The organism is Algoriphagus sp. AGSA1, assembly GCF_021390545.1.
Taxonomy (GTDB): Bacteria; Bacteroidota; Bacteroidia; order Cytophagales; family Cyclobacteriaceae; genus Algoriphagus.
On sequence record NZ_JAJUWR010000038.1, the window covers coordinates 1 to 46,444 of the forward strand.

The following is a 46,444-nucleotide window of genomic DNA, read 5'->3' on the forward strand; positions in this document are numbered from 1 at the left end:
CCACAATCTGTTTGCGTAACCCTTCACTAAAGGAACGCTTTTGCTTAATTTGATAATCATTTTTCATCCTCATTGGAGTTGTGAACAACAACAAATTGTGACAACTTTATTCAGGTACTATCACTTTGGTTCTGTCTTAATCAACCATCCTTGCTCCAATTCCGTTTCTTTCCGGGAAAATGACTTTTTCTGGGGTGATGACCACTCCTTCAGCGGGGTCTTTGGATAATAACATAGCGCCATCCATATCTACAAAATCCAACAGCGGAGCAATATGGGCAATGGCCGTGATGCCCACTGATGATTCTGTCATACAGCCCACCATCGTTTTCATTCCATAGGATCTTGCTTCTCGGAGCATTCTTAATCCCGGGGTGATCCCTCCTGCTTTGACCAGCTTCACATTGATTCCGTGAAACAAACCCTTGCATTTTTTCACATCCGACTCTACTATGCAGCTTTCATCGGCAATTACAGGAAGTATTGAGTGCTTAAACACTTCCTTCATCCCGTCCAGATCATCTTTGGCCAGAGGCTGTTCCATAAATTCAACCCCAAGTTTCTCCAGCTCTCTGGAATAGGAGATGGCTTGATCGGCTGTCCAGGCGCAGTTTGCATCGATTCTAAAAACCGAATCCGTATGTTTTCTGAGCTCACGGATAATGTCCAAATCATCCGAAGTCCCCAGTTTTATTTTATAAATAGGCCAGTGTACTTCCTTCATCTTGGACACCATCTTCTCCACAGTATCTATACCTATGGTAAAATTAGTGGTGGGAATGTCAGCCGGATCCAGTTTTAGAAGCTCGTAGAGTTTTAACCCACACTTTTTGGCATATAGATCCCAGGCAGCCATATCCACTGCACACTGGGCAAAAGGATTCTCTTTGAAAATTTCCTTGCCGAGATCCCAAAGCTCCGCAGGTGTTTCCCATTTGGCTTTTTCCACTACAGGCCTGAATCTTTCCAAGCACTCCGACATATTTGTAATGGTCATACCATAAAATGGATTTGTAGTGGATTCCCCCAAACCATATAATGCGCCATCTTGCAGTTTTACTATAAGAGTATCTTGCACATCCCGGCTTTGGTGTGCGATAGTGAATGTATGCTTAAGAGGAAGATCTTCGACTAGATAGGATAAATTCATGCAAGTTAAAATTCATTTTCAAGCAAAAATAACGAGATTTTTGCTTCTATAATGCTTAGCTTTATATTGTTTGCAGTCATAAAGATAACAATATGAAAATTCAAACTTCTTTACCTCTCAGCTTGTTTTTGCTGTTTTCAGTAATTTTACTTAGCTGCAAAACTACTCAGACTTCGACTCATGCTTCCTCTAGCGCAGTGTTGGAGTCTGCTTTCATAAAATCCAAGGAGCACGCTATCACCCATCGCAGATTTAAGCATGCGGATTTGCTTCCGCTTATTGATCAGCATTCGGATGAATTTGGGATAAGACAACTGGGAGAATCCGTGGAAGGAAGAAGTATATACAGTTTGGACTGGGGTGATGGCAAAAGGAAGGTGATGCTTTGGTCACAGATGCATGGCAATGAAAGCACCGCGACCATGGCGCTTTTTGACCTGTTTAATTTCCTGGAGGGTAACGGTGATGAATTTGATGGGTTGAGAAGCCTTCTTCGGTCGAACCTTAATCTCAAATTTATTCCCATGCTCAATCCCGATGGAGCGGAGACCTTTAAGCGAAGAAATGCGCTTGACATAGATTTGAATAGGGACGCGATTTCCCAGATTTCCCCGGAGGCTGTGATATTGAAGAAAGCGAGAGATGACTTTGAGCCGGAATTCGGATTTAACCTTCACGACCAGCAGACTTACTACAATGCTTCAGGTACACCCAAGCAAGCGACCATTTCCGTGCTGGCCCCCGCATATAACTATGCCACTGAGGTAAACGCGGTACGGACTAAAGCTATGCAAACCATTGTGGGAATGAATAGGATTTTGCAGGAGGTGGTTCCTGGTCATGTGGGTAGATATGACGACGCATTCGAACCACGGGCATTCGGGGATAACATCACCAAATGGGGGACAAGTACAATTCTGATCGAGTCTGGAGGGTATCCAGACGATCCTGAAAAGCAATACATCCGACAGCTGAATTTCATGATAATCTTAAATGCGTTGGAGCAAATCGCCACCCGAAGCTATGAGCAATATACCACAACGGAATATTTTTCGATTCCTGATAATGACCTGCAATTGGTGGATTTGCTTATCAATGAGATCCAAGTTCCAGTAAATGGTAAATATTACCCCGTGGATCTGGGAATTCGAAGACGGGAAATTACCGCAGGGGCTAGCTACTACACGTCAGCGTCTGTGGATGATCTTGGAGACTTGCAGGTATATTTTGGATTAGAGGAGATCAATGCGACCGAGTTGAAGTATGCAGAGGGCAAGGTCTATGAGCAAGTCTTTGATTCTATAGCAGCTATAGGTGAGGCAAAAGCGATGGAATTGCTCAAAGAAGGATATCTGGCGGTAAAAGTTAAAAAGGAGACTAAGGGAGACTTACATGGTCTTCCGATTTTGGTACTGGGAAGTACGGAAACATATCCATCAGGTTGGAAAACCGGAGAACCCACAAATTTCTTCTTAGAACAAGAGGGCGTCAGGAAATATGCAGTGGTCAACGGCTACCTGATTGATTTGGGAAATCCAAAAGATCAGGTGTTTAAGCAGAGGGTGCATTGAAAGACCGGTTCCCAAAAGGTCTATACTTCTTAGAATCCGTCCCTTCCATTCTGAATTCACTAAATTTGTAAAATGAGCGATAATGCTACAAAAACATCTCTCCATCCCCGAAATCTTCATCGGGAGCGCTACGATTTCCCAAGCTTAATGGCATCTCAGCCCGAGCTTGGCGAATTTGTTTCAGAAAATAAGTACGGCGATCTCAGCATTGATTTCGCAGACCCTAAGGCTGTCATAGAACTCAACCGGGCATTGCTAAAGCATCATTATCAGATTACGGAGTGGGATATTCCTGCTGGATATCTCTGTCCACCTATACCCGGAAGAGCGGATTACCTACATTATTTGGCTGATTTACTTACTGAGAGTAATGACCACAACCTGCCAGCCGGTGAGCGCATTCATGTACTGGATATAGGAACGGGGGCAAACTGTATTTATCCTCTGCTGGGTAATTCTATTTATGGCTGGAGCTATGTAGGGTCAGAAATAGATGCTAAGGCGCTCGATGCTGCCCAAGATAATCTCTATGCAAATCCTCAGTTTCGGGGAAAGGTTTCCCTGCGGCTTCAGGAAAACCCCAAGGAAATCCTATCCGGGATCATCAAATCGGACGATGTGTTTGACCTCGTCATTTGCAATCCCCCATTTCATGAATCTCAGGAAGCAGCTGTGGCAGGCAGCACCAGGAAAGTCAAAAATCTGAAAGGAAAAGTAGGGAAGAAAATTACCCTGAATTTTGGGGGGCAGAGTAATGAACTCTGGAGTACTGGAGGAGAACTTACTTTTATCCGAAAAATGATACTTGAAAGCAAGTTTTTTAGGTTCAACTGCTTTTGGTTTACCTCACTGGTGTCCAAAGAAGAACATCTGAAGGAGCTGGCCCTTGCCTTGAAAAAAGCAAATGTATATGATCGGAGAGTCATACAAATGACCCACGGAAATAAGAAAACGCGGTTTATTGCCTGGACATTTCTGAATCCCGAACAACAGGAAAACTGGAGGAAAAAACGCTGGGGTCATTGATTTCCCTGTTTGTGGCAGAAACAGTGACAAAGTTTGGGTAAAAGACTTTGGTACACAGAAGAGCCATAAATCTGGGATGATGAACGATGAAATAGTCTATTTCTCAATAGGAGACTGCTTCACTGCTCGTCGTCCGAAATGGAGTCTAAAACCCGAACTACTCTATCCCCTCCAGCTCACTCAGCTCCAGCCAAGTCAATTCCAAATCTTCCAGCTCAGCATCGATTTCTCCGATGCGGTTGGACTGCTTGATCAGTTCCTCATGGTCGTCGATGCCCGCCGATATTTTTTCGGTAATGGAAGCTTTCTCTTTTTCCAGTTTAGCTATTGAAGCATTCACCTCTTTAAACTCCTGTTTTTGCTTAAAGGAAGCCTTTATTTTTACAGGAGCCGGATCTTTCACTTCAGCCTCTTGATTCTTTTCTTCTTGGCTCTGGGTTCTTGGTTCTTGAATCTTGGCCTTGGGTTCTTGGCTCTTTTCTACCTCACGGAACTCAGAATAATTCCCCGGGAAATCAGAGATTTCGCCTTCTCCTTCAAACACAAACAAATGTTCCACCAAGCGATCCATGAAGTACCTATCGTGGGAAACAATGATCAAACACCCCGGAAAAGTGTCCAAAAACTCCTCCAGTGTATTTAAGGTCATCAGATCCAGATCATTGGTAGGCTCATCGAGAATCAGGAAATTAGGATTCTTGATCAAAACCATCAGCAGTTGGAGTCTTCTACGCTCTCCGCCGCTGAGTTTGGCGATTGGGGTATGTTGCTGCTTGGGAGGGAAACCAAACTGGGTCAAAAACTGGGAAACCGTAATCGTAGCTCCCCCGGCTATGGTCACCACTTCAGCTACTTCCTTCACGATGTCGATCAGCCGCTTTTCCTCATCAAAACTTCCTTCCTCCTGTCTGTAATACCCAAAGGCCGTGGTCTGACCGATGGAAACTGTCCCAGAATCGGGAGCCAGTTGCCCGGTGATCATATTGAGGAAGGTTGTCTTCCCGGCACCGTTTGGCCCTACTATCCCGATTCGGTCTTTCTTTTTAAACGTGTAAGAAAAATCATTGACGATGGCCTTGTCGCCAAAGGCCTTGTTCATTTTCTCAATCTCTATGATCTTATTCCCAAGCCGCTGCGTCGTCACTGTCAACTGTATATCACGTTCTTCACGTTTTTGGGAAGCCTTCTCTTTGGTTTCTTCGAAAGCATCAACACGGTATTTTGCTTTGGTGCTTCTCGCTTTAGGCTGACGGCGGATCCAGTCAAGTTCTTTTTTATAAAGGCTTTTGGCTTTTTCGAGTTCTATATCCTCAATCTCCATGCGCTCTTCCTTTTTGTTCAAGAAGTAGCCATAGTTTCCTAAGTAGCGATGCACTTTTCCCTGATCCAGTTCGAGGATTTCATTGGTTACTTTCTCCAGGAAATATCGGTCGTGAGTCACCATGAAAAGTGCCAGATTGGCTTTGGCCAGGTAGTCTTCCAGCCATTCTATGGTTTCTAGATCAAGATGGTTGGTAGGCTCATCGAGCAGCAAAAGATCAGGTTTTTCCAAGATGGCTTTTGCCAAGGCAACCCGCTTACGCTGACCTCCGGAAAGAGTACCCACCGGGAGATCGGTATCATGAAGACCTAGTTTGCCCAGCACTTCCTTCACCTGATATTCAAAATCCCAGGCTTGAAAGGCATCCATTTTTTCAAATAAAATGGACATTTTATCAGAGTTATCAATGCCCCGCTCAGAATCCAGCATGGCTTTGTGATAGTCCTCAATCACCTTCAGCACTTCAGAATTACTTTGGTCAAAGATGGTCTGGTATATGCTCATCTTGCCTTCAAAAACAGGGTTTTGGTGAACATAAGCCACTTTTACCTGCTGGTTAACTCCGACTTGGCCTGTGTCAGGGATCTCCAGACCCATGATGATTTTCATCAGCGTGGATTTACCCGCACCATTGATGCCGACGAGGGCGATTTTCTGGCCTTGAGAGATGCCAAAGGAAATATTGGAAAAAAGCTTGCGCTCACCGAACGCTTTGCTGAGGTTTTCGACCGAAAGGTAATTCATGCCGCAAAAGTACGGAAAAGGTGGGGGATAAATGCGTTAATTTAAATCATGCTCTTTTAACCGGCAATTGAGTAAGCGATTTGTATGATTGAATCCACTCATTTTGCATATAAATACCGCTCAAAATGTCAAACAACATGTACTGTATTTACGGGAGATTCTATTTATTCGAGCAAAATCCCCCTGCTTAATCCCATGAATTAGGGGCTATACATTCCGATTCTGACTGCTCTTGAGGGCAAACTTACCCACCTATCATTGTCCTAGAAAGTCTTACCTGTACACTTTAGAAACAGAAGAAAGGTCATTTCGAAGCTTCAATGAGACCAACACCGTTTGATCATTCATCAACTCCTCTTTATTAGCTTGAAAAAAATCATGGATATTCCCAGTTTCGATTTCCACCTGTTTGCCGGTAAATTTTTTGACATAGTCGTTGTAGAAATCAATGGAGTTGATGCTAAAAACAATACACTCCTTATCAAATGTCCAAGGTATATTTCTAATTCGCATTTCATCTATATCATTTTCAAAATTGGATATCTGCGATACTATATTGAATTCTCTGTCTAATAAGATAAAATGTATACCCTGGCTGTATTGATATAAAGACATAAAATAAAAATCTCCTAATGGGGTAAACATTGAAATATTCTCTACAAGCTGATTTTCGCGGATGAATTTTTGATAAGTTTCTCTGTCAACACTGTTTAATCTGATAAAATCCAATTCATTTACACCCCATGAGCCCAAATCAAATTTCAACACTTGTTTAAAATTTAACTCTCCATCAAAAAATATAACTTGCCTAGAGTAAGGGAGGGTAAATATAATTTCGTTATCGAACCCGGAAATGAACCCATTTCGGCCACCAAATTGGAATTTTTCAAAATCCTGTTTGATTTTCACAAACTCTCCAAGCAGTGTGGCACCTTCAAACAAAAGAAAATTATAATCTGACCTATCCTTAATGTTGTTCATGAAGAATAAAGTTTTACCATCTTTTTCGGTAAACTGAGAAGCATTCTTTGGGATTTTTTCTTCTTCTATAAGCAACTGCTTCGAATCATATACAATAATCTTTCTCAAACTTCTATCTAAAATCAGAAGAGAATCTTCCCTCACCTGAAAAAAATCAAGCTGCTGGTACTCAGCAGGCCCTTGACCTTTTGCTTTATAGATGAAATCAACATTTCCCTCTCTATCAAACCTGTGGATATTACTATTAAAATAATCGTGGACGTAAATGAACTTGTCCTTTATAATAATTTGGTAGGGTTCCACCAACGGAACTTTCTCATCACTTCTTAGGAGAGTGTAGCTGATTTCATTGAAAATACTTGATAACTTCTGCTGTTTGGAATTCTCCAAATCAATTTTCACATCGCTCTCATTTACATTGACCTTTTTATCCGAATGCGTACAGGATGAAAACGTATAGAGAATAAGGACGCAAAATATCTTAAGTTTTACCATGATTTAGTTTCAACCAGGTTGTGTCACTACTTAAATGAATACTCTAAGAGTAGCTTATACAAATATTAATTCAACAACATCTAGAAATAAAGTAAAGGCTGTCCCAATTTTCGAGACAGCTTTATAGTTAATTAACCGATCCCTCCAACTTCATCACAATGCTTTTGACCGGATACATTGCAGGTTTCAGACCCATCAAATCTACAGCGATATACACTCCCTCCCCCAGTGCATTCAATATTCTCTATCCAATAACTTCCACTAGCTTGAGTCGGTGTAATCGGTGTGATCGATAAAGTCATCATACCAATGATTCCTAAACCTAAAATTACTTTTTTCATAATCGTTAAAATTTGTGGTTAAAATATTTACCCCTTGGCCAAGAGCGGCTAACCGACTGATTAGCTAGTCGCAACATATTATTATTATTATTATTATTGCAATCCAAATCTTTAAAACGAAAAAATCGTCAGTTCCCTAAAAACACCTTGTATAGGGCATGCAAAATCGGACACTTTATGATTATTACCAGAATCTTTTAAAACTAATCCAGCAGGGTTTTTCTCTCAAGTGATTATGGGAGTTCTTTTTATCGAATCAAAAATACGTTGGATAGGACTCGGGAAGTTCTCTTATTTCCATCATCAGCAAATGGCTGAATGTAGGAGATTAGAATTAGGCATAAAAACGCCTTTTCATTAACTGTAGATTTGGCTCAAAATATACAAAAATACGGCTCAAAACTAACATGAAATGAGCCGTATTTTATGGCTTTTATACTTTTTTGAGCTGAAAACTACTAGCCCTTTTCGAGGAGCAAAGAGTTCAATTTTGAAAGTTTGATCAATTTTATAAAGTAAAGACCCATCAATTACTGCCAACCAAACTATCCAAGTTTGAGATAGCTATAGCCCAGTTTTCATAAGTAAATCCTAAAAATGTCTTTGTCTCTGTGTCCAGTTTTGCAAATTGAAAACCCTCCAAATGTTTACTCTCCAAGTCTTTCCCAGAAAGTCTATATAGGATGAGATCAAATTCTGGCGCTTTGGGTTCTGTTCTATTCAGTTTTTTCACTAAAAAATAGGCGAGATCTTCTTTGATTTGAAGTACAGAGATAAGTATATCAGGATGATGTTGATTCCGCAGCCAAGGTGCCAATCCGGTATACTCACTGAGTTCTCTAACTCCCTTCAACTCTCCTTTGTGTAAAATGGAATCTAGGAAAAAGTTCTCCTGTACTAATGAAACTTTTTCATCCTTAATACTCCAAAGCCCTTCTTTCAACGTCTCCAATAAATAAAGGCTGTCTCGGAATTCGAAGGTTGCAAACGTGTTTTTGCCCGCGGTAGGTGTTACTTGAGCTAGTTTTCTAGGTTTCAAATTTGGGAAATCCACCGAAAACAAATGAACTGTATTTCTGGGGGGATCTAGGAAGCTAACAATCATGTGGTCATTGGAAGTACTGAGTATGTCATGCAACCCACGTTCTCCGAGTTTGATGCGCTGCCTTGAGATTTCACGGTTCTGCAGATCAAATTTATAAATATCACTCGGGTTAGAACCCAAAGAGTAAATAGTATTCTTGAAGTGAAAAATTGAATGAAGACTATTGTTTAAATAGGCTTCTACTTGGCCATCCGGGTAAAGTTTTGGTTGTAGCAAAACGGTATCAAGAATAGTTTCACCGACCATGGAGTAGATAAGTAATTCTTGTTTAGAAGTAAAAAGAAAAATCTTGTCATCGCTTATTTCCATATCTCTAACTTTTGCAAAAGGGCTTAGCTTCACAACGAAGTCTGAATTGACTCTAGTTTCATTTGAAGATGGTACTGAGCAGCTTATCAATAGCAGGAACAGTAATGCATAAGAGGCAAAGGGAGAGTTAAAGGACATAATTGTTGGTGTATTCCAGTAATTGAGCGGGGGAAAAGATTTCTATTTTCTCTCCGTCTGGAAGTAGAATAACGGGCAGGGATTTTATCAGTCCCTTTTTGATTGCATATTTTTCACTATCTACAAATACGGATTCATTGTCAGGTGATGCAAGCAAGGAGGCCTTTTTTATTTGGGACGAGATGATGACCAGATTGAATAGTTGCTTGTCTATTTCTTTGACTGTTTCCTGGTATTCTGTAAAGCAGTAACTGCAATTTTCGAGACTTATCAATAGGGTAGGCTTGCTTGGATCAAATCCGATCTTCTCACTGTAGTCTTCAAATTCTTTGGCTTGCCTGGTACATCCAAGCAAAAGGGCGACTAAAAATATAAGCAATCTATTCATGGGCTGTGAAGTCAAAGATATCAATAGAGAGTATGTCTTCTTTTAGATCGGGATTCATTATGTTGTTTTTGGGAAGATAGAATCCCCGCTTTCCGACAAATGCCCGGTAGATGTTGTATATCCCACCTGGGAAACGCACCTCGTTGATTTTATTAAACGTACTGTCCAATACGATTACAGAGAAGTCCCGCAATGCATCCATTTCTTTAGGGATTTCATTGATATCATATTTCCCAGGTAGCTGGACGGTGCGATAATACACATCGCGAAATTCATCGTAGTATATCCCGTAGTACTTAGTGTTTTCTATGACATACTTTGTTTTTTGATCCGAGCTTGGAATCATGGAAAAAGGCACCGCTTCCTTCGTGATATAATCACTCTTCGCATAGACGCTTTTTGATTGTCCATCAGCTACGACGGTGAGGGAATCTAGGTATTTCCAAGAATAAATAATCTGATTTTTTTTATTGATGGTCCTAGACAGTTGTATATCGTGACCTGCCCATATTTTGTTGTGATAGAATTCCGGGAATGCAGATTCTGGAATCTCTGAGGTGGAATTTGAATCTATACTATAGGTGACTTCAAACCGGAATTTATCATTGATATTGGCAGGATTGCTTATTTCAAAAAGCGGAAGTTGAATAAAACGTAATTCCCTGTTCAGAAGTAGAGTCGGCATGCTTCCAAAGGAGGAATGGTTAACAATAGATTCCTCTCGCTTAGGGGTTTTAGGCGGCAGATATCTACTAATAATTTCGCCTTGATTGTTTATCAACAGGGAGCCTCTAATGAATAGTGAAGGAAAGAGAAAGATAGAATCCGCGCTAACAACTGTGATTCCCTGTACCATTTTGATCCCTAGGGGTTCTATATGGGGATAGCTGATTTCATGATCTATCAATCCCCTTTCCAGATCGTAAACTTGGATGTTTTTTTTAAATTCGTTATGGTGATAGAGATATTCTTTATCACCCTTGCCTAAATAGGAAGTTCGTAGAAAATCAAGTGAGGTCGAATCATCTAACGCTAGGTTGATTTCCCCTTCTCTATATTTTTCAATTTCTTCAACTAGTAGCTCCTCTCTTTTGCTACAAGCAGATGTTAATATGAATGTTAGAACAATAAAGGTAATGCTTCCAAGAAATCGTGTCATTGTAGATTGGTAAGAATGATCAAAAAATCTGCTCCGCTATTCACAGTGAATATTGGAGCAGAACAACTTTATTGCATGATAATTGGTCTTTCACAGTCGTAATCACAGTCAGAGCAGGATCCATCGAAATTGTCCCCTGAATAAACATTTCCATCGATAACTTTGATACTTCCATCTGGATTTCTACATATTGCATTTGCAGGTATCACACTGATAAAAGTGAGTGCAAACAACCCAATTCCTAAAATTACTTTTTTCATGGTTTTAAAATTTTAATTTTTGAACTACCTCTTGGACAAGAGTGGCTAACCGACTGACTAGCTAGTCGTAACATATTATTATTATTATTATTATTATTATTATTATTATTATTATTATTATTATTATTATTATTATTATTACAATCCAAATTTTTAAAACGAAAAAATCGTCACTTAACTAAAAATGCCTTGTACAGGGTATGCAAAATCGGACACTTTATGATTATTACCAGGTTTATTTGAAATTAACCAAGTGGGATTTCCCCAGATTTTCTTCTCTTAAGAGAACTGGAAGTTCTTGCTTGTAGGTTCTTGGCTTCTCGATCTTGGTACTTTTCTCTAGCTACTTGCTACTCTGAAAATTCTTACCTTTGCATCATGGAAGCAATTCAGAAAAAAGACATCCGTAAGCTATCCCTGGCACAGTTGGAAGAATTCTTTTTGGCGCATGGGGAAAAGAAATTCCGCGCCAAGCAGGTGTATGAATGGCTCTGGAACAAATCTCTGAAGAACTTCGATGAGATGAGCAATATCTCGCTGAGCACTCGGGAAATGCTCAAAGCTCATTTTGAGATCAACCATATTCTGGTGGATCTGATGCAGCATTCTATTGACGGAACGATCAAGAATGCGGTAAAGCTCTATGACAACAAAATCGTGGAATCTGTATTGATCCCTACGACTAAGCGGATTACTGCCTGTGTTTCCTCGCAGGTAGGCTGCAGCCTAGACTGTAATTTCTGTGCCACAGCACGGTTGAAACGCATGCGGAATCTGAATCCTGATGAAATCTATGATCAGGTCGTAGCCATCAAGGATGAAGCGGAAACGTACTTCCAGCGACCTTTGACGAATATCGTGTTTATGGGTATGGGCGAGCCGCTACTGAACTATGCGAATGTCCTGGAGGCCATAGAGAAAATCACCTCACCGGAAGGACTGGGCATGGCTCCAAGGAGAATCACCGTATCTACAGTAGGAGTGACCAAAATGATCCGCAAGCTTGCCGATGATGAAGTCCGATTCAATCTGGCCGTATCCCTACACTCAGCGATCAATGAAACCCGCTCCCGCCTGATGCCGATCAATGACAGCAATCCCGTAGAGGAATTGGGCGAGTCCCTGAAATACTGGTATGAGAAGACCAAGCGTAAAGTCACGTATGAATATGTGATCTGGGAAGGAATCAATGACGATGAGCGACACGCAAGGGCGTTGGCAAAATTCTGCAAGATCATCCCATCCAAAGTCAATCTGATCCAGTACAACCCAATCGACGAGGGAGAATTCCGTCAGGCGAAGCAGGAAGCCGTGGACATGTACGTGCGGATCTTGGAATCCCAGGGTATCATCGCCAAAGTCAGAAAATCCCGAGGCCAGGATATAGATGCTGCCTGTGGACAGTTGGCAAACAAAAATGAAGTGGCAGAGCTGAATACAGATTAAGGTTTTTTCACTTGCATATCGAACAGCCTTTAGTTTAATTGTAATATCTTTTAGTCTAAAGCTATTTTGTTATGAAGATACTGCTCTCCCTCACATTCTTGACGGCTTTACTTTGGTCTAATTCAACTTTTTCACAAGATGAATTACCATCCCAAATTCAGAACTATTTTGACACGTATCAGAAAGAATACCCAGTAGAAAAGGCCTATTTACACCTCGATAAATACACTTATACACTAGGGGAGGACATCTGGTTCAGTGCATTTTTGGTTGCCGGATCCACACAGATTCCTTCTCCGCTCAGTACCGCCTTGTATGTGGATCTTTTTGATGGTGATGGACTTCTATTGACCCAAAAAATCATCCGACTGGAAAACGGACGGGGAAGAGGTGATTTTCAGCTCCCCCAATTTGGTAAAGCCGGAAACTATAGAATCAAAGCATATACGTCTTGGATGAGAAATTTCGGTGAGGAGTATTTTTACACCGGCAGCGTTTCGGTGGTAGATGGGGCTGGCGGCTCGTTTTTGCCAAAAGTAGAATTCCATGAGATCTTATCTTCTGGGAATAAAATCTCTTATAAAGCCACCCTCACCGCAATTGACAGTAAGGGGGATCCGCTCAATGGTAAAGGTATAGAAATCAAAGCAGTAGGCGATAAAGCTGAGCTCTACACCCAAACCCTGAACCTAAACGATCAGGGACTGGTCAACTTTACCTTCTCCATACCAGAAAAAGCCTATTCGAGCCAGCATCTGGAACTTACGTATTTTGAAAAAGAGGATTATCCAGTTACCCAAAAGATCAAGTTACCTTACAGCCTGAACCTTGCCGATATACAGTTTCTACCAGAGGGGGGACATTGGGTAGTGGGCAAAAAATCCCAAATGGCTTTCCGGGCTGTTTTCCCGGACGGGAATCCAGCCGATATAAAGGGAGAAATAGAAGGAACAGAGATTCGCTTTGAGAGTAATTTTGCGGGGTTGGGCAAATTTGAGATCACCCCCGACCAAACTGACTATACTGCAAAAATCTCGTCCCAGGGTCAAGAGAAGGTAGTCTCTCTTCCCAAAGCAGACGAGAAAGGCCTGGCTCTACAGGTGATGAACAATCCTGCTGCAAGCTATGTGACTGCATTTATCCAAGGGGATTATGAGCCAAATTCACTTTTACTCGTGTCCCAGACCCGGGGCTTGATCAATTATATGATCCATGGAGAATTAAAGAACGGGGTGTGGGGAGTAAGGATTCCAAAGGAAAACCTGATCGGTGGAATAAATCAGATCACTGTACTGAGTAGCTCTGGCATGCCTCTCTTGGAGCGTTTGCTATTTATAGAGCCCACGGAAATTTTAAGCCTTGATGTAAGTGAGGAAGGTTCTCTTTCTTCCAGAGTCAAAGTGAGCCTAAACATAGAAAGTACTTTCGGTGATCAAGTGGCTCCGGGTTCCTTCTCAGTGTCTGTAGTGGATGCAGACCAAGTTCAGGATGAATCCTTGGCTGTTGGGAGTATTTTCTCCTCCCTTTTACTCACCTCAGACCTTAGCGGGGCCATTTTCCAACCTGGGTACTATTTTCAAAATCCAGCATCTGAAGACCTTGATTTGGTGATGCTCACCCATGGATGGAGGAGGTTTAGCTGGGGAGAGGTACTTGAATCGGATTTTCCGAAATTAACACAATTCATAGAAAGGGGAATAAATATAGAAGGGCAGATAATAGATCAAGCAGATAGCAAAAAAGGTTTGTCAGGGGGAAAAGTGACGGCCATGGTCGGTGAGGGAGTCGAAATTGTTTCCAGCGAATTTGGGCCAAATGGACGCTTTATATTCCGGGATCTGGACTATCTTGATTCTGCACAGGTGACCATTACCGCAGAGGATAACCGTCAGAGAAACTTTGTAGATGTGGAGATAATCCGTCCAGATGCCGTCTTCGCTGAGCTACCCGGTGACTATAACGATAAAATCGTCTGGCCGAAAGAACTGATAGCAACCTATGAGGAAAGGGGGCTGATGAAGCAGATGAATGAAGACAAGGATATCATGGATCTTGAAGGAGTGACAGTGCAGGGAAAGACTCTGGAAAAGGAAGATGAGGAGATTAGAAAAATCTATGGTGCTGGAGATGTCACCATTGATCCAGAAAAAATCCCGGGGTCTGTGGCATTTACAAACGTTTTCCAACTGATACAAGGCCGGGTTGCAGGGGTTCAGGTTTTCGTATCGGGATTGGACGCAAAGGTGTTGATACGAGGAGTAGGCTCACTCAATTCCGGCACAGATCCGCTTTACCTATTGGACAATATGCCAGTCGAAGCAAGCACGCTATTACAGATCAATCCGAGTATGGTACAAAGCGTGGATGTGTTTAAAGACCCGGCAAAAGCCGCTATTTTTGGAGCTCAGGGAGCAAATGGGGTGATCGCCGTATATACTAAATCTGGCGCTGGCACCGGAGTAAGTGTAGGAGGCACGCTCGTGACCCGATATGGCGGATATGCCGTACCTAAAGAATTTTATGCCCCGAAATATGAGACAACCGCCCCTGAAAATGCTCTAGTTGATAAACGGGCCACGATATTCTGGGATCCAATAGTAAATACAGATGAAAATGGCAAAGCAAAGCTATCCTACTACAACACCGATATTGCCAAAAAACACTTACTTATCGTGGAAGGAATGGACGAGTCGGGAAGATTAGGAAGATTGGTAAGAGTATTAGAGTAAGTATTTGCTTTATTCACGCAAGCGATCTAATTTCTTGTCCAAATCCAACACTCAGTACAATGCAAAAGGCTTTATTGATATTTTTCTCCTCCTTCATGTTTTCTTTTGTGGCACTAGCACAGTCCCAAGATCAAGGTGATGCAAGATTTCACGGATATGGCACTTATGGTCTGCGCTATCATAATTTTGGGGTTGGGGCAGGTATAGAATATTTCTTTGTGGACAAATTCGCTTTGATGCCAAGTTTCACGTTTGTTTTTCCTCAGGTAGGGAATGAAAGTAATTTCAGTGCCGATCTTAGGTATTATGTATCAGAAGGCCCTTCCCAACTCTATTTTATGGCAGGCTATAGCCAGACTTGGCAAAACACCCAGCCCGACGGGGTCGGAACACGAAGAAATAGCAAGGGGGCAAACATGGGGGTAGGAGCTTATATTCGCATCACTGATGGAGTAGGGTTGAGCACCGAGTTTCGATTCCAAAGCCCACTTCCAAGAGAAGTCGGGTTCAGGGTAGGGTTTGCATTTCCCTTGTAAGCAAGTAGCTAGACGTAAAAGACATTAGATTTCAGATTCTAGAAAAATAGATGGAGAAAAAATTTCAGAAGCTCTATGCAACTATATGGTTAAGCTATCTTTCCACATAGGATCATAGCTTTTCTGCGCATAAAGATTTCCCTCAAGAAAGACCACTAATCTTTGCCTCCTTTATAACCTTGTGGTAAACCTTTTTTCACCAAACAGTCACAACGTAAAGAAAGCATTGAGGCAGAAACCGGATTACACCCCTAGCCAGATTAATCCTAAGTTTTTCTATGTTTCTATGGGGTAAAACAATTAGCCACTTTCACAATTCGTACTATTCAATAATCAGGATTTGACTGTGGCTTTTGCGTTTCCTTTGTACTCTTTGTGGCCAAAACCCTATTTTTTTGAAAACTCAAACAATTTCCTTTTCTCTTCCTTATCTAAAGCCTCGTAGCCCCGATCAGCTATTTTGTCAAGGATTTTATCGATTTCCTCTTGGGTGGCTTCGTCGGAAGCAACTTGGGTAGGTGTGGATCTTGAGGGCTTTTTGAACGGAGAAAATCCCCCACTGCCTGTTTTTGCTTTACGATAGGATACTTTCACTTTGCTTTTTCTTCTGGAAAAGAGGTCTTCAAAGAAAATCCCGACTTTCTGCACAGGTATTCCCCAGTCTATCCCTTTACGAAGCTGAATGATGTATAAATAGCCAATAAGGGCACCTCCCAAATGTGCCAATTCCCCACCGGCATTCGCTCCAGCTGAATTCGCAAAGGACAAGATCACATAGAAAATCGCTATATACTTGATCTTTACCGGACCTAGGAGCAATAAGAAAAACGTTGTATTGGGACTGAGTGTGGCCGCACCGACTACGATAGCAAACACTCCGGCACTTGCACCCAGCATCAAAGAACTATCTATTGATTGACTAAAATACGGCGCCAGATTATAAATGATAACATAGAATAACGCTCCGGCCAAACCACCAAGGATATAAAGGTTAGCCAGCTTGCGGCTACCTAGAAACTGGTGGATCAGCTGTCCAAACCAATAGAGAAAAAGCATATTGAAGAGAATATGAAATATCCCTTCGTGTAAGAACATATAGGTAAAAATACTCCAGGGCTGTACCGCCAATCTTGGCAATGATGCAGGCATCATCAGGTAGGACAGAATGGTGGAATAGACACTGCCCAATCCTCCTATGGTCATAAAAACCCTAAAGACCAGCACCACAAAAAACACCAAAATATTAATTGCAATCAGCTTATAAAGACTGTTGTCACTATGCTTAAAAGCGTTCCGAAGGTTTTCCCAAAAGTTACCGTACATGATTAATAGAAAGTGTTTCTGTCTTTTTTCCAGAAGTAAACCAAGACACCGCCGATCACCAGGCCGCTGAGGTGGGCAAAGTGTGCGACATTGTCCAGGGGATTATTCACCAATACGTTATATATGGTGTAAAGGCTGTAGAAAAGCACCAAATATTTTGCCTTCACCGGCATCGGCGGAAACAGCAAAAACAATTGGGTGTTCGGGAAAAGCATGGCAAAAGCAATCAAAACGCCAAAAAGCGCACCTGATGCACCGACCATGGGAATATTTGCCTGTGCATCAAGAATGGCATTTAATGTCTGAGAAGCCTGTGCAATTAAATTAGGGTCGTCTGGATTTCGGCTATAGTCATCAACAAAGTCAAATACTGACCGCTTAAAGAATCCCCGATTTTCCAAAACCAGCTTATTGAACGCATCCGGATCAGGATTATTCTGGAACATTGCCACTTTTGCTTCCAGATTATTCATTCTATATGCCGTATATCCTGAATAAAGGATCCCTGCTCCTATACCACAAACCATCCATAGTGTCAAGAGCTTTTTTGGCCCTAAAAACTGCTCCAGCAGGGGTCCGAAAATCAGCAATCCAAACATATTGCCGAACAGATGCCAGAAATCAGCATGCATAAACATGTAGGTCAAAAACTGAAACGGTTTGAAATAAGTGCTATGAATATAGTAAAGCGCAAACCATTCGTTCAACTGTGGAAAGATAAAACCGGACACGATAAGTAGCCCAATGTTGATGATCAGTAGGTTTTGTACTACCGGTGTAATGTTTCTAAACATGCTATTTGCCGAAAAAAGAATGAATACTGCTTAAATCCAATTTCACGAATGCTTTGTTGCCCCCAAATCCATAATTTGGATTTTGACAGGCAAAAAGCTGTCCTACCAGCGTCTCCATTTCTTGTGAATTTAGTTTTTGCCCCTTTTTCAGGGATGATTTTCTAGCCAAGGAGCGAGCGAGGTTTTCTCTGGTATCGAGCGAAAGCTCGTTTTTAAAATGCTTATATTGCTCCAGGAGTCCCTCGAAAAGCTCCTTTTCGTTTTTTACTGGCAGATCTGCAGGCACTCCCTGGATGAGTACAGTATTGTTTCCAAACTCAGAAACCATAAATCCAAGACTATGAAGTTCTGGCATAATATCCATCACCAAGGCATAATCCGATTGTCCAAGATCGACCGTAGGGGGGAAAAGACATTGTTGGGAAGTACCCTGGGCAAGCTTCAGCTGACGCAGATAGCGTTCGTACAGTATTCGTTCGTGGGCTGTCTGCTGATCAATGATCAAGAAGCCCGTGGACATCTGGGCCACCACATAGCTATGCTCTACCTGAAAAGTAGTTCCCGTTGATTCTGCCTGTACAGGATGAGAGATAAATTCGGAAGCCTCATCAGGCTTGGCCTTGCTTTCGAAAGTCAACACTTCTGTTTCCTCCAATGGGGAAGACCTGTCGATGGCTTTGGATCCCTGCTGTGCCCCTTCAAATAACCTCTCCCAGCCGGAGGTACTTGCCTGCCTGAACTCTGGGGTATTGAATGACTTGTAGCTATATTCCCGGTCCACTTGTGCCTTTTTCTCTGGATCCTTGTCCCATTTTTCGTTGAAATTTACATCCAGGCTAAAATCAAGGGAGGGAACAACATGATGCGCCCCCAATGCCTGTTTTACTGCCGAGCGGATGACTGCATAGATCGTACGCTCATCGTCAAACTTGATTTCAGTCTTGGTAGGATGCACATTGATATCTATATGAGAAGGGTCTATTTCCAGAAAAAGTACATAAAAAGGATGCTGGTCTGACTGCAATAAGCCCTCAAATGCAGAGCTTACGGCATGGTTCAGATAGCTGCTTTTTATGTAGCGGTTATTGACAAAGAAAAACTGCTCGCCTCGGGTTTTCTTGGCATTCTCAGGCTTCCCGATATAGCCTTTGACATTCACATGTGGGGTCAGTTCCTCACAGGGTACAAGTTGCCCCTGGTAGTTTTTGCCAAAAAGCCCCACAATCCTATGGCTGAGCTTTCCTGGCGTCAGGCTATAGACCTCCAAGTCTTGCTGGTAGAGCGAAAATCCGATCTGGGAATAGGATAGGGCGACCCGCTGAAATTCATCCACGATGTGGCGCATTTCCACAGGATTGGATTTCAGGAAATTCCTACGTGCGGGCACATTGTAAAATAGGTTTTTCATGGCCACTGAGGTACCTACATTACCAGCGAAGGGCTCTTGCTTTTTCACTTCCGAGCCTTCGATTTGGATCAAAGTCCCGAGTTCAGAATCCGCCTGACGGGTTTTGAGTTCCACCTGGGCAACTGCTGCGATAGAAGCCAGCGCTTCCCCTCGAAACCCAAAAGTACGGATGGAAAACAGGTCATTTGAACTCCTGATTTTGGAGGTAGCGTGCCGTTCAAAACTCATACGCGCATCCGTTGCGGACATCCCCTTTCCGTTGTCAATCACCTGGATGAGTTGTTTTCCGGATTCTTTAATCACCACCTGTATCTGGGAAGCACCGGCATCTACTGCATTTTCGAGTAGTTCTTTCAGTGCAGATGCCGGACGTTGAACTACCTCTCCCGCTGCAATTTGATTGGCTATCGCATCGGGGAGGAGCTGTATAATATCACTCATATTTCTTCTTGGGTTTTAGCCTGAAGAAAAAATAGACTGCGCTTATTAGAACTACAGCATAAGCCATGTATTCAAAAATCACCGGGCCTAAATACACATAACCGAATATAGATCCCAAAAGCAAAAGAAAGATGAAGGTTCTGATCATCGCAGTGGAAGCAAACACATTGGGCGACTCACGTTCTTTTATTCCCTTATGCTGGGCAAAAGCCCCACGGATTCCTGCGCCATATGCCCCTATGTCACGCGGAGACCCATCAGTTTTCTCCAGAAGTCCCTGAGCCTCTAGGTCTCGCTTGATCTGTGAAGTTCTGTGTTCGATCTCCTCTCGCACAGGATCGTAATACCTAGGTTTGATATCAAATCTCATAGGGGCTGCGGTGCGGAATATGGAAGGGAATTTCATCTTTGGTTTTTTTTAGTATGCTCAGTAGGAACCTCCTGCGTGTATGTCAATTAAGTTCTAGGCGGTAAACACCCCCTATGAGGGTTATTCTTTACCTCTCTGCTTCAGGTAGGCTGAATTTCATAACCTTGTAATTTTTCATTGACATTTCACGTTAAGGTAAAAACACATTGGAGGAATTAGTTCCTATAAATTTACCAGACATCAAATTTATGACCTTTTTAACCTGAATTAGGGATTTTTGTTACCGTATCTTTGACTATCTTCAACTGAATATGTTCCCAAGTCCGTAAATGGAATAGGTACGAATTTAGCGGAATAGTAAAATCCCACTGGGAAACCGAATCGGTCGATATACAAATTTATTTAGAAAGTTAAGGATTAAAAATTTACTCAGGCATGAGCAGCAAGCTTTGGAGAATATTCGCAGTTGGTATGATAGCTCTGATCTTTTCCTCCGGGAAACTTGATGAATCATTATTGGTAAGAGACCCCCTATCATCTGTAGATCCTATGGATCAGCTGAATTGGGTAGATTCCGTGTTCAACAGTCTGACTTTCGAAGAGCGCTTGGGGCAGCTGTTTATGGTAGCTGCTTACTCAAATAAGGGACAAAAACATGTAGATGAGATTAGCAGCCTTGTCAAAAATGAGAATCTAGGGGGACTTATATTTTTCCAAGGAGGGCCAAATCGGCAAGCCCGATTGACAAATTACTACCAAGCACAGGCCAAAACACCGCTATTCATTGCGATGGATGCCGAGTGGGGAATCAGTATGCGACTGGATTCAGTTCCTGATTTTCCAAAGGCAATGACCTTAGGAGCTGTTCAAGATCCTGATTTGGTATATGCCATGGGAAAGGAAATGGCACGTCAGTTCAAGGAGCTGGGCATGCACATTAATTTTGCCCCTGTGGTGGATGTCAACTCCAATCCGCAAAACCCTGTGATCGGGTATAGGGCATTTGGAGGGGACAGAGAAACCGTGACCAAGCAAGCCATAGCCTACATGAAGGGACTTCAAGATAACGGTGTGCTTGCCAACGCAAAACATTTCCCCGGACATGGGGATACGGAGGCAGATAGCCATTATTCCTTGCCCGTAATCAAGAACCCTGAACAAAGAATCTGGGAGGTGGATCTATATCCTTATCAGGAATTATTCAAGGAAAACCTCATGTCCGTGATGGTCGCACACCTCAATGTGCCCAGCCTGGACGATGCGAGGAATGTACCTACCAGCCTTTCCAAAAAGGTTGTTACTGACCTGCTTCAAAAGCGAATGAATTTTCAGGGATTGATCTTCACTGATGCCCTTAACATGAAAGGCGTGGCCAATAGTAATGCCCCGGGCGAGGTGGACTTAAAAGCTTTGCTGGCGGGAAATGATGTTCTGCTCTATTCCCAAGATGTACCCAAAGCAAAAACTCTGATCAAAAGTGCAGTGGCGGACGGAAGGATCAGCGAAAAAGATATAGACCGAAGGGTCAAAAAAATTCTACGCGCCAAGTATTGGGCAGGGCTAAACGACTATAAACCCATTGACACTTATAAACTGGCAGAACGACTGAATACTCCTGAAACCCAAACTATCATAGAGGACCTGTATGCAGACGCTATCACCGTTGCGGTCAATAAGGATAATTTACTTCCATTTCAATTTTTGGACCTTTCGAATTTCGCAAGTTTGAGTATAGGTGATGAAGGTAAGGATTTTCAGAAATACCTGAGTAAATATACCAAGTTTGAACACTTCAGCATAGATAAGGCAGCCAATGAGACCACTCATTACAATACCATGAAGCAACTGGAGGATTTTGATGTAGTGGTGGTCGGCCTGATGGGTGTTACTAACAGCCCAAGCAGGAATTTTGGGATTTCTCCGGGTGACATAAAATTGATCAGAGACCTGGCTAAGCGGCAAAAAGTAGTGACTGTTCTTTTCGGAAATGCGTATGCCGCACAGCAACTAGAGGATATAGGAAATCTGGTTTTTGCCTATGAAAACAATCCCAAAACCCAAGAATTGGCACCACAGATACTTTTTGGAGGCAGAGCGTCAAAAGGAATTTTACCAGTAACGGTGAATGGTGAATACGCCCATGGCGTAGGTGGTTATTTGGCCCCTGCTAATAGGCTTTCCTACGGAACCCCGGAAAGTGTGGGGCTAAATGGGAAAATATTGGATAAAATCGATGCAGTAGCCGAAAAAGCAATTAGAATCCAAGCTACGCCTGGAGCCAATGTTTTGGTAGTCAAAGACGGTAAGGTGGTTTTTGAACGATCTTATGGTAAGTTGGAGTATAAGGCCAGTCCAGCAGTAACATCCGAGACAGTTTATGATTTGGCCTCCATCACCAAAGTATTGGCCACCACCCAAGCGGTCATGTTTCTGGAAAGCAGGGGTGAGCTTGATATGAAAAAAACCCTCGAAGATTATTTGCCTGAACTGAAAGGAACAAATAAAGGAAAACTGGTGCTCAGTGATGTAATGGCCCATGAAGCGGGTCTTGTTGCATTTATCCCTTATTATGCACGCACAGTAGAGGCAGGTCAATGGAGAGGTGACTATTATAAACCACAAGCTTCCCTAGGATTTTCCAGACAAGTTTCCAATGATATGTACGGAATGGACGCACTTCGTGACAGCATCTGGCACTGGACTATAGAGTCTAAGCTAACCCCCATTTCTAGAGGAGCAAGTAAGCATGGATATGTGTATTCTGATCTTACCATGTACCTGATGCAGGCGGTAGTGGAAAGAGTAGTGAATCAACCGATGGAAGCTTTTCTTGATCAGAACTTCTATGCTCCATTAGGACTTCACACAATGACTTTTAATCCTGCATTGAAAATGCCTATCGACAATATCGCCCCTACTGAAAATGACATCACTTGGAGAAAAAGGCAGGTACGCGGATATGTCCATGATCAGGGAGCGGCCATGTATGGTGGAGTGGCTGGTCATGCTGGGCTTTTTGGAAAAGCAAATGATCTGGCGGTAATGATGCAGCTGATGCTCAATGGAGGCACCTATGGAGGAGTGGATCTTATCGAGCCAGAGACCGTACGAAAATTCACCAAAAACCAATCCAGTCAGAGCCGCAGAGGGTGGGGATGGGACAAGCCCAACACCAAAGCAGGAAGCGGGGGATCCGCGGGAGACCTTGCGCCCAAGTCCACCTTCGGACATACAGGATTCACTGGCACCTGTGTCTGGGCTGATCCGGATAACAAGTTGGTTTATGTATTTCTATCCAATCGTGTGTATCCAGATGCCACAAACACGAAATTGCTGAAAGAAGGTATCCGAACAGAAATTCATGACATCATCTATGAGGCAATGGGAAAAAAATAGAGCTGTTAAAAAGGCAACTTGCCAAGGTCAACATTTCCACCGGAAAGTATAATCCCGACTTTCTTGCCTCTAAATGTGTCTTGATTTGCCATCAATGCCGCTAACGGCACAGCACAAGAAGGCTCTACCACGATTTTCATCCGCTCAAATATCATCCGCATCGCCTCCACAATCTGGGGGTCTGAGGCTAAAAGAATGTCGGCGACATACTCCTTAACCAATTCAAAATTCAGTTCTCCCAAAGAAGTCAACAACCCATCTGCAATGGTGTTAGTCTTTGTTTGGCTTATTCTTCTTCCAGCATGAAAAGATTGAAATGCATCATCCGCACCTTTTGGTTCGGCTGCGATTACTTGTATGCTGGGGTTAAGATAATGAGCGACCAAAGCTGTGCCTGCCAGTAATCCACCGCCCCCGACTGGTGCCATGATGATATCTAGGTTTTCTTGATCTTCTATGAACTCAAGCGCACAAGTAGCCTGACCTTCGATCACATCCATATAGTCAAATGGGGGGATAAAGATAGCTCCTGTCTTTTTCACAACTGTTTCCAAGGAAGTTTCTCTAGCTTTAAGATTTGGCTCGCATTCTATGATCTCACCGCCGTAACCTTCTACAGCTTTCTTTTTAACATCAGGCGCATTGGATGGCATGACAATGTAAGCGGGCACACCTGCGACCCGAGCCGCTCTTGCCAAGGCTGCCGCATGATTGCCACTACTATGGGTAGCCACGCCCTTTGACTTCTGGACATCTGAGAGTTTCATTACGGCATTGGCAGCTCCTCGCGCTTTGAAAGCACCTACTTTCTGAAAATTCTCGCATTTAAAAAAAATCTCACAGCCTGCTATTTCATTGATCGCTGAGGAAGTCAAAATAGGCGTACGATGGATAAAAGGCTGGATACGCTCATGTGCAGCTTCTATGGCAGCGAGAGAGGGAAATTCGGTTTTCATGTGTTTATAATGGAGTTTTAATGGTCATCCCGAAGTAATCAGGAAAATCTCGCCGGGTTTACAATCCTCCCTCTGTGTCCTGTCTGTGACATGCTCGATTTCATGGCATGAAAATAGGCAGAAATGAGAAAAGAAATTTAGAGATAGCAGAAATAGTTAATCCACTTTGAGTTGATTGACTATCTTCAAGGCATGAATTGGAATGCGATTAAATTCTACCCCATCATGGGTGAAAAGCTTGATATCAGCAACACTTTAAAGTTGGGTTTTGGCCACTCTAATCCTGATCTGGAGAAGCTGGATCTTGGTAATACTTCTGCTTTTGATGCCTATGTAAGCGGAGAGCTAGAAAAATCTGGAGCGAGGTATGGAATAGGAGGCTATTTAGAGCATAGAGCGATCTACCGCAGGAGTGCCGTCTTTGGGACTGCCGAGACAGATTTCCGAAATATCCATCTTGGAATTGACATCTGGACTGAGGCCGGTGCAGCAATATATGCCCCTATAGACGGGACAATCCATAGTTTTCAGGATAATGCTGGCTTTGGCAACTACGGACCAACAATTATTTTAGAACATCATATTTTTGGAAAGAAGCTCTACTCACTGTATGGGCATCTTTTCCTCGCAGATCTCGAAGGGATGAAAATAGGACAAGAGATAAAAACAGGGGAATTATTCGCTCATGTTGGTCCATTTCCAGAGAATGGCGACTGGCCTCCACACTTGCATTTTCAGTTGATGTGGGATCTGATGGGAAATGTCGGGGATTTTCCTGGGGTTTGTTCGGAGCGGGAAATTACTCTCTATGAGTCAAATTGCCCTGATCCAAATTTAGTCCTGCGAAGCGAAGTCCTTTAACGGTTAGCCTCGGTAATCAACCGTAACCCCTCCAAGGTCAGATTTCTGTCGATCTCATCGAAAACCTCCACAAGTGGGGTCAGGACCGAAGAAAGCCCACCGGTAGCTATTATCCGGTAATTTTGACTGGTTTCCTTGATTATAGCTTCAAGCATTCCCTTCACCAAACCTGTATATCCGTATAAAATCCCGGCCTGGATCGCATGAACGGTGTTCTGACCTAAGGCAGATTCAGGCATTTTTAGTTCTACTTCCGGGAGTTTGGATGTATTTTGAAAAAGCGAATTAAGCGCAGTTTTCAGCCCGGGAACTATATTCACCCCTATTATTTCGCCGCTGACATCCACCACAGTGAATGTGAGTGCTGTTCCAAAATCAACCACGACCAAGGCTGCTCTGTATTTCGAATAAGCCGCCATGACATTGCACATCAGATCTGTTCCTATCTCATTTGGGCGAAGGCTCTTTACTGGAAGTTTGTCAAAACTGGATGGGGATATCAGATAAGGCAGTGCGCCAAAGTAGTTTTCACAAAACTGAAGAATTCGCTCATTGATCTCCGGAACCACCGAGCTGAAACCAATATGCTTGATCTCGGAAGAACCTATACCATGCTCCAAAAAATACAGAGGCACTTTTTTATGTAACTGGGCTGCGAATTTGGAAGAATGTGTTTCGATCCGAAAATGATTGGACCAGGTTTTTTTCTCCTCATTATACAATGCAAAAACCACGTTTGAATTACCCGCATCTATTGCTAAAAACATAGTATCTAAGATTTGATTAAATTAGCCCAACCCAAAATTAAACGGTTTTATAAACTTTATCATGTACACACTAAGAGAAGGAAAAATAGAGGATTTACCTCGGATATTGGAATTAATTAATGAGTTGGCAATCTATGAAAAAGCTCCCGAGCAAGTGACAAACACCCTTGAGATGATGGAAAAAGACGGTTTTGGCAAAAATCCTGTTTTTGGCACTTTTCTATGCGTAAAAGATGAAACCGCTGAAATCGTTGGCATAGCTATCTATTATTATCGCTACAGTACATGGAAAGGCAAAAGAATCTACTTGGAAGATCTCATCGTGACCCAAGCAGAACGGGGAAATGGTGCGGGGAAATTGCTTTTTGACCGGGTCATGAAAAAAGGGCTGGACGAAAACTGCACCGGTATGATGTGGCAAGTGCTGGACTGGAATGAGCCTGCAATCAATTTTTACAGAAAATATGGAGCTACACTCGAAGCAGGTTGGCTAAATGCCCATTTGCAGGATTATGAAATAAAACAAATCCTCGAGTAATTTAGCAACATATTGCAAATACAATATTCAATAATTGTATTTGCAATAATTTTGTGTAACTTAGTGGTGTTTAATGAAATGAGCCAGCTATGACACACACTTGGAAGATATCATTTGGTGAAGAAGATGCGGAATCAATTCGCACAGGCAGCGATTCTTATTATTTTTTTCAAGAGACCATTTCGATGGTCTCTGAGCCAAATGCTGTATATGACGTAGCGGTTTCGTTTCACGATACTGGCGAGATTTTTGATTTCTTGGATTTCACCCAGCAGGATGTTTCAGAGATGTTAGAAGTGGATCCGAGTACTTTGTCCCGCTGGCGCAAAGAAGACAAAAAGCTCACCAAGATGCTTACCAAAAACATTTTGGAAATGGACCAGGTGATTGCAAAGGGCATCAGGATTTTTGGATCAGAAGAGTTGCTCTCTCAGTGGCTACACACCGAGAATGCATCCATAGGTAATCAAAAGCCGGCCATGCTCATGAAGAATCCGTATGGCATAGAGCGAGTGGATGAGGCGATGGAGGCTATGTCTTGGGGATCTATCCTATAAGATGTGCGGTATTATCGTCTGATTGAAAATCTGGAAGGCAGAAGTTCTTTGGGCTTTGGTATAGGAGCAGGGAGATGGAATCAATACGGCACCCCGATGATATATTGCTGCAGTGTCACTTCGCTCAATTTCCTGGAACTTCTCAGTATCAAAGGAACCGTAGTCACGCAAAGCAAATGGAAGCTGGTAATTTTAGAAATTCAGACACCTATCCCCGAATTAGATGCTACTGACTTACCTTCTGATTGGAAAAACAGACCTCACCCCAGATCCACTCAGGAGTTTGGGACTGCATGGGCAAAGGGCATGATTTCCCCTGTACTAAAAATCCCTTCGTGTAGAATACCATTAAAGGGCTACCCAAATGAGCATAATCTATTGATCAATCCGCTACACACTGATTTCAAGAATTCGGTGAAGCTAGTCGAAGAATGGGATGTAAGTTTCGAGGTGAACTCCTAAAATTGATATATAAGGTTTGATTATCCAATAATACCATCAGCCATATTTTCTTTGCTGTACCACCTGGATACTGAAGTTGCCTTCACGCTAGTATTTTCCGTATTCAATATGTTTTTCCCGCTTTATTGGTAGAAAAGTGGACATACATATTGTAAGAATACAATCATTAAAATTGTCTAGTTAGGGTCTGCTGAAAAACGCCAGTAAAAGACCAAAAGCTATCATTTTGAATGATTAACCCGTTTTTCATGCCTAGGGATTTTAAGCAAGTGCAAGCTTATTAAGAAGAATAGGCCTTTTTCCATGCATCAGAAAATCTCAAAATTGAGATTTCCGAGCTAGTCTCAGGCATGCCATCTTCTGTGTTGGCCTCATTCGAGGTATAAGCATACATCTTCACTTGGCCGCCTTGAAGCTGGCATACCTGAGACTTTTTCAGCAAGCCCTAGTTGGACAAACACAAAAGACCGGCGATCGCCGGTCTTTTGTGTTATAGTTACTTTATATTTTTTACCCTTTCAGGCTGTAATTAGGGGCTTCTCTTGTTACAGATACATCGTGCGGATGGGATTCTTTAACGCCTGCAGCTGTGATTTTGACAAATTTCCCGTTTTTCTGCAGATCCTCAATCGTCTGGGTGCCACAGTATCCCATACCTGCCTGAAGGCCACCCACAAGCTGATACAGAACCTCAGAAACCAATCCTTTGAAAGGCACACGGCCAACAATCCCCTCAGGAACCAGCTTTTTGATATTGTCCTCGGCATCTTGAAAATATCGGTCTTTGGACCCTGATTCCATTGCCTCCAAGGATCCCATACCTCGATAAGATTTAAATTTTCTTCCTTGGAAAATTATCATTTCCCCCGGTGCTTCCTCAGTTCCTGCCAACAAGGATCCTATCATAATGGAGCTTCCTCCCGCCGCAATAGCCTTCACCACGTCTCCAGAATAGCGAATACCTCCATCGGCAATAACCGGAACACCGCGATCTTTTAATGCTTCAGCACATTCGAAAACGGCTGATAACTGCGGTACACCTACACCGGCAATGATCCTGGTGGTGCAAATAGAACCAGGGCCTACACCCACTTTCACAGCATCAGCTCCCGCATCAGCTAGTGCAACCGCAGCTTCCGGGGTAGCAATATTTCCTACGATCACTTCTAGCTCAGGAAAAGCATCTTTGATTTTTCTGCACGTATCGATCACGCCTTTGGAATGACCGTGAGCGGTATCTATAGACACTACATCCACACCCGCATTTTTCAGGGCATCTACTCGCTCTACGATATCAGCTGTAACACCTACTGCCGCACCTACCCGAAGTCTGCCGTATTCGTCTTTACAGGCATTTGGTTTGTCTTTTCTCTTGAGAATATCTTTGTAAGTGATCAAGCCAGTCAGCTTATTTTCATCATCTACGATAGGAAGTTTCTCGATTTTGTATTCCTGAAGTATCTCTTCTGCCTGCTCCAAAGAAATTCCGGATTTGGCAGTAATTAGATTATCTACAGTCATAATTTCCCGGATGGGGCGATTCTGATCTTTGATAAACCGAAGGTCACGATTGGTAATGATTCCCTTTAGCACCTTATTTTCATCCACTACAGGAATGCCTCCTATGTGAAATTCCCTCATAATTGTCTCCGCATCTCGGACTTTAGCGTCGATATGAAGTGTGATAGGATCTAAAATCATCCCAGCCTGAGAGCGCTTTACCTTGCGTACTTGAGCCGCCTGCTGCTCAATGGACATGTTTTTGTGAATGAACCCCAGTCCACCCTCCAGGGCAATGGCAATGGCCAGCTCCGCTTCAGTGACCGTGTCCATAGCAGCGGATACCAAAGGAATGTTCAACCTGATTTTCTTGGTGAGTTGGGTGGAGGTATTCGTGTCGCGTGGGAGGACTTCTGAATAACCTGGAACAAGAAGCACGTCGTCGTAGGTGAGTGCTTCAAAGAGGAACTTGTCGGAGTTTCTATTCATGGCAAATATTGGTGTGAGGTAACCCTATTTGCCCGTCAAAGTTACACACAAAATTCAATGCCAAACCACTTCACTCCAAAATAAATTTGGATTACCCCACTATTTCCTCTAAAAACAAAATTCCAGTCGGACGAGGAGAAACATACTGGCATTGAATATTGAGGCAAATTGAGCCTGATTGAATTCAACTTCTATCTCAAGTGAATAACTTACTTTTTCTGTAGTCTTGCTATATAAAAACCATCAAATCCACTTTCCTGAGCCAAGACTTTTTGGTCTTCTATCAGCTCAAAGTCTTTTCCTGCCTCACTTGCCAGAAATTTTGCGATTTGATCCTGATTTTCAGAGGGCAAAATACTGCAGGTAGCATAGACCATTTGCCCCCCTGGCTTCACCATAGAAGGATAATTTTGAAGGATTTCCTGCTGTGTCTGACGTACTTTCCCAATAGATTCTTCGCTCAGCTTCCACTTCGTGTCTGGATTTCTCCTCAAAACTCCCAGCCCAGAACAAGGCACATCCAAAAGTAATCTATCGGCGGTTTCTTTCATCCGCTTAATTGTCTTGGAACCCTCTATTACTTTACGCTCGATGATAGAGACTCCATCACGGCGGGCTCTCAGTTTGGTTTGCTGTAATTTCCATTCTTCCACATCCATCGAAAGCACTTTGCCTTTGTTCTGCATCAAAGCGGCAATATGAAGTGATTTTCCTCCAGCTCCTGCACAGGCATCGATCACGCGCATTCCCGGTTCCACAGCTAGAGCCGCAGCCACCAATTGGGAGGAAGCATCCTGAACTTCAAAATAACCTTCCTTGAAAGCAGGGTGACGGAAAACATTCGTACGCTCATCCAGAATCAACGCATCAGGATATCCCTTGATTATGTGGGTATGGATATTATCTTCTGCCAGTCTGTTTTTGAGACGCTCACGGGTGGTTTTTAGCGTATTGACACGCAAGACAACCTGCGCTTCCTGATTCAAGCTGTGAATTTCAGCTTCCCATTTATCCCCCAATTCCTTTTTCCCCAGATCAAAAAGCCAATCCGGTACAGACTCCAATTTGGCAGGATCATCTAATTTTTCGTACTTCTCCTTTAGCTTGTCAGGGTTGATTTTAGCAAACTCCTCCCAAGGGGGTAAGCTATGTCCCTGCATCAGCCAATAAGTACCAAATAGATCATAAGGCTCCTTGCTCGGGCTTAGATAGTTGATCAGACGCCACCAACGAACCATTTCATAGGTTGTCTCCGCTATAAAAGACCGGTCACGCGCCCCCCATTTTGGGTTAGACTTCAGTGTACGCTCAATCACTTTATCGGCGTATTGACCTTCTTCAAAAATGGCCGCAAGTGCGGTATGAACCCCGCGGATGGTATTGTTGTGTAGCTTCATGGGAAATAAATTCTCCACAAAGGTAGTTTTTCTTTCTGAGTCTGTCAGAATGAGATTTTAAAAGGCTTGAAAAACTGTGTTTTGAGGATGTGAGTTAAGAATAGATCTCCACTGATCAATCACACCTAATTTCTTTAATTAACCTACTGAAGACGGGAAACCGAAGCGGCCTTCAAGTCTAGTTTGAAGCATAATCTTAAAATGATCTACATCCTTTTCTGAAAGGCTTGAAGATGTAGCTTCAGGAAAATTTGGTTTTAATACCTTTACATTCTAAATTCTCCACAATCCATCAGCGCATGCACACCTATCAAGAGCTAATATCTTCTTGGGCATTAAAACTTGGCATTTACGAAAAGCAAGAAGCCGAATCACTGGTGAGCTGGCTCTTCGAGCATCATCTGGGCTGGAGGAGAAGTGATATGCTTAATAAAGCTGAGGAAGCCTCATTTCCTTCAAAGATCTTTGATGACTTTGAAAGATTAAAAACCGGGGAACCTATTCAGTATATCATAGGCAAAGGCCCCTTTTATGGAAGAGACTTTCATGTCAGTCCACACACGCTGATTCCCAGAAATGAAACCGAGGAGTTGGTTCATCTGATCATCAAGGAAAACCCAACATCTGGATTAAGAATTCTGGACATTGGCACCGGAACAGGGTGTATACCAATTTCTTTGGCACTGGAACTAGACCACCCTGAGGTTTTTGGCGTGGATATTTCTGAGGAGGCATTGGAAATAGCTGCGAAAAATGCAGAAGAATTAGGAGCTAAAGTGATCTTTTCTAGTTGTGATATTCTGACTGAACTTCCTGAAGTCGAGGCATTGGATATCTTGGTAAGCAACCCTCCCTACATTCCTGTTCAGGAAAAAAGTCAAATGCATAAAAATGTACTGGACTTTGAGCCAGGGTTGGCCTTATTTGTCAGCAATGAAGACCCCCTGATTTTTTACCGAACGATCGCTGAAAAAGGAAAACAACTTCTAAAGCCAGATGGAAAGTTGTATTTTGAAATCAATGAAAAGTATGGAAATGAAGTCGCAGAATTGATGACCAACCTGGGTTATTTTGAGGTGCAGGTTTTGAAGGATTTGAACGGGAAAGATAGAATTGTAGTCGCCAGATGCTAGATTTAAGTATCTAGTAATTAGATTATAGAATGATACTTGTAGTCGATTATGGGTGATTCAGAAAATATTTTAAAGACATGAGTCAGAAAAAATGCCCCCATTGCGGAAAATGGTCGATCTGGACCAACAACTATAAAGATCGCTGCGAGCACTGCGGAGAGCTTCTTTCTCCGGTAGAACTGCAAAGGGAGCAGAAGAAAGCCATAGATAAGGAGCGGAACGAAAAGGAGTGGATGTTTTACATTAATCCTGATGACAGCCCTGTCGTTAAGTTTTTTAAGAAGTCCGGCAACCTGTTTTATACTGTTTTTATGGCGATTATAACCTTTATCATGTGGCTGATCGCAGCTTTGCCGGGATGATTACGGTAGCTAAAAACCCCATTTTTATCTTTGCCTCAGTGGCTTTTTGGGCGAATCAATATCTCGAAAAATCACTTGGGATATTTGTTCCAATTTACCATGCCTATGGAGATGATTTGATGGCCATGCCTGTGGTTTTTGGGATTTGTCTGCAAGTAATGAGGTGGATTCACCCCATGAAAAATGAACTGACTTTTACCGCAAAGCAGTTGATTATAGGGTTGGTTTATTTTTCACTGGTATTCGAGGTATGCCTTCCCTTACTATCGAGCACCTATACGGCTGATTCACTAGATGTACTTTGCTATTCGATCGGTACGTCCATTTTTTATAACCTCATGAATAAACCTGCTCTCCAATCCAAAAAATCCCAGGTGCTTTGATGGAAGTAATTCCCTCAGGGACTTCCAGCATGGTCGCATAGGTAATAGGCAAAATCAATCCCCCGTTATCATTCTGAACTTGCACCGGCATGCCTTCCTTGCCATGAATATGGATAGTGCTTTCTGGAAACCATTTTTTAAATTCCCCTGACTTCACCGGATAATATTTCCAGTCACCGTCCAACAAAGTAATAGTTATCAAATCTAATCTCGTGCCCAGATCCAAAGCAGATACATGGGAAATCCCTAGTAAATGCACTGCTTTGTGGTCAGTAGCCAGCAGATATTCGAGGCCTGCATCAAGATAGGGCTTTCCTTCCGCAGTAATAAATTTTACCGGGTATTGCTCTTCCAGAAGCTGTTGATTATCTGTCTGAAAAGCTGTTGAGGCTAGAATCACATCAATTTTTATTCCCCAGCTTAATACCCGATCCAACGCAACTTCACTGACAAGTACGGTAGGGATCCACTCCAACAATGGAGAAATTTGCTCAAAACCAATCTGATCCGCATCCAAAATCAGCACTGCAGGCTCCTGTTGCTCTTTGACGAAGTGATGGGAAGACATTAGGCTCGGAGTTTACGATAGAATTCAAGGGCATTGCGATACGCCAAACCCTCTAGATTTTCAGCGCTCAACTTATCTTCCAAACTCTTGAGAAGAGAGGGATATTTCCCGGCATTCTCCACCAGGGGGAAATAAAACGGAAAACGGTCTGGGTCTTTGAAATCCTTGGTATAGAAATAGTCCGCCCCGAAGCAGATGGATTTTTCTCCTCCGATCTGAAAACCATGGAAAATATGGTCAAATAAACGCTCAGGAACCTCTGGATCGAGAAATGCCCGCAGGAAATTCACCCCTATAAGCCCTCCCCGATGGATAATTTCCTTGGCAAATTCATCCGTAAGATTGCGTGGATGATTCCAAAGTTCCCTAAAATTGGAATGACTGGCTATCACTGGGATCCCCAGATTATTGCTGTCTATATGGTTTAAGATCCCTTCAGCCAATAAATCAGAGGTATGCGAAAGATCAACCGGGATGTTTTTCCCTACCATGTAATCCAGAAGCTTCTTGCCATCGTCTTTCAACCCTATTCCTTCTGTGTAATTCCCTCCACCAAAACGGTTTTCTGTATGATGGGTGAGACTGATGTAAGCAAGTGATTTGACTTTTTCCAGAATAAAGTCAAACTGACTGTAGATCTCTTGCCAGCTTGCTCCTTCACTACCAATTCCCGCTGCATTTTCCACAGATGCTTTTATTCCGATCCGGTTTTGCTGATCCCAGCTTTCCACAAAACCAGAGTCCAAATAGGTTACATCTTCCCCGGATTTAACTACTAGGTCTGAAAAAATCTCAGCCTGCCTTCTTGCCAGATCCATACTTTCGGGCTTTACATCGGTATAAATAGCCAAGATCTGTGCACGGACATTACCTTCTTGGAGAAAGGGAATAGCACAGGCGATGTCGTCTTTAGCGTAAGCATTCGCATCAGGGATTCTTGCCAAATAGGACAATAAATCACAGTGCATATCTAGTATAGGGATTTTCATCGTTTTTGTGGTTTATACCAGGGAAATCGCTTTTATATCAAAACCCTTCGAGAGTTTTCAAATTAAAGACCAAAGATCAACAAAAGCAGTATGCTTACTTTCAAGAAGATTAACTCTTGAGGGGAAATAGCAACTGGGACTTTTAAAAGCGATTTCCATAGGGTTTAGACAAAGTAAGCCAAAAAAGCCTATGTTTTTTAATACTTTTAGGGTGGATTACAGTTAGTAGTTTCAGGATAGATTTCAACTTCACCAGAACAACAAGCGATATGGCCTTAGCCCAACCCTTCAACTTCAAAAAATGGATAGACGAAAACAGACACCTGCTAAAACCCCCAATCGGTAATCAGCAGGTTTACAAAGGCAATGACGACTTCATCGTCATGGTCGTCGGCGGCCCGAATTCGAGAAAAGATTATCATTCCAATGAAGGGGAGGAGTTTTTCTATCAGGTAGAAGGAGATATCGTACTCAAAGTGATCGAAGAAGGGAAACCAACAGATATTCATATCCGAGAAGGGGAAATATTCCTTCTTCCGGCAAAAGTGCCTCATTCTCCCCGTCGCCCTGCCAATACAATCGGGCTGGTGATCGAGCGATACAGAAGAGCGGGAGAGGTGGATGGTTTTATATGGCACTGTGAAAATTGTGGTGAAAAGCTATATGAGGAATTTTTTGAAGTCACAGACATCGTCAAGCAGCTTCCTCCAGTTCAGGAGAGATTCTGGGGCAACCCAGCGCATATCACCTGCAAAAAGTGCGGGACAGTAATGGAGAAATAATACCTGAAGTCGCTAGAAAGCATTAGTTAAAATTGAGGGAAAATTCCCCTTGCCCCCTTTGAAAAAGGGGGACTTACAAAATATTTCTAAAAATGAGCTTTACATATTCACTTGACTTTGCCCGGGAGATGGATGAAAAAGATCCCCTCAAACATTTCCGGGACCGGTTTATTTTTCCAAAGGTAGATGGAAAAGACGCTATTTATCTGTGTGGTAATTCCTTAGGTCTTCAGCCAAAATCTGTCAAAGACTATATCACAAAAGAATTGGAAAACTGGGCAGAGATGGGTGTAGATGGGCATTTTCATGGAGAAGACGCATGGTTTTTTGCGAAGCAAAAGTCAAAATCGGCCCTTGCGGAGATCGTCGGGGCACATGAGCATGAAGTAGTGGCAATGAACAACCTATCAGTGAACCTTCACCTCCTGATGGTTTCCTTCTATCAGCCTACCAAAGAACGATATAAAATCATCGTGGAAGGCGGTGCTTTTCCATCAGATCAATACATGTTGGAGAGTCAAGTGAAATTTCATGGATTTGATCCAGAGGATGCCATCGTCGAACTCATGCCGCGAGCGGGTGAACACACGCTTCGCACAGCGGATATTATTGCTGAAATACATAATCAAGGTGACTCACTTGCCATGGTGAACATGGCAGGACTGCAGTATTATACAGGGCAGGTTTTCGATATGAAAGCAATTACGGCTGCAGCTCACGAAGTGGGTGCTTATGCTGGCTTTGACCTGGCTCATGCATCAGGAAATGTACCATTAAGTCTTCATGACTGGGACGTGGATTTCGCGACTTGGTGTAGCTACAAGTATATGAATTCAGGACCGGGCAATGTTTCGGGAGTGTTTGTTCATGAGCGTTTTGCTGAGCGTCCCGATATGAACCGTTTTGCAGGGTGGTGGGGCCATGATCAGGAGCAGCGATTCAAGATGGAGAAAGGCTTTATCCCGATGCATGGGGCGGATGGCTGGCAGCTTTCCAATTCTGATATTATTGGTTTGGCAGCCCATCAAGCATCATTGGATATCTTCCAAGAAGCAGGGATGGCCAATTTGAGAAAGAAATCTGAGCAGCTAACAGCATATTTAGCCTTTCTAATTGAAGAAATCAGCGGAAAATCACGGGTTTTGGAAATTATTACACCTAAAAATCCTGCGGAAAGAGGCTGTCAGTTATCTTTGCACATTCATCGCGGAGGCAAGGCTGTATTCGATGAATGGTATAAACACGGAGTAGTAGGCGATTGGCGCAATCCAAACGTGATCCGTCTGGCACCTACACCGCTCTACAACAGCTTCCTGGATGTGTTCCGATTTGCTCAGATTCTGGAACAATCTCTGAAGAAATTCGCTTAAAGGAAGCGTGGATAAAACAATCCAAATGGAAAAGAATCAAGTGACCGTATTAGGAGCCGGATTGATAGGTTCTCTAATGGCTATATATCTAAAGCGACAAGGCTTAGAAGTCGAAGTCTTCGACAAACGACCGGACAAGCGAAAATCTACCTTCGAAGAAGGCAAAAGATCCATCAATATGGCACTTAGTCACCGAGGATGGAACGCGTTGGAAGAAGTAGGGCTAAAAGATAAAGTAATGCCATTGGCTATTCCCATGTATGGGCGCAAAGTCCATGACGAGCATGGAGGCACTACTTTTATTTCCTATGGAAAAGAAAACCAGGCTATATATTCACTTTCCAGAGGAAAATTCAATCAGCTTTTAGTAGAAGAAGGTGAGCGACTGGGAGTTCATTTCAACTTTGAACATAAATGCACCGATGTGGATTTCCGTAATCAGGAGATCAATTTCCAGACTCCTGCCGGAGAAAAGAAGGTATTGGCACCTGTACTTTTTGGATCAGATGGAGCGTATTCCGCACTTCGCCTTGCCATGCAAAAGCAAATCCGATTCAACTACAAGCAAGAATACATTTCCCACGAGTATAAGGAACTGACCATACCGGCCACCGCCGATGGGGAATTCGCTATGGATCCCAACGCTTTGCATATATGGCCTAGGGGTAAGTTTATGCTCATTGCGCTTCCCAACCCGGACAAGACCTTTACCTGTACCCTGTTTTTGCCACACAGCGGCTCCAAAGTATGTTTCGAGAAAATAAATGATGAAAAAGATCTTGAGATCTTATTTTCCAATTATTTTGATGATGCATATCAGCTGATGCCTGATTTGAAAACTGAGTTTTTCGCCAATCCTACTTCAGCACTGATCAATGTAGAATGCTTCCCGTGGGTACAGGGCACCAGCTTGCTGATGGGAGATGCAAGTCATGCGATGGTTCCGTTCTATGGACAGGGGATGAATTGTGGATTTGAAGATTGCTCTATTTTAAATGGTCTGATCGATAAGTTCGGGACTAATTCCTGGGATTTGGTATTTGAGAAGTTTCAGAAGAAACGGAAGATAGATACCGATGCAATCTGCCAGTTAGCCATGGAGAATTTTGAGGAAATGAAAGATGCTGTGGCAGATCCCAAATTTGTTCTGCGTAAAAAAATAGAAGCCAAGCTGTACGAGCTATATCCAAATGACTGGATTCCGCTGTACTCTATGGTTACATTCTCGGATATGAGGTATTCAGAGGCCTATGCCCAAGGCAAACTGCAAGAAGCGATCATGGACCAGGTGATGGCAGATCCCCTGATCACGGAGAACTGGAATAAACTAGACTACGAGGATATCATCTATAAAATGGAAACAGCGAAAGCGGTCTAATTTGTTTAGCCGCAAAGGGCACGAAGAAAACGCAAAGAATAATAGGCAATGCCTTTATTTACCCAGTTGAAGGCCTGTTTAGACTTAAATCCCTACATTTTCCCGACTACTTTCACCTGCCGCTGTTCGTGTCTCACGAACAGCAAATAATCAGTTTACATCGACTCCTCAAGCAGGCTTTTGACAAAACTTTGCCATAACTTGAGAGCGTCAATTGACTTATTATCCGGCTTCTGAAGAATCAGGATAACAAAAACAGGAAAAAAATACACTGGTTCTCTGCGAAAAACTCTGTGACCCCTGCGGTAAAAATAAAGCCAAAAAAGGCGCTGATTCCTCAACGCCTTTGATTGTTATAATAGTGGCCTAAACTGTCTCAGGAATCTCACATCATTCTCTGTGAACAAACGAAGGTCTTTGATCTGATATTTCAGCATGGCGATTCGCTCTATACCCATACCGAATGCAAAGCCGGTGTATTTCTTCGAATCAATGCCACAGTTTTCCAGCACATTGGGATCCACCATTCCGGATCCTCCGATCTCTACCCAGCCACTACCCTTGCAGACGTTACACCCTTTGCCTCCACAGATCAGACAGGATATATCGATCTCCGCGCTAGGTTCAGTAAAAGGGAAATAGGATGGTCGGAAACGTACTTTGGTTTCTTTGCCAAACATCTCCTTGGCAAAGTGATATAGGGTGTTTTTCAGATCAGCAAAACCTACATTTTCGTCCACATACAGTCCCTCCACCTGGTGGAAAATACAATGTGCCCGGGCTGAGATCGCCTCATTTCTATAAACCCGTCCTGGGGAAAGCGTACGGATAGGAGGCTTTTGGTTTTCCATTACCCGTACCTGCACAGAAGAAGTGTGTGTTCTTAGGGCGATATCCGGGTTTTTCTCAATAAAAAACGTGTCCTGCATTTCACGGGCAGGGTGGTTTTCAGGGAAATTCAGCGCAGTGAAATTATGCCAATCGTCCTCGATCTCCGGCCCTTCGGAAAGATTGAATCCTATACGCTCAAAGATCTCAATGATACGCTGACGGGTAGCAGTGAGTGGATGGATTCCTCCCAGAGACTGGTTGGATGGAGGCAGTGTAAGGTCAATATCTGCTGACTTAGATTTCTTATTTGCCTGATTAACTTTTTCGATAAGCTCCTGGAACTTAGATTCAGCCAATTGCTTCACGCCGTTTACCAACTGACCATAGGCTTTTTTCTCCTCATTGGGGATTTTTCCCATATCGGCAAAAAGTGCACCCACCACAGATTTTTTGGAGATATACTCCATTCTGTAGGCCTCCAGTTCTTCCGGATTTGAAGCGTCAGCGGCTGAAATAGCAGCTTTAATAGAATCGATTTTTTCCTGGTACATCAACTTACTGGTTAATCAAGCCACAAAGCTAATGCTTTTGAGGTTTTTTGGATAGAAAAGGCAGAGGGAATACACTAATCCAAAGTGAATTGAGATCCGCAAACGCCACGAATCAAAAAATATTCTGTAGGCATGCAATCCACCATCCCTTAGCCGAACGTATCTCTCCCCAAATAAGAAATCAAAAAATCATCAAACTAACACAATCATGAACTTTCAAAATTTCTTCAAAGTGGCTTTTGCAACCTTTATTTTTCTTTCTGCAAACCTGGCTTTTGCTCAAATGGAAAAAACAAAAATGGTAGGCGGAGCGGAAATGTATCCATCTAAAAACATCGTGGAAAATGCAGTAAACTCCAACGACCACACGACGCTAGTAGCAGCAGTGAAAGCTGCCGGATTGGTGGAGACTCTTCAGGGAGATGGGCCTTTCACGGTATTTGCCCCTGATAACATGGCCTTCGAGAAACTTCCTGCAGGAACTGTAGAGACGCTTTTGAAACCAGAAAACAAAGCTCAGCTTCAGGCAGTACTTACCTATCATGTGGTAGCCGGTAAAATGGGATCCAAAGAAATCGCTACTGCGATCAAAAAAGGAGATGGCAAGGCTGTACTTACAACAGTTCAAGGCGGAAAATTGACTGCTTGGATGAAGGGTAAAGACCTGTATATCACGGATGAAAACGGTGGAGAATCCAAAATGACCATTACGGATGTATGGCAATCCAATGGTGTGATCCACTCAGTAGATACAGTGGTACTGCCTAAAATGTAATTGTTGTTTGTAGCCCAATTGCTAAGCCGGTTTCTTATGGAGCCGGCTTTTTTTGTGATTTACAATAATTCCTCTGGAATCTGAAACACCGCTATTCCGGGATCTTCATCTGTGGTGAGCCCATAGATTTCATTGGTTTGATCGTTGATGGCCAATTCTGAAATGTGACTGTCCAATATCAACCTCCATTTAGGATTTCCTTCTAAATCAAACACCCGGATTTCTTTCGCCGTAAGTCCAGAATTAGCGTAATCAAAATGAGTGTATCCTGAATATAGCGCAAAAATATAACGCTCGGACACATTAATTCCTTGATATTTAGTAGGTTCATCCAAAGCAAAACTCATCATACCGCCAAAATCAGATTGGTGATATTCGAATTCTGGCAATTTGGTATCTGGACCAATAACTGAAAAAAATCTTTTGGTTTTGTAGTCAAATATTTCCAAAATATCTCGGTAAATACTAGCCCTTACATAAATCCCATTTTGCTGATTTCCGTGGAATCGTCCATTGTTTAAAAGACTAATCTGAAGTTTAGTTAGTTCTGGTCTTTCTTCTATTTTTTCATATTCTCCATAAGTCCCAATTAGGCTTCCTTCAGGATCAAACTCCACTATTTTGTTTTCGCTCTCCCTTGGAGCCCCCAAGTAATTTCCATCTGTAGTAAAAACTAGACTTATGGGGCCTAGCTTTGGATCAGTGATTTTATGGTCACTAATGGCTAAAAGAGAGGTATCGTGAAATGAGAAAGTTGAGATCTTTCTGTTATTAAAGTCATATACCGTAAACCTATCTGGGTTCTGCGAACCAATAAACTCAGGTATAATAGTCTCCAATGGGCCTTTTCCATACCTTCCTTTTGGTTTGTTATAAGTCCAATCTTTGGAATTGATGATATGTATCCGCGGATATTCATCTGGCACATTGTGGTATTCACTTATCAGTATCTTATCACCCTGAAGTGTTAAACTTGATGCGTTGATAATCTCTTCAAAAAAATACTTTTCTGAAGAAATTGAAATCTCCTCAAAGTCTTCAAGTTTGAGAATCCGATGATTTTCCACTTGGGAGTTCTTCGTGCAAGCAACTAGGGAAAAAAGTAAAAGGATGTTAATCAGCCTGCTCATATCTGAAAATCAATGATATTTTGATTGATTTAAATTACTAGTTTACAACCTCTAATCAAAACCCTCCGAAGATTTTAACATCTCCTATAATCTTTAAATATTGTTGTGTTTTCCAAAAAACCTGTGAAATACCCACAGTTAATCATACAAAAAAACCGACTGAAATAATCCAGTCGGTATGAAAATCTGTGCTTCAGAAATCTTTGATCAACATTTACATGCCTAGCCTTACCAAGTACGGCTTCCACCTCTAGGAGGGCCGCCTCTCCATGGCGTCTGCCCTCCATCATTTTCTGGCTGTTTGAAATTACCCAAAATATACGTGAATGTAAGTAAACCATAGCGGGTCAGCACATTGGTATATACATCCGTGACTGACACATCGGAGATGGTACGGCTGATGCTGTTGTTCTGGTTGAGCAGATCAAAAATCACCATTTTTAGCTCCGCTTTGTTGTTTTTGGCAAATCTGTATCCAGCTTCCATATTCCACAGCCATACTGACTGGTCAAATCCTTCTGATAATCCACGATACAAGCTGTTGTTTACCGTATTTCCTATGAACAGCTTCCCGCCGTTTGGAGAATAATACAAGCGCAGATTAGATTCCTGGATATAATAATTGTTGTTCAGGTTTTCCTGCAAACTCGAATTTACGATGGTATAGGTACCTGTAGTACTAATGGTAAAATCAAAGTCCTTGCTGATATTGGAAGTAAAGGTGATTCCCTGCCCAAGATTTATATTGTCATTGATGTTTTTCTCTCCGTTAATCAAGCCAGGTGTCCTGTTGAACCCAACTCGTGTGTTTAAGTTGATATTGGTTTTGATTCCCTTCAGTGGTGCTCCATAATTCATAAACATGTTTCCTCTAAAATTTCCGTCAAGATTGACCGGTTGGGAAATTTGCCCACCAGGACGGAGCAATATTTCGTCATTGATAAGCGTATCCTGGGAGGCAATGTAAGTGCTGCTTCCTATGGCATTTTTGGTGGTGGAGAAATTGGCAAACACAAAGAAGGTACGGTTCTTCTCCATATTGAATTTGCCAATGTTTGCAAAAATGCTGTTTTCAAAGCTTTGGGCCAGGTTAGGATTACCTACACTGAGGTTAAGTGGGTTCTGGTTATTTACCACATTCTGAAGCTGGTTTACTGAAGGTTCATCTGTTCCGGTTCTATACCTAAGGCGAAAGTTCAGTCCACTTTCCCTGTTTCTATAGCTGACACTGGCGCTAGGTAAAATATTATTAAAGTCACGCACGAAAACACCTTCAACAGGAAAAAATGCCTCATTGTCCATTTTAGCATATTGATAATCCAGATTGGCACTCAGGTTCCAGCCTTCGCTATTGTAGGCGTAGCCGGTCCTCACTCGCTGGGTGACAAATTTATTATTGAACTCATTACTCAAGGCAGTATCCAAAACCTGCAAATTCTCTTCATTCAACACCCTGGTTTTCTGATCCGAATCGGTTTTATTATTACTGATCTGGTACCCTAAAGTAGCAATGGATTTTTCACCAAGAGGCTCTGTCAAAGTAGCATTTACCCTGTAGTTAAAGCCTTTGGAAATCTGATCGGTTACCTGAAGAATCGTGTCCAATTGAGCTCTTTGATAGTCCACACTGGCTCCGGATAGCTCAGAATCCTGTTCGTTATTGCTCCAGGATGTATTGATGTCCGTAGAGAAAGTCCTCCCTTTTTTATCAAATTTATATCGATAGGTCACATTGTTTCCGATACTATAAGAATTTGATCGCGCATCGGTAACGGAACGAAGGGCAGAAAGCGAATCCGTATCATTTGCCAAAGTCAACGCATCTCTATCGCTGAATGTATTACCTGTCCGGAAGGAAATAGTTGGAGTGATAATGAATGAATTTTTCTCGTTAAGGTCGGCTTCTATCCGTGCATTGGCCCGATGATTGGTGTTTTCCACAGAATTGATCAGGTTTTCTTGATAATTCTGCGTGGTACTTTCGTTGATGACAGTCTGACGGTTAGTTATTTGCCGTAATGTATTTTGCGTATTATTGAAAAAGTAACTTCCTGAGAAGTTTACCTTCGATCCCCACTTATCACTATAATTTAGCCCCATGGCATTGGTAGTGATGGAACCTATGTCATTTCCGCCATAGAAAGCATTTCCGCCTCCGCCGAAACCTCCACGCCTTCCGCCACCACCTGAGGCATTGGCATTGACGCCCGCTAAGTCATCACTGGAAAAGTTCTGTTGGTTTATGTTATTAAACAAACCTAGGATAGAAACTCTTCTGTCTCCGCTAAAGAGGTTGACACTTCCACCGGCATTGTACCTATCGTCAGTCCCATAACCTGCATATACTCTTCCAAACTGGCCATTTTTTCTATCTTCTCTTAAGATTATATTAATAGTCTTAGTATAGGTGCCATCATCAAATCCTGTCAAACGGCTTTGATCAGACCGCTGATCCAGCACTTCTACCCGGTCAATAGCGTCTGCGGGCAGGTTTCTCAAGGCAATATTGGGGTCGGAACCAAAAAACTCCCGTCCATCCACCAATATCTTTTGGACAGCTTCTCCTTGAGCTTGGACTTCACCGTTTTGAATAGTCACCCCGGGCAGCTTTCCGATAAGATCCTCTGCCATACCGTTCTCCTTGGTTTTAAAGGCATTTGCATTGAAAGAAGTCGTATCTCCTCTCATTTCACCCAGTAAGTTTTGACCTTCTATGACCACTTCACCGAGCACTTGGGAGTCCTCCTCTAGCGTCAATACTCCCAAGTCTATCGGATCTCTTCCGGTATGGGTCTTGGAGATTGTCTCGTATCCAATGAATTTAATTTCAATTTTAACAGAAGGAATCCTGGGCCTGACGATTTCAAATTGCCCTTTGTCATCCGTCACCGTACCAATCAAAAGTGAATCCGTTACGGTCTTGATAAGCACATTTGCTCCGGCCATGGGAGTTTTGGTGCTACCGTCCATGACGGTTCCGGTAAGTTTTCTTTCTGGACGATCTTGCCCTGTAGGACGCTGCCCAAAAGCCGATGAGCCAATTAAAAGGCTAAAAATCAAAATAATAAAAGCGTAGTTTTTTGTCATGATGTGGTGAATTTCTAATTCTTTGACCACATGGCATGCCCAAAGGTTTACTCCACCCGTGAGGAAAAATAAGAATGGGTGTTTTGGCGGATAGATGGTGTAAAAACAGTTTAAAAAACAGGTTGACTATAGTTTACCAAATAGATCCGCATAGGATATATCAAAATGACTGGCATGATATACCGCAACGCCATTTTTCACCACTAATAGTTGTGGGGATTCATGAGGCACCCCAAACTCCCGAGCCACCAAATCCGATAACTGCCTGAAAGAAATAAGGTCTAAATAAAATGGAGCGATTTTCTCATTATCTTCTTCTTTCCATTTCCTTGAAAGCCTTTCCAATGCCATACTACTTATGGAACATCTGGTACTATGCTTGAAGATTAGTACCGGCATCTCCTTGCTCAAGCTCTTAATTTCCGATAATTGATTATCCTCAGTGAGTTTATTCCAATTCATTTTCGTGATTTCATATTTTTGGGGCAATAGTTGTAGTACTGCCAATTCCCTGCAAAAACCAAACTTCACTTATGAAAAAACAGTTCCTTAGTTTATTTATAAACATCCCAAAATCCATTGTTTTTTTAAGCCTTGTTTTGGCTTCCTGCAAAAGTATTAATCCATCCTTAAATCCTGGCCCATCTCTTCCGCCTCCCAGTCCCACTGCCGCAGTCAATATTCCACTGAGCATTCCTAAGGAAACAATAAGCAGGATATTAAACGGGCAAATTCCCCAGACTTTATTTAAAGAAACAGGTTTGGATATGGGAAGTGGAATTACAGGTGATCTCCAACTTCAAAGAAACGGTAAAATCACCTGGTCAGCCCTAGACAGCCAGCGAATCCAGCTGACGGTTCCTATCAATGTGCTGGGAGAAATAGGACTAAAACCTAAAGGGCTAGGGAGTTTATTTCAATCCAAATTGCCTATTAATGAAAATTTCACCCCTGTGTTCGTGATTGATCCGAAGATCAATGCGGATTGGGGGATTGGTTCGGAGAGTTTTGAATTGGTCGATCTGGGAGGAAATCTGGGGATTGAGGTTTTGGGAATGCAGGTAGATCTGAGTGGCATATTGCGGAGAGAATTAGCTAAATGGGGGAGCAGAAACTTGTCCGGCGGTAAAGAACTGGCAAGTTTAAAAACCTTGACAGATCTCGCTTGGGGCCAAGTGGGGAAGCCATTTTCTGTAGATTGGATAGGAGGAAACACTGCTTTTTCGATACAACCTAAGCAGTTAATGCTCCGTGAATTTTTTGACGAGGAGAAGAATTATAACATCTGGCTGGGAATGGATGGCAAAGTGAATTCGCATCCTGCCGATGCTGCCCCATCCAGGGCTTTTCCTCTTCCAGGACTCATTCCAAATGAAAATCCAGAGAATAAGTTTGAGATGTTGATTCCATTGACGGTCAATTACGCTACCCTCGATGAACTTCTGCGGGAAAACCTGGACGGTAAGGCATTCCGTGTAGATAAGAAAACCACCATGACTCCTAGTAATATTAAAACTCAGGCCTATGGGGACTTATTGGCCATCAATATGGATTTCATTGCTGAGCAGACGAATGGAAAAACCCTCAGTGGAACCTTATTCGTTGTGGGCAAACCAGAATACAATGCCTCCAATCGAAGCTTGATTTTTCAAGATGTGAATTTTAAAATGGAAAGCGGAAGCTTAGGTGCGCAGACAGGTGTGGGTCTGAAAAAACGCAAGATTATCCGTAGGATAGAAAGCAAAGCAGTTTTTCCTATTGGAGATGTACTTGCGGAAAGCTTAGGTAGTATTACAGGTCGCCTTGGGCTAAGCACCCCGATCGTAGATCTAAACATTGAGAACCTTACGGTCGAACCTTCAGGATTTTATCCTATGACAAGAGACTTGATTATTCATATGAAGGCCAGCGGTCAGGTGAATGCTGTTTGGAAATAAAAAAGTTGAAACCCAAAAAACTTGGCTTCTAGGCAATCTCTCTGTTATGACGATGGTCAGGTCTTTCAAGTGGATAAAAATCACCTGACTTCGACACTGGGACACCCAAAATCAAAAACCGAACATTTTTGCCAGTTTTCGCTGACTTTGGTTCAGAAGCAAGGTCTTTCTTAGCTTTTTGCCGGAAGATTTGAGTTGGATCTCAACAGT

Annotated in this window: 40 protein-coding genes and 1 pseudogene; 18 read left to right on the plus strand and 23 right to left on the minus strand. The window is 42.6% G+C overall.

The features are described from left to right. Window positions 1-136: 136 nt before the first annotated feature. Window positions 137-1,150 carry a dipeptide epimerase gene (locus LZF95_RS22505; protein ID WP_233757562.1) on the minus strand — a complete coding sequence of 338 codons (1,014 nt, stop codon included), beginning with the start codon at window positions 1,148-1,150 and terminating at the stop codon, window positions 137-139. A 92-nt stretch (window positions 1,151-1,242) separates the two neighbouring features. Here LZF95_RS22505 and LZF95_RS22510 point away from each other — a divergent pair, with 92 nt between their 5' ends. Beyond that, entirely contained in the window at window positions 1,243-2,721 is a 1,479-nt protein-coding gene (locus tag LZF95_RS22510) for a M14 family zinc carboxypeptidase (RefSeq protein WP_233757564.1), read from the plus strand. A 72-nt stretch (window positions 2,722-2,793) separates the two neighbouring features. Then, a complete protein-coding gene (gene rlmF / locus LZF95_RS22515) occupies window positions 2,794-3,747 on the plus strand; it encodes a 23S rRNA (adenine(1618)-N(6))-methyltransferase RlmF (protein WP_233757566.1) in 954 nt (317 codons plus the stop codon). Window positions 3,748-3,904: 157 nt separating this feature from the next. Here the strand turns inward: rlmF and LZF95_RS22520 are convergent, their stop codons facing one another. From LZF95_RS22520 to LZF95_RS22555, 8 genes and pseudogenes are all read right to left on the minus strand, one after another. Then, entirely contained in the window at window positions 3,905-5,812 is a 1,908-nt protein-coding gene (locus LZF95_RS22520) for an ABC-F family ATP-binding cassette domain-containing protein (RefSeq protein ID WP_233757568.1), read from the minus strand. A gap of 273 nt (window positions 5,813-6,085) precedes the next feature. Further along, window positions 6,086-7,288, minus strand: a complete 1,203-nt coding sequence (locus LZF95_RS22525; RefSeq protein WP_233757570.1) for a 6-bladed beta-propeller — start codon at window positions 7,286-7,288, stop codon at window positions 6,086-6,088. A gap of 131 nt (window positions 7,289-7,419) precedes the next feature. Beyond that, the gene (locus tag LZF95_RS22530; protein WP_233757571.1) at window positions 7,420-7,629 is read right to left on the minus strand and encodes a hypothetical protein; all 210 of its coding nucleotides are present in this window, start codon (window positions 7,627-7,629) and stop codon (window positions 7,420-7,422) included. Window positions 7,630-7,877: 248 nt separating this feature from the next. Further along, a pseudogene (locus tag LZF95_RS27625) lies at window positions 7,878-7,982 on the minus strand (Fic family protein); the annotation flags it as partial. Window positions 7,983-8,155: 173 nt separating this feature from the next. Next, window positions 8,156-9,043 carry a hypothetical protein gene (locus tag LZF95_RS22540; RefSeq protein ID WP_233757572.1) on the minus strand — a complete coding sequence of 296 codons (888 nt, stop codon included), beginning with the start codon at window positions 9,041-9,043 and terminating at the stop codon, window positions 8,156-8,158. A 127-nt stretch (window positions 9,044-9,170) separates the two neighbouring features. Next, on the minus strand, window positions 9,171-9,569 hold the full coding sequence (locus LZF95_RS22545; RefSeq protein WP_233757573.1) for a hypothetical protein: 399 nt from the start codon (window positions 9,567-9,569) through the stop codon (window positions 9,171-9,173). Then, the gene (locus LZF95_RS22550; protein WP_233757574.1) at window positions 9,562-10,728 is read right to left on the minus strand and encodes a DUF4221 family protein; all 1,167 of its coding nucleotides are present in this window, start codon (window positions 10,726-10,728) and stop codon (window positions 9,562-9,564) included. Before LZF95_RS22550 ends, LZF95_RS22545 begins: the two co-directional genes overlap by 8 nt. A 68-nt stretch (window positions 10,729-10,796) precedes the next feature. Beyond that, entirely contained in the window at window positions 10,797-10,988 is a 192-nt protein-coding gene (locus LZF95_RS22555) for a hypothetical protein (RefSeq protein WP_233757575.1), read from the minus strand. A 378-nt stretch (window positions 10,989-11,366) separates the two neighbouring features. On the opposite strand from LZF95_RS22555, the gene rlmN reads away from it, so the two are divergent. From rlmN to LZF95_RS22570, 3 genes are all read left to right on the plus strand, one after another. After that, complete coding sequence (rlmN, locus tag LZF95_RS22560) at window positions 11,367-12,434, plus strand: 23S rRNA (adenine(2503)-C(2))-methyltransferase RlmN (protein ID WP_233757576.1); 1,068 nt, start codon at window positions 11,367-11,369, stop codon at window positions 12,432-12,434. 71 nt (window positions 12,435-12,505) lie between these two features. Next, complete coding sequence (locus LZF95_RS22565; RefSeq protein ID WP_233757578.1) at window positions 12,506-15,163, plus strand: TonB-dependent receptor plug domain-containing protein; 2,658 nt, start codon at window positions 12,506-12,508, stop codon at window positions 15,161-15,163. A 59-nt stretch (window positions 15,164-15,222) separates the two neighbouring features. Then, entirely contained in the window at window positions 15,223-15,699 is a 477-nt protein-coding gene (locus LZF95_RS22570) for an outer membrane beta-barrel protein (RefSeq protein ID WP_233757580.1), read from the plus strand. Window positions 15,700-16,086: 387 nt separating this feature from the next. Here LZF95_RS22570 and LZF95_RS22575 read toward each other — a convergent pair whose 3' ends face one another. The 4 genes from LZF95_RS22575 to LZF95_RS22590 are packed head-to-tail and all read right to left on the minus strand — an operon-like array spanning window position 16,087 to window position 20,071. Beyond that, the gene (locus LZF95_RS22575) at window positions 16,087-17,022 is read right to left on the minus strand and encodes a rhomboid family intramembrane serine protease (RefSeq protein WP_233757582.1); all 936 of its coding nucleotides are present in this window, start codon (window positions 17,020-17,022) and stop codon (window positions 16,087-16,089) included. Between the two features lie 2 nt (window positions 17,023-17,024). Continuing rightward, on the minus strand, window positions 17,025-17,816 hold the full coding sequence (locus tag LZF95_RS22580; protein WP_233757584.1) for a rhomboid family intramembrane serine protease: 792 nt from the start codon (window positions 17,814-17,816) through the stop codon (window positions 17,025-17,027). Between the two features lies 1 nt (window position 17,817). Beyond that, window positions 17,818-19,665, minus strand: a complete 1,848-nt coding sequence (gene mutL / locus LZF95_RS22585) for a DNA mismatch repair endonuclease MutL (RefSeq protein ID WP_233757586.1) — start codon at window positions 19,663-19,665, stop codon at window positions 17,818-17,820. Then, complete coding sequence (locus tag LZF95_RS22590; RefSeq protein ID WP_233757588.1) at window positions 19,658-20,071, minus strand: hypothetical protein; 414 nt, start codon at window positions 20,069-20,071, stop codon at window positions 19,658-19,660. Before LZF95_RS22590 ends, mutL begins: the two co-directional genes overlap by 8 nt. Before the next feature lie 399 nt (window positions 20,072-20,470). On the opposite strand from LZF95_RS22590, the gene LZF95_RS22595 reads away from it, so the two are divergent. Beyond that, window positions 20,471-23,431: a glycoside hydrolase family 3 N-terminal domain-containing protein gene (locus LZF95_RS22595; RefSeq protein WP_233757589.1), complete on the plus strand. Its 2,961-nt coding sequence runs from the start codon at window positions 20,471-20,473 to the stop codon at window positions 23,429-23,431. A gap of 5 nt (window positions 23,432-23,436) precedes the next feature. Here LZF95_RS22595 and LZF95_RS22600 read toward each other — a convergent pair whose 3' ends face one another. Further along, window positions 23,437-24,387, minus strand: coding sequence for a pyridoxal-phosphate dependent enzyme (locus tag LZF95_RS22600; RefSeq protein ID WP_233757591.1), 951 nt, complete (start codon window positions 24,385-24,387; stop codon window positions 23,437-23,439). Window positions 24,388-24,579: 192 nt separating this feature from the next. On the opposite strand from LZF95_RS22600, the gene LZF95_RS22605 reads away from it, so the two are divergent. Then, the gene (locus LZF95_RS22605; RefSeq protein ID WP_233757593.1) at window positions 24,580-25,248 is read left to right on the plus strand and encodes a peptidoglycan DD-metalloendopeptidase family protein; all 669 of its coding nucleotides are present in this window, start codon (window positions 24,580-24,582) and stop codon (window positions 25,246-25,248) included. Here the strand turns inward: LZF95_RS22605 and LZF95_RS22610 are convergent. Then, complete coding sequence (locus LZF95_RS22610; protein ID WP_233757594.1) at window positions 25,245-26,015, minus strand: type III pantothenate kinase; 771 nt, start codon at window positions 26,013-26,015, stop codon at window positions 25,245-25,247. The two genes, LZF95_RS22605 and LZF95_RS22610, sit on opposite strands and share 4 nt — an antisense overlap. Before the next feature lie 61 nt (window positions 26,016-26,076). Here LZF95_RS22610 and LZF95_RS22615 point away from each other — a divergent pair, with 61 nt between their 5' ends. The 3 genes from LZF95_RS22615 to LZF95_RS22625 all read left to right on the plus strand — a co-directional run bounded on the left by LZF95_RS22615 (window position 26,077) and on the right by LZF95_RS22625 (window position 27,572). Continuing rightward, window positions 26,077-26,553: a GNAT family N-acetyltransferase gene (locus tag LZF95_RS22615; RefSeq protein WP_233757595.1), complete on the plus strand. Its 477-nt coding sequence runs from the start codon at window positions 26,077-26,079 to the stop codon at window positions 26,551-26,553. Window positions 26,554-26,642: 89 nt separating this feature from the next. Next, window positions 26,643-27,110 carry an antitoxin Xre/MbcA/ParS toxin-binding domain-containing protein gene (locus LZF95_RS22620; protein ID WP_233757596.1) on the plus strand — a complete coding sequence of 156 codons (468 nt, stop codon included), beginning with the start codon at window positions 26,643-26,645 and terminating at the stop codon, window positions 27,108-27,110. 3 nt (window positions 27,111-27,113) lie between these two features. After that, a complete protein-coding gene (locus tag LZF95_RS22625) occupies window positions 27,114-27,572 on the plus strand; it encodes an RES family NAD+ phosphorylase (RefSeq protein WP_233757597.1) in 459 nt (152 codons plus the stop codon). 510 nt (window positions 27,573-28,082) lie between these two features. Here the strand turns inward: LZF95_RS22625 and guaB are convergent. Continuing rightward, entirely contained in the window at window positions 28,083-29,561 is a 1,479-nt protein-coding gene (gene guaB, locus LZF95_RS22630) for an IMP dehydrogenase (RefSeq protein WP_233757598.1), read from the minus strand. A 209-nt stretch (window positions 29,562-29,770) separates the two neighbouring features. Beyond that, complete coding sequence (locus tag LZF95_RS22635) at window positions 29,771-30,958, minus strand: class I SAM-dependent methyltransferase (RefSeq protein ID WP_233757616.1); 1,188 nt, start codon at window positions 30,956-30,958, stop codon at window positions 29,771-29,773. Window positions 30,959-31,257: 299 nt separating this feature from the next. Here LZF95_RS22635 and prmC point away from each other — a divergent pair, with 299 nt between their 5' ends. The 3 genes from prmC to LZF95_RS22650 all read left to right on the plus strand — a co-directional run bounded on the left by prmC (window position 31,258) and on the right by LZF95_RS22650 (window position 32,836). Continuing rightward, window positions 31,258-32,091, plus strand: a complete 834-nt coding sequence (gene prmC / locus LZF95_RS22640) for a peptide chain release factor N(5)-glutamine methyltransferase (protein WP_233757599.1) — start codon at window positions 31,258-31,260, stop codon at window positions 32,089-32,091. 77 nt (window positions 32,092-32,168) lie between these two features. Further along, entirely contained in the window at window positions 32,169-32,453 is a 285-nt protein-coding gene (locus LZF95_RS22645; RefSeq protein ID WP_233757600.1) for a hypothetical protein, read from the plus strand. After that, complete coding sequence (locus LZF95_RS22650) at window positions 32,426-32,836, plus strand: magnesium citrate secondary transporter (protein ID WP_233757602.1); 411 nt, start codon at window positions 32,426-32,428, stop codon at window positions 32,834-32,836. Before LZF95_RS22645 ends, LZF95_RS22650 begins: the two co-directional genes overlap by 28 nt. On the opposite strand, the gene LZF95_RS22655 is transcribed toward LZF95_RS22650, so the two are convergent. Together LZF95_RS22655 and LZF95_RS22660 are read right to left on the minus strand one after the other, a co-directional pair. Continuing rightward, window positions 32,790-33,404, minus strand: coding sequence for a thiamine pyrophosphokinase (locus tag LZF95_RS22655; protein WP_233757603.1), 615 nt, complete (start codon window positions 33,402-33,404; stop codon window positions 32,790-32,792). The two genes, LZF95_RS22650 and LZF95_RS22655, sit on opposite strands and share 47 nt — an antisense overlap. Further along, entirely contained in the window at window positions 33,404-34,393 is a 990-nt protein-coding gene (locus LZF95_RS22660; RefSeq protein ID WP_233757604.1) for a dipeptidase, read from the minus strand. Before LZF95_RS22660 ends, LZF95_RS22655 begins: the two co-directional genes overlap by 1 nt. Before the next feature lie 269 nt (window positions 34,394-34,662). Here LZF95_RS22660 and LZF95_RS22665 point away from each other — a divergent pair, with 269 nt between their 5' ends. From LZF95_RS22665 to LZF95_RS22675, 3 genes are all read left to right on the plus strand, one after another. After that, on the plus strand, window positions 34,663-35,175 hold the full coding sequence (locus LZF95_RS22665; RefSeq protein ID WP_233757605.1) for a 3-hydroxyanthranilate 3,4-dioxygenase: 513 nt from the start codon (window positions 34,663-34,665) through the stop codon (window positions 35,173-35,175). Window positions 35,176-35,267: 92 nt separating this feature from the next. Further along, window positions 35,268-36,545: a kynureninase gene (gene kynU / locus LZF95_RS22670; protein ID WP_233757606.1), complete on the plus strand. Its 1,278-nt coding sequence runs from the start codon at window positions 35,268-35,270 to the stop codon at window positions 36,543-36,545. A gap of 25 nt (window positions 36,546-36,570) precedes the next feature. Further along, the gene (locus LZF95_RS22675) at window positions 36,571-37,923 is read left to right on the plus strand and encodes an NAD(P)/FAD-dependent oxidoreductase (protein ID WP_233757607.1); all 1,353 of its coding nucleotides are present in this window, start codon (window positions 36,571-36,573) and stop codon (window positions 37,921-37,923) included. Window positions 37,924-38,276: 353 nt separating this feature from the next. Here the strand turns inward: LZF95_RS22675 and pheS are convergent, their stop codons facing one another. Further along, entirely contained in the window at window positions 38,277-39,305 is a 1,029-nt protein-coding gene (gene pheS / locus LZF95_RS22680; RefSeq protein ID WP_233757608.1) for a phenylalanine--tRNA ligase subunit alpha, read from the minus strand. Window positions 39,306-39,513: 208 nt separating this feature from the next. On the opposite strand from pheS, the gene LZF95_RS22685 reads away from it, so the two are divergent. Next, window positions 39,514-40,080: a fasciclin domain-containing protein gene (locus LZF95_RS22685; RefSeq protein WP_233757609.1), complete on the plus strand. Its 567-nt coding sequence runs from the start codon at window positions 39,514-39,516 to the stop codon at window positions 40,078-40,080. 59 nt (window positions 40,081-40,139) lie between these two features. Here LZF95_RS22685 and LZF95_RS22690 read toward each other — a convergent pair whose 3' ends face one another. From LZF95_RS22690 to ytxJ, 3 genes are all read right to left on the minus strand, one after another. After that, window positions 40,140-41,210, minus strand: coding sequence for a BF3164 family lipoprotein (locus tag LZF95_RS22690; protein ID WP_233757610.1), 1,071 nt, complete (start codon window positions 41,208-41,210; stop codon window positions 40,140-40,142). Between the two features lie 228 nt (window positions 41,211-41,438). Next, window positions 41,439-44,297: a TonB-dependent receptor gene (locus LZF95_RS22695; RefSeq protein WP_233757611.1), complete on the minus strand. Its 2,859-nt coding sequence runs from the start codon at window positions 44,295-44,297 to the stop codon at window positions 41,439-41,441. Between the two features lie 126 nt (window positions 44,298-44,423). Then, window positions 44,424-44,759, minus strand: a complete 336-nt coding sequence (gene ytxJ, locus LZF95_RS22700) for a bacillithiol system redox-active protein YtxJ (protein ID WP_233757612.1) — start codon at window positions 44,757-44,759, stop codon at window positions 44,424-44,426. 71 nt (window positions 44,760-44,830) lie between these two features. On the opposite strand from ytxJ, the gene LZF95_RS22705 reads away from it, so the two are divergent. Next, on the plus strand, window positions 44,831-46,234 hold the full coding sequence (locus tag LZF95_RS22705; protein WP_233757613.1) for a DUF4403 family protein: 1,404 nt from the start codon (window positions 44,831-44,833) through the stop codon (window positions 46,232-46,234). Window positions 46,235-46,444 lie beyond the last annotated feature (210 nt).

Excerpts from the sequence above, each read along its gene's own strand:
- LZF95_RS22675 (WP_233757607.1), top strand. The coding sequence starts at position 36,571 with ATGGAAAAGAATCAAGTGACCGTATTAGGAGCCGGATTGATAGGTTCT.
- LZF95_RS22660 (WP_233757604.1), bottom strand. The coding sequence starts at position 34,393 with ATGAAAATCCCTATACTAGATATGCACTGTGATTTATTGTCCTATTTG.
- LZF95_RS22575 (WP_233757582.1), bottom strand. The coding sequence starts at position 17,022 with ATGTACGGTAACTTTTGGGAAAACCTTCGGAACGCTTTTAAGCATAGT.
- rlmN (WP_233757576.1), top strand. The coding sequence starts at position 11,367 with ATGGAAGCAATTCAGAAAAAAGACATCCGTAAGCTATCCCTGGCACAG.
- pheS (WP_233757608.1), bottom strand. The coding sequence starts at position 39,305 with ATGTACCAGGAAAAAATCGATTCTATTAAAGCTGCTATTTCAGCCGCT.
- ytxJ (WP_233757612.1), bottom strand. The coding sequence starts at position 44,759 with ATGAATTGGAATAAACTCACTGAGGATAATCAATTATCGGAAATTAAG.
- LZF95_RS22685 (WP_233757609.1), top strand. The coding sequence starts at position 39,514 with ATGAACTTTCAAAATTTCTTCAAAGTGGCTTTTGCAACCTTTATTTTT.
- LZF95_RS22665 (WP_233757605.1), top strand. The coding sequence starts at position 34,663 with ATGGCCTTAGCCCAACCCTTCAACTTCAAAAAATGGATAGACGAAAAC.
- LZF95_RS22695 (WP_233757611.1), bottom strand. The coding sequence starts at position 44,297 with ATGACAAAAAACTACGCTTTTATTATTTTGATTTTTAGCCTTTTAATT.
- LZF95_RS22570 (WP_233757580.1), top strand. The coding sequence starts at position 15,223 with ATGCAAAAGGCTTTATTGATATTTTTCTCCTCCTTCATGTTTTCTTTT.
- LZF95_RS22705 (WP_233757613.1), top strand. The coding sequence starts at position 44,831 with ATGAAAAAACAGTTCCTTAGTTTATTTATAAACATCCCAAAATCCATT.
- LZF95_RS22615 (WP_233757595.1), top strand. The coding sequence starts at position 26,077 with ATGTACACACTAAGAGAAGGAAAAATAGAGGATTTACCTCGGATATTG.
- mutL (WP_233757586.1), bottom strand. The coding sequence starts at position 19,665 with ATGAGTGATATTATACAGCTCCTCCCCGATGCGATAGCCAATCAAATT.
- LZF95_RS22645 (WP_233757600.1), top strand. The coding sequence starts at position 32,169 with ATGAGTCAGAAAAAATGCCCCCATTGCGGAAAATGGTCGATCTGGACC.
- LZF95_RS22545 (WP_233757573.1), bottom strand. The coding sequence starts at position 9,569 with ATGAATAGATTGCTTATATTTTTAGTCGCCCTTTTGCTTGGATGTACC.
- prmC (WP_233757599.1), top strand. The coding sequence starts at position 31,258 with ATGCACACCTATCAAGAGCTAATATCTTCTTGGGCATTAAAACTTGGC.
- LZF95_RS22550 (WP_233757574.1), bottom strand. The coding sequence starts at position 10,728 with ATGACACGATTTCTTGGAAGCATTACCTTTATTGTTCTAACATTCATA.
- LZF95_RS22620 (WP_233757596.1), top strand. The coding sequence starts at position 26,643 with ATGACACACACTTGGAAGATATCATTTGGTGAAGAAGATGCGGAATCA.
- kynU (WP_233757606.1), top strand. The coding sequence starts at position 35,268 with ATGAGCTTTACATATTCACTTGACTTTGCCCGGGAGATGGATGAAAAA.
- LZF95_RS22590 (WP_233757588.1), bottom strand. The coding sequence starts at position 20,071 with ATGAAATTCCCTTCCATATTCCGCACCGCAGCCCCTATGAGATTTGAT.
- LZF95_RS22610 (WP_233757594.1), bottom strand. The coding sequence starts at position 26,015 with ATGTTTTTAGCAATAGATGCGGGTAATTCAAACGTGGTTTTTGCATTG.
- LZF95_RS22540 (WP_233757572.1), bottom strand. The coding sequence starts at position 9,043 with ATGGAAATAAGCGATGACAAGATTTTTCTTTTTACTTCTAAACAAGAA.
- LZF95_RS22605 (WP_233757593.1), top strand. The coding sequence starts at position 24,580 with ATGAATTGGAATGCGATTAAATTCTACCCCATCATGGGTGAAAAGCTT.
- rlmF (WP_233757566.1), top strand. The coding sequence starts at position 2,794 with ATGAGCGATAATGCTACAAAAACATCTCTCCATCCCCGAAATCTTCAT.
- LZF95_RS22565 (WP_233757578.1), top strand. The coding sequence starts at position 12,506 with ATGAAGATACTGCTCTCCCTCACATTCTTGACGGCTTTACTTTGGTCT.
- LZF95_RS22520 (WP_233757568.1), bottom strand. The coding sequence starts at position 5,812 with ATGAATTACCTTTCGGTCGAAAACCTCAGCAAAGCGTTCGGTGAGCGC.
- LZF95_RS22600 (WP_233757591.1), bottom strand. The coding sequence starts at position 24,387 with ATGAAAACCGAATTTCCCTCTCTCGCTGCCATAGAAGCTGCACATGAG.
- LZF95_RS22690 (WP_233757610.1), bottom strand. The coding sequence starts at position 41,210 with ATGAGCAGGCTGATTAACATCCTTTTACTTTTTTCCCTAGTTGCTTGC.
- LZF95_RS22525 (WP_233757570.1), bottom strand. The coding sequence starts at position 7,288 with ATGGTAAAACTTAAGATATTTTGCGTCCTTATTCTCTATACGTTTTCA.
- LZF95_RS22595 (WP_233757589.1), top strand. The coding sequence starts at position 20,471 with ATGAGCAGCAAGCTTTGGAGAATATTCGCAGTTGGTATGATAGCTCTG.
- LZF95_RS22510 (WP_233757564.1), top strand. The coding sequence starts at position 1,243 with ATGAAAATTCAAACTTCTTTACCTCTCAGCTTGTTTTTGCTGTTTTCA.
- LZF95_RS22555 (WP_233757575.1), bottom strand. The coding sequence starts at position 10,988 with ATGAAAAAAGTAATTTTAGGAATTGGGTTGTTTGCACTCACTTTTATC.
- LZF95_RS22635 (WP_233757616.1), bottom strand. The coding sequence starts at position 30,958 with ATGAAGCTACACAACAATACCATCCGCGGGGTTCATACCGCACTTGCG.
- LZF95_RS22580 (WP_233757584.1), bottom strand. The coding sequence starts at position 17,816 with ATGTTTAGAAACATTACACCGGTAGTACAAAACCTACTGATCATCAAC.
- LZF95_RS22505 (WP_233757562.1), bottom strand. The coding sequence starts at position 1,150 with ATGAATTTATCCTATCTAGTCGAAGATCTTCCTCTTAAGCATACATTC.
- LZF95_RS22655 (WP_233757603.1), bottom strand. The coding sequence starts at position 33,404 with ATGTCTTCCCATCACTTCGTCAAAGAGCAACAGGAGCCTGCAGTGCTG.
- guaB (WP_233757598.1), bottom strand. The coding sequence starts at position 29,561 with ATGAATAGAAACTCCGACAAGTTCCTCTTTGAAGCACTCACCTACGAC.
- LZF95_RS22530 (WP_233757571.1), bottom strand. The coding sequence starts at position 7,629 with ATGAAAAAAGTAATTTTAGGTTTAGGAATCATTGGTATGATGACTTTA.